Annotated in this window: 38 protein-coding genes (1 of these 38 cut by a window edge); 5 read left to right on the top strand and 33 right to left on the bottom strand. The window is 74.8% G+C overall.

Annotated elements, in window-relative coordinates:
• From KSK32_RS24735 to KSK32_RS24700, 8 genes are all read right to left on the bottom strand, one after another.
• Positions 1 to 376, bottom strand: the 5' end (the start) of a protein-coding gene (locus tag KSK32_RS24735) for an acetylxylan esterase (RefSeq protein WP_216933353.1). The gene continues 596 nt to the left of window position 1, outside the view; 376 of the gene's 972 nt are visible here — the first part of the coding sequence; its start codon is at positions 374 to 376; its stop codon lies beyond the left edge, outside the window.
• Entirely contained in the window at positions 367 to 1,056 is a 690-nt protein-coding gene (locus KSK32_RS24730) for an N-acetylmannosamine-6-phosphate 2-epimerase (RefSeq protein ID WP_216933352.1), read from the bottom strand. Before KSK32_RS24730 ends, KSK32_RS24735 begins: the two co-directional genes overlap by 10 nt.
• The gene (locus KSK32_RS24725; RefSeq protein ID WP_216933351.1) at positions 1,053 to 1,982 is read right to left on the bottom strand and encodes an ROK family protein; all 930 of its coding nucleotides are present in this window, start codon (positions 1,980 to 1,982) and stop codon (positions 1,053 to 1,055) included. Before KSK32_RS24725 ends, KSK32_RS24730 begins: the two co-directional genes overlap by 4 nt.
• A 2-nt stretch (positions 1,983 to 1,984) precedes the next feature.
• On the bottom strand, positions 1,985 to 2,923 hold the full coding sequence (locus tag KSK32_RS24720) for a dihydrodipicolinate synthase family protein (protein WP_216933350.1): 939 nt from the start codon (positions 2,921 to 2,923) through the stop codon (positions 1,985 to 1,987).
• Positions 2,920 to 3,987, bottom strand: coding sequence for an ABC transporter ATP-binding protein (locus KSK32_RS24715; protein ID WP_216933349.1), 1,068 nt, complete (start codon positions 3,985 to 3,987; stop codon positions 2,920 to 2,922). The genes KSK32_RS24720 and KSK32_RS24715 overlap by 4 nt, the downstream gene beginning before the upstream one ends.
• A complete protein-coding gene (locus KSK32_RS24710) occupies positions 3,984 to 5,939 on the bottom strand; it encodes a dipeptide/oligopeptide/nickel ABC transporter permease/ATP-binding protein (protein ID WP_216933348.1) in 1,956 nt (651 codons plus the stop codon). The genes KSK32_RS24715 and KSK32_RS24710 overlap by 4 nt, the downstream gene beginning before the upstream one ends.
• Entirely contained in the window at positions 5,939 to 6,895 is a 957-nt protein-coding gene (locus KSK32_RS24705) for an ABC transporter permease (RefSeq protein WP_216933347.1), read from the bottom strand. The genes KSK32_RS24710 and KSK32_RS24705 overlap by 1 nt, the downstream gene beginning before the upstream one ends.
• Before the next feature lie 102 nt (positions 6,896 to 6,997).
• Positions 6,998 to 8,623, bottom strand: a complete 1,626-nt coding sequence (locus KSK32_RS24700; RefSeq protein ID WP_216933346.1) for an ABC transporter substrate-binding protein — start codon at positions 8,621 to 8,623, stop codon at positions 6,998 to 7,000.
• A gap of 138 nt (positions 8,624 to 8,761) precedes the next feature.
• Between KSK32_RS24700 and KSK32_RS24695 the strand changes: the two genes are divergently transcribed.
• Entirely contained in the window at positions 8,762 to 9,493 is a 732-nt protein-coding gene (locus tag KSK32_RS24695) for a FadR/GntR family transcriptional regulator (RefSeq protein ID WP_216933345.1), read from the top strand.
• A gap of 208 nt (positions 9,494 to 9,701) precedes the next feature.
• Entirely contained in the window at positions 9,702 to 11,453 is a 1,752-nt protein-coding gene (locus KSK32_RS24690) for an exo-alpha-sialidase (RefSeq protein WP_216933344.1), read from the top strand.
• A gap of 84 nt (positions 11,454 to 11,537) precedes the next feature.
• Here the strand turns inward: KSK32_RS24690 and mnhG are convergent, their stop codons facing one another.
• Genes mnhG through KSK32_RS24660 form a run of 6 tightly spaced genes read right to left on the bottom strand, consistent with a single transcriptional unit; the run spans position 11,538 to position 17,646 of the window.
• Positions 11,538 to 11,936, bottom strand: a complete 399-nt coding sequence (gene mnhG / locus KSK32_RS24685) for a monovalent cation/H(+) antiporter subunit G (protein ID WP_216933343.1) — start codon at positions 11,934 to 11,936, stop codon at positions 11,538 to 11,540.
• A complete protein-coding gene (locus KSK32_RS24680; protein ID WP_216933342.1) occupies positions 11,933 to 12,196 on the bottom strand; it encodes a monovalent cation/H+ antiporter complex subunit F in 264 nt (87 codons plus the stop codon). Before KSK32_RS24680 ends, mnhG begins: the two co-directional genes overlap by 4 nt.
• Positions 12,193 to 12,792 (bottom strand): Na+/H+ antiporter subunit E, encoded by a 600-nt coding sequence (locus KSK32_RS24675; protein WP_216933341.1) that lies wholly within the window; start codon positions 12,790 to 12,792, stop codon positions 12,193 to 12,195. Before KSK32_RS24675 ends, KSK32_RS24680 begins: the two co-directional genes overlap by 4 nt.
• Positions 12,789 to 14,360, bottom strand: coding sequence for a Na+/H+ antiporter subunit D (locus tag KSK32_RS24670; protein WP_216933340.1), 1,572 nt, complete (start codon positions 14,358 to 14,360; stop codon positions 12,789 to 12,791). The genes KSK32_RS24675 and KSK32_RS24670 overlap by 4 nt, the downstream gene beginning before the upstream one ends.
• Positions 14,357 to 14,815 carry a Na(+)/H(+) antiporter subunit C gene (locus KSK32_RS24665; protein ID WP_216933339.1) on the bottom strand — a complete coding sequence of 153 codons (459 nt, stop codon included), beginning with the start codon at positions 14,813 to 14,815 and terminating at the stop codon, positions 14,357 to 14,359. Before KSK32_RS24665 ends, KSK32_RS24670 begins: the two co-directional genes overlap by 4 nt.
• Positions 14,812 to 17,646: a Na+/H+ antiporter subunit A gene (locus tag KSK32_RS24660; protein WP_216933338.1), complete on the bottom strand. Its 2,835-nt coding sequence runs from the start codon at positions 17,644 to 17,646 to the stop codon at positions 14,812 to 14,814. Before KSK32_RS24660 ends, KSK32_RS24665 begins: the two co-directional genes overlap by 4 nt.
• 298 nt (positions 17,647 to 17,944) lie before the next feature.
• Between KSK32_RS24660 and KSK32_RS24655 the strand changes: the two genes are divergently transcribed.
• Positions 17,945 to 18,892 carry an acyltransferase domain-containing protein gene (locus tag KSK32_RS24655; RefSeq protein WP_216933337.1) on the top strand — a complete coding sequence of 316 codons (948 nt, stop codon included), beginning with the start codon at positions 17,945 to 17,947 and terminating at the stop codon, positions 18,890 to 18,892.
• On the opposite strand, the gene KSK32_RS24650 is transcribed toward KSK32_RS24655, so the two are convergent.
• The 6 genes from KSK32_RS24650 to KSK32_RS24625 all read right to left on the bottom strand — a co-directional run bounded on the left by KSK32_RS24650 (position 18,893) and on the right by KSK32_RS24625 (position 25,179).
• Positions 18,893 to 19,462 (bottom strand): adenylate kinase, encoded by a 570-nt coding sequence (locus KSK32_RS24650; RefSeq protein ID WP_216933336.1) that lies wholly within the window; start codon positions 19,460 to 19,462, stop codon positions 18,893 to 18,895.
• Between the two features lie 49 nt (positions 19,463 to 19,511).
• Positions 19,512 to 20,735, bottom strand: a complete 1,224-nt coding sequence (locus KSK32_RS24645; RefSeq protein WP_216936346.1) for a multidrug effflux MFS transporter — start codon at positions 20,733 to 20,735, stop codon at positions 19,512 to 19,514.
• 178 nt (positions 20,736 to 20,913) lie between these two features.
• Positions 20,914 to 23,037: a 2-oxo acid dehydrogenase subunit E2 gene (locus tag KSK32_RS24640; RefSeq protein ID WP_216933335.1), complete on the bottom strand. Its 2,124-nt coding sequence runs from the start codon at positions 23,035 to 23,037 to the stop codon at positions 20,914 to 20,916.
• Positions 23,034 to 23,936: a thiamine pyrophosphate-dependent dehydrogenase E1 component subunit alpha gene (locus KSK32_RS24635; protein ID WP_216933334.1), complete on the bottom strand. Its 903-nt coding sequence runs from the start codon at positions 23,934 to 23,936 to the stop codon at positions 23,034 to 23,036. Before KSK32_RS24635 ends, KSK32_RS24640 begins: the two co-directional genes overlap by 4 nt.
• On the bottom strand, positions 23,933 to 24,172 hold the full coding sequence (locus KSK32_RS24630) for an acyl carrier protein (RefSeq protein ID WP_254187179.1): 240 nt from the start codon (positions 24,170 to 24,172) through the stop codon (positions 23,933 to 23,935). Before KSK32_RS24630 ends, KSK32_RS24635 begins: the two co-directional genes overlap by 4 nt.
• Positions 24,169 to 25,179 (bottom strand): 3-oxoacyl-[acyl-carrier-protein] synthase III C-terminal domain-containing protein, encoded by a 1,011-nt coding sequence (locus KSK32_RS24625; protein ID WP_216933333.1) that lies wholly within the window; start codon positions 25,177 to 25,179, stop codon positions 24,169 to 24,171. Before KSK32_RS24625 ends, KSK32_RS24630 begins: the two co-directional genes overlap by 4 nt.
• A gap of 45 nt (positions 25,180 to 25,224) precedes the next feature.
• Here KSK32_RS24625 and KSK32_RS24620 point away from each other — a divergent pair, with 45 nt between their 5' ends.
• Positions 25,225 to 27,540, top strand: coding sequence for a lantibiotic dehydratase (locus KSK32_RS24620; RefSeq protein WP_216933332.1), 2,316 nt, complete (start codon positions 25,225 to 25,227; stop codon positions 27,538 to 27,540).
• Here the strand turns inward: KSK32_RS24620 and KSK32_RS24615 are convergent.
• The 11 genes from KSK32_RS24615 to KSK32_RS24565 form a co-directional block, all read right to left on the bottom strand.
• On the bottom strand, positions 27,502 to 32,808 hold the full coding sequence (locus tag KSK32_RS24615; protein WP_216933331.1) for a non-ribosomal peptide synthetase/MFS transporter: 5,307 nt from the start codon (positions 32,806 to 32,808) through the stop codon (positions 27,502 to 27,504). The two genes, KSK32_RS24620 and KSK32_RS24615, sit on opposite strands and share 39 nt — an antisense overlap.
• Complete coding sequence (locus KSK32_RS34635; protein ID WP_289256386.1) at positions 32,805 to 37,151, bottom strand: SDR family NAD(P)-dependent oxidoreductase; 4,347 nt, start codon at positions 37,149 to 37,151, stop codon at positions 32,805 to 32,807. The genes KSK32_RS24615 and KSK32_RS34635 overlap by 4 nt, the downstream gene beginning before the upstream one ends.
• The gene (locus KSK32_RS24605) at positions 37,148 to 39,463 is read right to left on the bottom strand and encodes a lantibiotic dehydratase (RefSeq protein ID WP_216933330.1); all 2,316 of its coding nucleotides are present in this window, start codon (positions 39,461 to 39,463) and stop codon (positions 37,148 to 37,150) included. Before KSK32_RS24605 ends, KSK32_RS34635 begins: the two co-directional genes overlap by 4 nt.
• Positions 39,460 to 42,933, bottom strand: coding sequence for a non-ribosomal peptide synthetase (locus tag KSK32_RS24600; protein ID WP_216933329.1), 3,474 nt, complete (start codon positions 42,931 to 42,933; stop codon positions 39,460 to 39,462). Before KSK32_RS24600 ends, KSK32_RS24605 begins: the two co-directional genes overlap by 4 nt.
• Positions 42,930 to 44,576, bottom strand: a complete 1,647-nt coding sequence (locus KSK32_RS24595; protein WP_216933328.1) for a beta-ketoacyl synthase N-terminal-like domain-containing protein — start codon at positions 44,574 to 44,576, stop codon at positions 42,930 to 42,932. Before KSK32_RS24595 ends, KSK32_RS24600 begins: the two co-directional genes overlap by 4 nt.
• Complete coding sequence (locus KSK32_RS24590; RefSeq protein ID WP_216933327.1) at positions 44,573 to 46,915, bottom strand: non-ribosomal peptide synthetase; 2,343 nt, start codon at positions 46,913 to 46,915, stop codon at positions 44,573 to 44,575. The genes KSK32_RS24595 and KSK32_RS24590 overlap by 4 nt, the downstream gene beginning before the upstream one ends.
• Positions 46,912 to 48,267, bottom strand: a complete 1,356-nt coding sequence (locus KSK32_RS24585; RefSeq protein ID WP_216933326.1) for a DUF6002 family protein — start codon at positions 48,265 to 48,267, stop codon at positions 46,912 to 46,914. The genes KSK32_RS24590 and KSK32_RS24585 overlap by 4 nt, the downstream gene beginning before the upstream one ends.
• Positions 48,264 to 49,415 (bottom strand): potassium transporter TrkA, encoded by a 1,152-nt coding sequence (locus KSK32_RS24580; protein WP_216933325.1) that lies wholly within the window; start codon positions 49,413 to 49,415, stop codon positions 48,264 to 48,266. The genes KSK32_RS24585 and KSK32_RS24580 overlap by 4 nt, the downstream gene beginning before the upstream one ends.
• On the bottom strand, positions 49,396 to 52,029 hold the full coding sequence (locus KSK32_RS24575) for an amino acid adenylation domain-containing protein (protein ID WP_289256385.1): 2,634 nt from the start codon (positions 52,027 to 52,029) through the stop codon (positions 49,396 to 49,398). The genes KSK32_RS24580 and KSK32_RS24575 overlap by 20 nt, the downstream gene beginning before the upstream one ends.
• On the bottom strand, positions 52,026 to 53,030 hold the full coding sequence (locus tag KSK32_RS24570) for a class I SAM-dependent methyltransferase (protein WP_216933324.1): 1,005 nt from the start codon (positions 53,028 to 53,030) through the stop codon (positions 52,026 to 52,028). Before KSK32_RS24570 ends, KSK32_RS24575 begins: the two co-directional genes overlap by 4 nt.
• A gap of 161 nt (positions 53,031 to 53,191) precedes the next feature.
• A complete protein-coding gene (locus KSK32_RS24565; RefSeq protein ID WP_254187178.1) occupies positions 53,192 to 53,956 on the bottom strand; it encodes a thioesterase II family protein in 765 nt (254 codons plus the stop codon).
• A gap of 296 nt (positions 53,957 to 54,252) precedes the next feature.
• Between KSK32_RS24565 and abc-f the strand changes: the two genes are divergently transcribed.
• Complete coding sequence (abc-f, locus tag KSK32_RS24560) at positions 54,253 to 55,890, top strand: ribosomal protection-like ABC-F family protein (RefSeq protein ID WP_216933322.1); 1,638 nt, start codon at positions 54,253 to 54,255, stop codon at positions 55,888 to 55,890.
• 15 nt (positions 55,891 to 55,905) lie between these two features.
• Here the strand turns inward: abc-f and KSK32_RS24555 are convergent, their stop codons facing one another.
• Both KSK32_RS24555 and KSK32_RS24550 read right to left on the bottom strand, forming a co-directional pair.
• On the bottom strand, positions 55,906 to 56,922 hold the full coding sequence (locus KSK32_RS24555) for a sensor histidine kinase KdpD (RefSeq protein WP_231394815.1): 1,017 nt from the start codon (positions 56,920 to 56,922) through the stop codon (positions 55,906 to 55,908).
• 8 nt (positions 56,923 to 56,930) lie between these two features.
• A complete protein-coding gene (locus tag KSK32_RS24550) occupies positions 56,931 to 57,629 on the bottom strand; it encodes a response regulator transcription factor (RefSeq protein ID WP_216933321.1) in 699 nt (232 codons plus the stop codon).
• Positions 57,630 to 57,671 lie beyond the last annotated feature (42 nt).

Below are 57,671 nucleotides of genomic sequence, written 5' to 3'. Positions count from 1 at the left end.
CGGTGGCGGCGCTCCACCCCTGGCCCCGGCTGTCCATGATCAGGTGCGCGAAGCCCGCCGCCGCCCAGAACAGCTTCTCGTGCGGCAGGCCGCGGCCCCGGCCGTAGCCGAGGTACTCGACCACGCAGGGCAGCGGCCCGTCGGCACCGGCGGGCAGGTGCAGCCACCCGCGTACCGGCTCGCCGCCGAAACCGGGGATGGTGGCCGCGTACGTCCGGATCTGGGTCAGCCCGGTGTCGACCGGCTCGTAGACCGCACGCTCCGGGTCGCCGCCGCCGTCGAGCGTGCGCGCCCAGAACGCGTCCAGGTCCGCCGGCACGTCCAGCTCCGGCCGGTACGCCAGGCAGCCGGCCAGGTCGAGGTCGGTCAGCGGCACGACGCGGCCTCCCGTACGGCGGAGGCGAACCAGCCGGTGATGGTGCTCGGGTGGGTGATGGCGGTGCCGACCACCACCGTCCACGCGCCCGCCCGCAGCGCCTGCGCGGCCTGCTCCGGCGTGTGGATGCGTCCCTCGGCGACCACCGGCACGTCGACCGCGGCGGCGAGCCGGGCGACCAGGTCCAGGTCCGGCCCGTCGCCCTTGGTGGTGTACGCGGTGTACCCGGCCAGCGTGGTGCCGACCAGGTCGGCGCCCGCGGCGGCGGCGGCGATGCCCTCGTCCAGCGTGGAGCAGTCGGCCATCACCAGCGCGCCGGTGCGCTCGTGCACGGCGGCGACGGTCTCGGCGAGCGTGCGGCCGTCGGGCCGGGGCCGGGACGTGCCGTCGAGCGCGACGACGTGCGCCCCGGCGTCGGCGACGGCGAGCGCGTGGTCGAGGGTCGGGGTGATGAAGACGTCGTCGTCGCCGTCCTTCCAGAGCCCGATCAGCGGCAGGTCCACCGCCGCGCGGATGGCCGCGATGTCGGCCAGTCCCTGGGCGCGGATGCCGGCGGCGCCGCCCCGGGCGGCGGCGAGCGCGACCCGCCGCATGGTGTCCGGGTCGCGCATCGGCTCACCCGGGTACGCCTGGCAGGAGACGACCAAGCGGTCACGGAGCTGGTCGACGAGCGCGTTCATGAGACCTTCCAGGCGAGCGAGGCGGCGCCGAGCAGCGGCGCGTCGGGGCCGAGGGTGGAGGCGAGGACCGGCACACCGGCCAGGGCGGGCAGCGTCTCGGCGGGCACCGCGTCGCGCAGCGCCCGCCACCACGGCTCGCCGAGGCCGGTGACGCCGCCGCCGACCACCACGGCGGCCGGGTCGAGCACGTTGACCAGGCCGCCGACGGCGGAGCCGACAGCCGCGCCGCCGAGCCGGACGACCTCCCGTGCCGTCTCGTCGCCGTCCGCGGCGAGCGCGGCGACGGCCCGCAGGTCGGCCACCGGCCGGCCGGTACGCCGGACGTACTCGGCGGTGAGCGCGGGACCGGCGGCGATCGCCTCCAGGTGCCCGCGCCCGCCGCAGGTGCAGGGCAGCGTTCCGGCGTACGCCGACGGCTGGTGCCCGGCGTGCCCGGCAGCGCTGTGCGCTCCGGCGAGCACCGCGTCACCGAGGACGAACGACGCGCCGACGCCGGTGCCGACGGCCACGTAGAGCACCGTGTCGTATCCGGCCGCCACGCCGTGACGCGCCTCCCCCAGCGCGTGGGCGTGCACGTCGTTGATCACGGCGACCGGGACACCCAGGCGCCGGCGCAGGTCGCCACGCAGGTCCGTGCCGCTCCACCCGGTCAGCACGTCGGTGGCGGACAGCACCAGGCCGGAGGAGCTGTCGACGACTCCGGCGCTGCCGACGCCGAGCGCCCGTACGACGCCCGGCGTCTCCGCCCGCAGCTCCTCGACCAGGCCGGCGGCCGTGTCGAGCACCGCGGCGGCGCCGGAGCGACCAGGCGTCGGCGCGGTGCGCCGGCCGGCGACCTCTCCGCCGGCGGTGACCAGGGCGGCGGTGGTCTTGGTGCCGCCGATGTCGAGTGCGGCGACCAGACCGGTCGTGCTCACCTCGGGCATGGTCAGAGCAGCCCGGCCAGTTCCAGCTGGGTACGCACGCGGCCCGTCTCAGCGGCGTCCAGCGGCCGCAGCGGCAGCGACACCGCGTTGCCGGCGATGACGCCGAGCAGCGCCAGGGCGGTCTTGAACGCGCCGACGCCCCGGGTGGCGCCCGCCGAGGTGGCCGGGTCGGCGGCGTCGACGATGCGGAACAGCCGGGTCAGGCGGTCCTGCTCCCGCCGGGCGGCGGCCCAGTCGCCCGCCATGCAGGCGCGGTGCAGCCGTACGTAACCGGCCGGGTCCACGTTGCCCAGTCCGGGCACCGAGCCGGACCCGCCCGCGAGCATCATCGCGTCGACCACCACCTCGTGGCCGGTGAGCAGGCTGAAGTCGCGCTCCGGCGCGCGCTCGGCAATGGCCAGCGCGAGCTGGCGGAACGCGACGTCGTCGCCGCTGGAGTCCTTGACGCCGGCCAGCACACCCTCGGCGGCGAGCCGGGTCAGCAGGTCCACGGAGAGCTTGCTGTGCACACAGACCGGGATGTCGTACGCCAGCAGTGGAAGCTCGACCGCCGCGGCGACGGCGCGGAAGTGCCGCTCGATCTCGTGCGGGCCGACGATGGCGTAGAACGGCGCGGTCACGACCAGGCCGTCCGCGCCCAGCCGGGTGGACGCCTCGGCCCGCTCCACGACCCGCCGGGTGGTGGGCTCGATGCAACCGGCGATGACCGGCACGGCGCTGCCGGCGGTCTTCACGATGGTCTCCAGGGCCAGGTCCCGCTGCCGGTCGGTGAGGAAGACCGTCTCGCCGGAGCTGCCGAGGGCGAAGATGCCGTCGACACCGGCGTCGAGCAGCCACTCGACCAGCCGTTCCAGGGAGTGGACGTCGACCTCACCCTCCTCGGTCAAGGGGGTCACGGCCGGCGGCACGACTCCGGCGAACCGCGGGGCGGGGGTGGTCACAGGTTCTCCTCGACAGACTCAGATGCGGTGCGGCCGGTCGCCGGGGTGGCGAGCGCGACCAGTTCGGTGTTCGCGGTCCCGGCGGGCACCGGGTGGTGGCAGCGGAACTCGTGGCCCTCGCCCTCGGCGGGGCGCGGCGCCGGCATGTCCACGGCGCAGCCGTCGGTGGCGGCCCAGCAGCGGGTCCGGAACGGGCAGCCGCTCGGCGGGCGAGTGGCCGACGGGACCGGGCCGACCAGCGGAATGGGTTCGATCGGTGACAGCAGGCCCGGCGTGGCCGAGAACAACGCCCGGGTGTACGGGTGCCGGCCGCCCTCGGGCAGCAGGCCGGCGGGCGTCTGCTCGACGACGCGGCCCAGGTACATGGTGACGACCCGGTCGCTGACCCGCTTGACGGTCTGGATGTCGTGCGAGACCAGCACCATGGCCAGCCCGAGCCGGTCCTTGAGGTCCAGCAGCAGGTTGAGGATCTGGGCCCGCACCGACACGTCGAGCGCGCTGGTCGGCTCGTCGGCGATGACCAGCCCCGGTTCCAGGGCCAGCGCGCGGGCGATGGACACCCGCTGGCGCTGGCCGCCGGAGAGCTGGCTGGGCAGCACGTCGGCGACCGAGCGCGGCAGGCCCACCAGGGCCATCAGCTCGGCCACCCGCTGCTCGCGCTGCTGCCGGGTGCCCCGGCGGTGCACGTCGAGCGGGTCGCGCAGGATGTCGCGTACCGGCATCCGGCGGTTCAGCGAGGTGGCCGGATCCTGGAAGATCATGCCGACGCCCGCGCCGATGTGCTCGCGCCGCTCGGCGGCGCTCATCGACCACACGTCCTTGCCGGCGAACGACACCGTGCCGGCGGTCGGCCGTTGCAGGCCCACGAGCACCTTGGCCAGCGTGGACTTGCCGCAGCCGGACTCGCCGACGATGCCGACCGTCTCGCCGGACCGGATCACCAGGTCGGCGCCGGTGAGCGCGTAGACCTTCTCCCGGCTGAACATGCCGCCGCCGCGCGAGGCGTGCACCACGTGCACGTCGCTCAGCTCGGCGATCGGCCGGTGCTCGGCGGTGGCGCTCATCGGGCCGGCTCCTTCTCGCTGACGGTGACGGCGGGGTGGTGGCAGGCGTACCCGTGGCCGTCCGTGCCCTCCAGGGCGGGCGCGGTGTCCCGGCAGATCCCGGTCGCCATCGGGCAGCGGTCGGAGAACCGGCAGCCCTTCGGGAAGTCGGCCGGTGACGGCACCACGCCGCGGATCTGGGTGAGCCGTTCCGCCCCGGTCTCCAGGGACAGGACGGAACCGAGCAGCCCGCGCGCGTAGTGGTGGGCGGGCGCCTCCATCACGTCGGCGGTCACGCCGGTCTCCACGATCTGCCCGCCATACATGACCACGACCCGGTCGCAGACGTCGCTGACCAGGGCGAGGTCGTGGCTGACCAGGATGAGGGCGAAGCCGAGCCGCTCGCGCAGGTCCAGCAGCAGCTTCATCACCTGGGCCTGCACGGTGACGTCGAGCGCCGTGGTCGGCTCGTCGGCGATGATCAGCTTCGGGTCGCGGGACAGGGCCATGGCGATCACCACGCGCTGCCGCTGCCCGCCGGACAGCTCGTGCGGGTACGCGGCGAGCGTGCGCCGCGGGTCCAGCCCGACCAGCCGCATCAGCTCCTCGGCCGAGCGGGTGCCGCCACGGCGGATCATCTGGGCGAGCTGGGCGCCGACGCGCAGCGCCGGGTTCAGCGCCGACAGCGCGTCCTGGTAGACCATCGCGATCTCGCGGCCCATCAGGGCCCGGCGGCCCTTGGCGTTCAGCTTCAGCAGGTCCGTGTCCTGGAAGCGGATCCCGCCGCGTACCCGGGCGCCCTCCGGCAGCAGACCCATCACGGCCAGGACGCTGAGCGACTTGCCCGAGCCGGACTCCCCCACCAGGCCGACGACCTCGCCGGGGCGGACGTCGAAGGAGAGCCCGTCGACGATGTCCACGCCGCGGTGGCGGCCTTCGAAACCGATGGACAGGTCGCTGACCTGAAGGACCGGCTTGCCCTGCGGCAGCGGGCGGGCGCGCTCGCGCAGCCGCTGCGCCGCCTCGGCGAGACCGGGCAGCTCGACCACCTCGCCGGTACCCGGCTGCGCCTGCTCCAGCGCGTCACCGCTGGTGGTGGTGGCGCGGCGCGCGGCCGGGGCGGCCCACGCGTCGGACATACCCTCCGAGAGCACGTTGAGCGCCAGCACGGTGAGCAGGATCAGCAGGCCGGGGAAGAACGTGGCCCACCAGCCGCCGATCTGCACCATCTCCTTGCCGAACGCGATCACCGAGCCCCACGAGGAGGCCGCCTCCTGCGGGGCGAGACCGCCGCCGATGAAGGACAGCGACGCCTCGAAGACGATCGCGTCGGCCACCATGACGGTGACGAAGACGAGGATCGGCGCGGCGCAGTTGCGCAGGACGTGCCGCCAGAGGATGTGCGGCCGCCGGGCGCCGATGATGCGCTCGGCGGCCACGTAGTCCTCGCCGTACTGGGACAGCACGTTGGCGCGGACGATGCGCGCCACCGACGGGGTGAACACGAAGCCGATCGCGACCACGAGGACCAGCAGGCTGTTCTTGCCGAACGAGATGATCAGCAGCGCGGAGAGCACGATCGCCGGGAACGCCATGACCACGTCGAGGCAGCGCATGATGACCTCGTCGACGGCGGTGCGGCTGCTTCCCGCGATCGCGCCGAGGATCGCGCCGAGCACCAGCGCGATGCCGGCCGCGCCGAAGCCGACGACCAGGGAACGCCGGGTGCCGGCGACCAGCCGGGAGAAGACGTCCCGGCCGAGCTTGTCCAGGCCGAACCAGAAGTCGCCGTTCGGGCCGGTCAGCGCCGGCCCGAGCCCGGTCTGGGTGGGGTCGTGGCGCAGCAGCAGCGGGGCGAGGACGCCGACCACGACGATGAGCGCGACGAAGCCGAGCGCGAACCGGGCCGCGACACCGAGCCGGGCGAAGGCCATGCCGGGGCGGGACAGCCGCGTGGTGAGGGACCGGCGCATCAGTGGCCTCCGCGCAGTCGGGGGTTGGCGAAGAGGTAGAGGATGTCGACGACCAGGTTCACCAGCACGAAGCCGAGCGCGATGGTCAGGACGGTGCCCTGGGCGAGCGCGGTGTCGTTCTGCTGGACGGCGCTCATGATCTGGGTGCCCATGCCTGGTAGCGAGAAGATGGCCTCGATGACGACGGTGCCGCCGATGAGGTAGCCGATCCGCAGGCCGAGGGCGGTGAGCGGGTTGACCAGCGCGTTGCGCAGCACGTTGCGGCCGACCACCACGCGCGGCGGCAGTCCGGCGCCGATCGCGGTGCGGACGTAGTCCTTGTCGAGTTCCTCGACCATCGACGTCCGCACGATGCGGGCCAGCGAGCAGCCGACCGGTACGGCCAGCGCCAGCGCGGGCATGGCCAGCGACTGCAACCACAGACCGACCGAATCGGCGGGGTTGACGTAGCCGCCGGTCGGGAAGATCGGGCGGCGGACCGAGAACTCCTGGATGAACAGCAGGGCCAGCCAGAACGAGGGCGTGGCGATGCCGGCCATGGAGACGATCCGGATGACCTGGTCGGGCCAGCGGTCCCGGTACAGGGCGGCCGGGATGCCGAGCGCCAGCGCGATGACGAGCGCGCCGACGACGCCGAGCGCGGTGAGCTGGATGGTCAGCGGCAGCGCCAGGGCGATCTTCTCGGCGACCGGCACCGACGGCGGGAACGTCATGCCGAGGTCGCCGCGGACGAGGTCACCGAGGAAGTGCAGGTAGCGCAGCGGCAGCGGGTCGTTGAGGCCGTTCGCGGCGCGGAACGCCTCGACCTGCGCCGGTGTGGCCTGGTCGCCGAGGACTGACAGCGCCGGGTCGATCGGGGAGAACTGCATGATCACGAAGACGAAGAGCGTGATGCCCAGCACCAGGGGGATCAGCGTCAGGAATCGTCGTGCGACCAGGTTCAGGACGGTCAGCATGGATTCTCTTTCTCGTAACGGGGCGCCGGGACGTCCCGCCCGGCCGCACGGGTCACGTGGGCCGGGCGGGACGGGGGCGGGGCCGGAACCCCGAGCGTGGGCTCAGCCGGTCCGGCCGGTGCCCAGGAAGTACAGGCCGGTGGTGGAGGCACCGGAGAAGCCGTCCAGCTTGGCCGGGTCGTACGCGGTGACGACCTTGGTGTGCAGGATCGGGTAGAGCGGCACCTGGTCCGCCGCCATGTCCAGGGCCTGCTTCCACAGCGCCTTGCGGGCCGTCTCGTCGGAGGTCTGCGCGGCCTTGTCCAGCAGGTCGCCCATGGCCTTGCGGTCCGCGTCGCTCCAGCGGTAACGCTGGCCCGGCCAGGTCTCGCCGAAGTAGTACCAGCGCATCAGCAGGTCGGTGTCGACGCCGAAGACGCTCGGGTCACCGGTGGCCATGAGCACCCGGAAGGTGTCCTTGGGGACGATGTCGCCGTAGATGGCCGAGGACGGCACGGTGTTGAGCGTGGCGGTGACGCCGATCTTCTTCCACTGCTCGATGACCAGCGGTGCGACGTCCTTGACCACCGAACTGTCGGTGGTGTCGAGCCGGAACGACAGGTTGGTGACGCCGGCCTCCTGGAGCAGGGCCTTGGCCTTGTCCGGGTTGTAGTCGTAGACCGTGGCGGCCTTCTGGTACGCCTTGTTGCCCTCGTCGAGGTAGCTGGTCGCCGGGCTGCCGTAGCCGTTGAGCGCGGTCTTGATGACCGCCTCCTTGTCGATGGCGTAGTGCAGGGCCTGACGCACCCGCTTGTCGCTGAACGGCGCGGCGGCGTTGTTGAACATGAGGAAGACCTGGTTGAAGGCCTGCTTCACGTCGATCGTGTACTTGTCCTTGAGCGAGTCGACGTTCAGGTACGGCACGGCCTCGATGGCCTGCACCCGGCCGCCCTGCAGGTCCGACACGCGGGCCGACGCCTCGGTGGTGGTGTTCCACGTCATCGTCTCGACCTTGGCGGCGCGCGGGCCGTTGTAGTTCGCGTTCCTGCTCAGCTTGACGCCGGACTCCTTGGACGCGCTGTCCACCTTGAACGGGCCGGAGCCGATCGGGGCGGTGTCGAACGCCTTGGCCGCCGCCGCGTCACCGGTCTTGGCCTTGGGGACGACCTTGATGACCGAGATCCGCTCGCTGAACAGGGCGAACGGGTACTTCAGCGTGAACTCGACGGTCGAGGCGTCCTTGGCGGTGACGGTGTCGAGGAACGACACGAAGCCCTGCATCAGCGGCGGCGCCTTCGGGTCCGCGGGCTTGAGCACGCGGGTGAAGGACCAGGCCACGTCCTCGGCGGTGACCGGGGTGCCGTCGGAGAACTTCGCCCCGTCACGCAGCGTCACGGTGTAGGTCCGGCCGTCGGCCCCGGGGGTCGGGTCGCTCTTGGCCAGGGCGTTGTAGGGTTCCCGCGTGATCGGGTCGAGGTCGACGAGGCCCTCGAAGACGTGCTGGTTGACCGCCGTCGCCACGGCCGAGGAGGCGTTGCTGGGATCGAAACCGCTGGAGAGCGTGAAGGCCAGCGTGGCCTCGATGGACGTGCCCCCCTTCCCGTCGCCGACGGCGTTGGTCGAGGCGGGCCCGCCGCTGCAGGCCGCCAGCGCGACCGCGAGGCCGCCCGCGAGGGAGGCGACGGCCAGGGAGCGGGCGCGGCCGCGCAGGGCGCGCCGGCTCCTCGACGGCTTACCGGTGGTGCTCACGTAGCTGCCTCCATAGGCTCTTCATGCGCTCGCGTGACCGCTCGCGCTCGGGGATGCGAAGCATAAGGTGTATGACGTCTGACGTCTGATGCCGGTAGGGTGAGAGTGTCAGATCCGGGAACGAAGGGCAAGGGGCAGATGACGACCATTGACGCCAGTCCGCTACGCGGCGCCGAGCGGCCGAGCCCTCGCCGGCAGGAGGTAGCCACCAGGATCAAGGAGTACATCCTGCGCAACCGCCTCAAGCCGGGAAACCTCCTGCCCACCGAGACGGAACTGTGCGAGGCCGTCGGCGCCAGCCGCTCCAGCGTCCGCGAGGCCGTCAAGATCCTCTCCGCGCTCGACATCGTCGAGGTACGCCACGGCCACGGCACGTTCGTCGGCCGCATGTCCCTCAACGCACTGGTGGAGAGCCTGACGTTCCGGGGCCTGCTCAGCGGCGAGGACGACCACCGCGTCCTGGCCCAGGTCGTCGACGTCCGTCAGACGCTGGAGCAGGGCCTGGCCGCCACCGTCATCGACGCCCTCGACGAGCAGCACCGCTCGGAGCTGTCCGCGCTCGCCGACGAGATGCACGGCCGGGCCGCCCGGGGCGAGGACTTCCTCGACGTCGACCGCGCGTTCCACCTGAAGCTGATGGAACCCCTCGGCAACGACCTGCTGGTACAACTGACCGAGGCGTTCTGGCAGGTGCAGGCCATCGTCGCACCCACGCTGCAGACCGAGCCGGAGGACCGGGTCATCACCGCCCAGCGGCACCAGGCGATCGTGGCCGCCCTCACCGCGGGCGACCCGACGGCGCTGCGCTCGGCGATCGCCGAGCACTACGCCCCCGTCCGGGCGAGCATCGCCCGAGCCGCGCAGGCCTGATCCGCGGCGACACCGCCGCCTCCGCGCGCGATCCGGGGGCAGGCCGGCCTTCGCGCGCGATCCTGGCGGTACGACCGGTGTGGAGCCTCCACATCGTCCGGTTCCTTGACGGGCCCATCGATCGGCTTTAGCGTACCTACCCAACATCGGACGTCCGACGTCTGACGCTACTGCTCCGGTCCCCCACTGTCGTCCGGAAGGAATCCCCGTGCCCCCTGTGCGTGCGATACCGCGCCGGGTCACCGCCGTCGTGGCCGCCATCCTCGGCCTGCTCGCGGTGCTTCCCGCCACTCCCGCCCATGCCGCACCCGCCGGCGTGACCGCCACCGCCGGCGCCGACTGCGCGGCCGGCCGCCTGCTGCTCGACCTCGACAACCGCAGCGCCACGACGCAGACGTACACCGTCACCTGGCCGGGCCGCTCCGGCTCACCGTGGACCCGCACGGTCGCCGCCGGTGGCAGCGCCGAGCTGTACTGGACGCTGTCCCCCGGCACGCCGTACACGCTGCGCACCACGACCCCGACCGGCCTGGACGACACCACCAGCGGCATCTTCCACTGCGGCACCGGCATGTCCGCGCTGGCCGGCTTCGACTGCACGAACGGCCGCCTCCAGCTCGCCCTGGAAAACCGCACCACTACGGCCCGGGACTTCACCGTCACCTGGCCCGGACGCACCGGCTCGCCGTGGACCCGCACCGTCGCCGCCGGCGGCAACTTCCTGCACTACTGGACCGTCGGCGCCGGCCTCCCGTACACGCTGCGGGTCACCGCGCCCGGCTTCGACACCACGCTGCGCGGCACCACCTCCTGCGACCTGGCCGCCGGCAACCCGCAGCTCGCCACCACCACGCTGCTGACCACGCAGAGCGTGATCCGCGACCTCAACGGCGCGGGCGGCCGTTACAACGGCACCGTCGCCTCGGTCCGCATCCCCGGCCTGGCCGTCACCAACAACGGCACAGTCGTCGCCGTGGCCGACGCCCGGGTCGACGGCTCGTACGACCTCGGCGGCGGCACCAACAACATCCAGATCGTGATGATCCGCAGCACCGACGGGGGGCGCACCTTCGAACAGCCCCGCGTCATCCACGCCCCACCCACCACCCGCGAGGGCGTCGGCGACCCCAGCCTGCTGGTGGACCGCGCCACCGGCGTCGTCTACTGCTTCTTCACCTACTCCCCCCGGCCCGGCATCAGCTTCTGGTCCGCCGGCTCCGGCCTGAACACCGCCGACGACCCGAACAGCATGCACCTGCGCTACATCACCAGCCGGGACGACGGGGCCACCTGGAGCGCGCCGGTGGAGCTGAACCCCTCCGTCAAGGACCCCACCTGGCGGCAGGTGTTCTTCTCCTCCGGCCACGGCATCCAGACCAGCACCGGCCGCCTGATCCAGCCGATCGCCTACCGGGACTCCGCGGGCACCAGCCACGCCGCGAACATCTACAGCGACGACCACGGCGCGACCTGGCGGCGCGGCGGATCCGCGGGCGGAAACATCAACGAGAGCAAGGCGATCGAGCGCGGCACCGGCGTGGTGGTGCAGAACATGCGGCACAACTCGACCCGCAGCCGCTTCTCCGCCACATCCACCGACGGGGCCGCCACGTTCGGCCCGGCGACGGCGAGCGCCCTGCTGCCCGACCCGCTCTGCAACGCCGACGAGATGTCCTACCTGCGCCCGTCAGAGGTCGGCGCGAACCGGGCGCCGGTGCGCACCCGGACGGCGCTGTTCAGCAACAACGCGCACCCGACCGCGCGTAACGACCTCACCGTCCGGCTGTCCACCGACGACGGCGCGACGTGGCCGGCGCGGGCGCTGGTCAAGCCCGGCGGCGCCGGCTACTCGACGATGGCGGTCCTGGCCGACGGAACGGTCGGCAACCTGTACGAGGTGGGCAACACCGGCGGCATCTACTTCGCCCGGTTCAGCCTCGACTGGGTCAAGGGCGCCTGACCGCCGTGTCCCGCCCGGACAGCGCCGTCCGGGCGGGGCACGGTCAGCGCTGCCGGCTCCCTGCCTCGGCGCCCGTGCGGAGGATCAGGACGTGCGGACCGGCGACGTCTCCTCCGGCTCACCGGCCCGGTCCGCGCGGATCCGGTCGATGTGGCCGGCCAGCTCGTCGGTGATCAGCAGGTCCCGCCGGATGTCGTCGTGCGGGTACGCGGTCCGCCCGACCATGTGCGCCGCGACCGGGGCGGTGGCGAGCTGGAACAGGCCCACCAGGACCAGCGTGGCGATGTCCACCCCGGTACGCAGCCGCAGCGCGCAGCCGAGCAGCACCAGCAGCAGCCCGAGCACCTGCGGCTTGGCCGCCGCGTGCATCCGCGACAGCACGTCCGGGAAGCGGACCAGCGCGATGCCGGCGGCGACGCAGAGCAGGGCGCCGGCGACGAGGCAGATGCCGGCGACGGTGTCGAGGATCGCGTCGGGCGTCACTTCGGGCCTCTCCGGGACGCGAACCGGGCGACGCTCACCGAGCCGACGAAACCGACCAGGGCGAGGACCACCAGGACCGGCAGCGCGGTGGCGTCCCGGCTGTAGGCCGCCTCGGTGGCGATGGCCGCGACCGCGACGGCGAGCAGCACGTCGGTGGCGACGGCCCGGTCGAGGATCGACGGCCCCCGGATGATGCGGACGAGGGTGAGGCCACCGGCCGCGACGAGCAGCGCGGTGACGATCACGGCGACGACTGTCACGTCGGTGCTCCTTCCAGTTCGGCCGAACCGGAGGGTTCGGCCTCGTCGTGGCGGATCCGGTCCCGCTCCTCGGCCGAGCCGACGGCGGCGACGATGCGCGCCTCCAGTTCCCGCACGCCGTGCCGGAACCGTTCCACCTCGTCGAGGCCCTGAATCCCGATGACGTGCACGTACAGCGTCCCGGTACGCCGGTCGGCCTCCACGATGAGGCTGCCCGGCACCAGCGACAGCGCCTCGGCGGTGAGGGTCAGGTTGAGGTCGGTGTTCACCCGCAGGCGCACCGCGATGATCGCCGAGTGCGGCTCCCCGGGCCGGACGGCCAGCCAGGCGACCTGAGCCGAGGCGACCACGAGATCCCGCAGGAAGCGGACCAGGAACCGCAGCAGCGGCACCGGCCGGATGCGGCCGGCGAACGTCACAGGGGGCAGCGGGAAGACCACCAGCAGCACGGCCGCGACCACGAGTCCGCTGATCACGTTGGCCCAGCTGAAGGTGCCCCACAGCAGCACCCAGACGGTGACCAGGCCGGTCACCGCGACGGCCCGGTTGCGCCGGCGGTCACGGCGGGTCAGCGGCGCTTTCGGCTGACTGGTCACGGCGGTCCCTCCGGGAACACGGCCTCGACGTACGGGGCACGGCGCAACAGGTCGTCGGCGGCGTCGGTGCTGATGTCGAACAGCGGTCCGGCCACGACTGTCAGCGCCAGACCGAGCACCACGAGGGCGGCGGTGGACACCGTCATCAGCCGGGGCAGCACCGCGCCGGCCGGCGCCGGGCCGTCGTGTGGCAGCTCGGCGCCGTCGGTGCGGGCCGCCTGGTCGGCGTCGCCGGGCTCCGGCATGTCCGCGTGCGGTGCCCGCCAGAACGCGAGGTTCCACACCCGGGCGATGGCGTAGAGCGTGAGCAGGCTGGTGAGCAGCCCACCGGCGACGAGCGACCAGGCCAGGAACCCGCCGTCGTCGACGCCGGCCTGCACCAGGCCCAGCTTGCCGAGGAACCCGGAGAACGGTGGTATGCCGGCCAGGTTCAGGGCGGGCACGAAGAACAGCACCGCCAGCAGTGGCGACAGCCGGGCCAGCCCGCCGAGGCGGTCCAGCGCGGTGCTGCCGCCGCGTCGTTCCACCAGGCCGGCGGCGAGGAACAGCGTGGTCTGGATGGTGATGTGGTGCACCACGTAGAAGATCGCCGCGGACAGGCCGAGCGGGGTGGTCAGCCCGACCCCGAACAGCATGTACCCGATGTGGCTGACGAGCGTGAACGACAGCAGCCGTTTGATGTCCGACTGGGCCACCGCGCCGAGGATGCCGACGACCATGGTCAGCGCCGCTGTCACCATGAGCAGGTCCGCGGTGCGACCGCCGGGGAACAGCAGCGTCTCGGTGCGGATGATCGCGTACACGCCGACCTTGGTGAGCAGGCCGGCGAAGACCGCGGTGACCGGGGCGGGTGCGGTCGGGTAGCTGTCCGGCAGCCACGCCGACAGCGGGAACACCGCCGCCTTGATCCCGAACGCGAGCAGCAGCATGCCCTGGAGCACCAGGCGGGTGTCGTCGGGCAGCGCGTCCAGGCGGTCGGCGAGTTGCGCCAGGTTCAGCGTGCCGGTGGCGGAGTAGACCAGGCCGATCGCCACCAGGAAGATCAGCGACGAGAGCAGGCTGACCACGACGTACGTGGTGCCGGCCCGGATCCGCGTCTCGGTGCTGCCGAGCGTCAGCAGCACGTAGCTCGCCACGAGCAGGATCTCGAAGCCGACGTAGAGGTTGAACAGGTCGCCGGAGAGGAACGCGTTGCACACGCCCGCGGTCAGCACGAGATAGGTCGGGTGGTAGACCGACAGCGGTGTCTCCTCGTTGCCGTCGGCCATGCCCTGCCCGATGGAGTAGACGAGCACGCACAGGGTGACCGAGGCGGACACCACGAGCATCAGCGCGGCGAGCTGGTCGGCGACGAGCACGATGCCCATCGGCGCGACCCAGCCGCCGACCTCCACCACGAGCGGGCCGTCCAGTGAGGAGCGCACCAGGAGCATCGCGGCGACCGCGACGGTGGCGGCGAGCACGACGATGCTGACCCACCGCTGGGCGCGGGCGCGGCCGGCGAGCAGCAGGGTGAGGGCGGCGCCGAGCAGCGGCATCACCACCGGCAGCGGGACGAGCCAGGTCATCTGACACCCTCCGCCTCACCGGCGGCGAGCACCCGGACCTCGGGGCTGCCGTCGGCGGTGTCGGTGTCCGAGGTGCCCGGTCCCTCGTCCCGGTCGGCGAGTTCCATGATCCGCCGGTCCTCGACGTCGTCCTGCACCTCGTCGTGCCCGTTGAGGTGCCAGCTCCGGTAGGCCAGCGCGAGCAGGAACGCGGTCATGCCGAGCGTGATCACGATCGCGGTCAGCACCATCGCCTGCGGCAGCGGGTCGGACATGTCCTCCTCGGCGGTGGTGCCGACGATCGGCGGGCCACCGGCCCGGCCGCCGGTGAGCAGCAGCAGGTTCGCGCCGTTGCCGAGCAGGATGACCCCCATCAGGACACGGGTGAGGCTGCGTTCCAGCAGCAGGGTGACGCCGGTGGCGAACAGGACGCCGATGACCACGACGTAGACCAGGTTGGGGATGTTCGGGCTCACACCAGCTCCTCTTCCCGTACGCCGGCCGGTTCGGTCTCCTGTTCGTCGACCTCCTCCTGGCGGTCCATCTCGGCGCCCAGGCTCCGCAGGATGTCCAGGACGAGGCCGACCACGATGAGGTAGACGCCCACGTCGAAGAAGACCGACGTCACGAAGTGCACGTGACCCAGCACCGGCAGGTGGAAGTCGAGCGTCGCGCTCTGGAGGAACTCGCCGCCCAGCAGCATCGCGACCACGCCGGTGCCGACCGCGACGAACAGGCCCGCGCCGAGCACCAGGCCGGCGTCGACGGGCGCGGCGCCGTTGAGTTCGGTACGCCCGCCCGCCAGGTACCGCACGGCGAGCCCGAGCCCGGCGACCAGCCCGGCGGCGAAGCCGCCACCGGGGGCGTTGTGGCCGGAGAAGAGCAGGTAGATCGAGAACAGCAGGATGGCGTGGAAGAGCAGACGGGTGACCACCTGGAGGATGACCGACTGCTGCCGGGAGGTCGCGCCGGTGGTGAGCCAACGCGGGCGCGACGACTGCTCCCGGCCGGCGCCGGGGATGCCGCTGCGCAGGTCCAGCGCGCGGGAGCGGCGGAAGATCAGGCTGGCCACGCCGGTGGCGGCCACCACCAGCACGGCGATCTCGCCCATCGTGTCCCAGGCGCGGATGTCGACGAGCGTCACGTTCACGACGTTCTTGCCGCCGCCGTACGACACGGCCTCCTCCGGGAAGCCGACGGAGACCGGCACGGCTGTCCGGCTGCCCGCCGCCACGTACGCCATCCCGGCGGTGACCACGCCGACGGCGACGCCGAGCGCGACCCGCAACCGCCGGCTGGCGCGGATCGGGCGGGCCGAGAACCGGCGCGGCAGCCGGCGCAGCACCAGCACGAACATCACGATCGTGACGGTCTCCACCAGGAACTGGGTGAGCGCGAGATCGGGCGCGCCGTGCAGGATGAACATCAGCGCCGTGCCGTAGCCGGTCACGCCGACCAGGATCATCGCGGTCAGGCGGCGGCGGGCGCGGGCGGCCATCAGCGCCGCGACGACGATGACCGCGCCGGCGACGGCCTGCAACGGGGTGTCCCAGAGCTGGAACCGCCGGGCCCACGGCGCGCCGGCGAGCACCGCGCCGCCGGGCAGCACGACCAGCACCAGGAGGATGACGCCGAGGTAGAACGGCAGCGAGCCGCGCTGGGTGGCACCGGTCAGCTCCACCGCCGCGCGGTCGACGGCACCGGCGATCCGGTCGTAGCCGGTGGTGCCGTCGAAGGGCAGCCGCGGCAGGTGGGGCCGGCGCCGGTGCAGCAGCAGGAACAGCCCGAGACCGCCGGCCACGGCCAGTGCCGACAGGCCGAGCGCCGGGGTCAGCCCGTGCCAGAGGGCCAGGTGGTAGCCGGGGCCGGCGGTAAGAAACCGGTCGGCGTACGGGGCCAGCACCCGGTCCACCGCCGGAGCGAGGACGCCGGCCGCAAGGCCGGCGAGGGCGAGCACCGCCGCCGGGCCGATGAAGGCCGGCTCGATCCGGTGCGGCCGGGTCTCGGCCACGCCGGGCTTGGCGGCGAACGCTCCCCAGAGGAACCGCGCGGTGTACGCGACGGTCAGCGCCGAGCCGGCCACCACGCCGGCGAGCACCACCAGTTCGGTCGTACCGCCGTGCAGGAACGCCTCGAGCGCGGCCTCCTTGGCCACGAAGCCGATCAGCGGCGGCAGGCCCGCCATCGAGGCGGCGGCGAGTCCGGCGACCGCCGCGAGCACCGGCGCGCGGCGGCCCAGGCCGCTGAGCTCCCGCAGGTCGCGGGTGCCCGCGACGTGGTCGACGACGCCGACGACGAGGAACAGGGTGGCTTTGAACAGGGCGTGCGCCAGCAGCATCGCGGCACCGGCCAGCGCGGTGTCGCGGGTGCCCGCACCGAGGATCACCATGAGCAGGCCGAGCTGGCTGACCGTGCCGTACGCCAGCAACAGCTTCAGGTCGACCTGCCGCAGCGCCGTCCAGCCGCCGAGGAACAGGGTGATCAGGCCGCCGGCCAGCAGGACGCCGCGCCACACGGTGGCCTGGCCCACCGCCGGGCCCATCAGCGCGGCCAGGAACACGCCCGCCTTCACCATGGCGGCGGCGTGCAGGTACGCGCTGACCGGTGTGGGCGCGGCCATCGCGCGCGGCAGCCAGAAGCTGAACGGGAAGATCGCCGACTTGCTGGTCACGCCGAGCAGGACGAGCACCAGCGCGACGGTGAGGTAACCGCCCTCGGGGAGGTTCCCGGCGATCTCCGACCACCGGTACGAGCCGGCGTGCTGGCCGAGCATCACGAAACCGGCGAGCATCGCCAGACCGCCCAGTGTGGTCACCAGCAGGGCCTGCATCGCGGCGCGGCGGCTGGCCCGTTCGGTCGGGTCGCTGCCGATCAACAGGTACGAGAAGACGGTGGTGAGTTCCCAGAACACGTACAGCAGCAGCAGATCGTCGGAGACGACCAGCCCGAGCATCGCACCGGCGAACGCGACGAACACCGCGGCGAACCGGCCGAGGCCGGGATCGCCGGAGCGGAAGTAGCGCGCGCTGTAGGCCAGCACGAGGGCGCCGACACCGCCGACGAGCAGCACCAGCAGCCAGGACAGCGTGCCCATGCGCAGGGCGAGTTCCAGGCCGAGCTGCGGCACCCAGGTGACGGTCTCGACGACCGGCCGGCCCGCGCGGACCGGCTCGGTCCGGGTCAGCGCCCAGATCACCGCCGCCGCCGGGGCGGCAGCCAGCAGGTAGAAGGCTCGCCGGCCGAGGAGGCGTACCAACACGGGGGCGGCCACCGCTGCTAACGCATGGACCGCCACCAGAACCAGCACACACACTCCTCAAGATCGACCTGCGGTGTGTCAACCCTAACCAGCGATGTGGCGAGGCGGTATGTCGAGAGAATCACGCGAACGTGTGGTGTCGGCTCCGCTCTGTTCCGGGTAAGGAGTGAGGTTCACTCCGCCCGGTACACCGGCGGTCGTGGGCGCCCCGGAACCACAGCCGCGGAGATGACCGCCGACCGGCCGGACCCGCCGCCCAGGCTGGTGCGGTGGGCCGTGTCGGCAGCGGCGCCGACCACCGCGCACGGGGCTGTCCGAGCAGGCGCCGGCCGGTAGCGTCGCCGCCATGGATGTCGACGACGTCGCCGGCCGGCTCGGCGTGCCCGCCGAGGAGATCGACCGGGTGCGCCGGCTCGCCGGTGACCGGCCCGCCGCGCCGCTGCCCGCCCGGGCGGACGCGCCCGCCCTGCTGGACCGGCTCGCGGTCCGCCCCGACGACGCCGCCGAGATCCTGGCGGCCTGGCCGGAGCCCGGATCCCCACTGTGGACTCCCGAGCTGCGCTGGCTGCTCGACCGCTCGACCGCCCTGGTCCGCGCCGACCTCGGCGGCCACGCCTGGCTGACACCGGGCCCGGCGCTGCCCCGCGACCGGGGACCGGCCTGGCGGCATCTCTACGTCTACGCGTACCTCGCACTGGTCGACACCGTCCGGGCCTACCACCGCGACCACGGCGTCCCCGACGACGTGTCCTGGGCGACGCTCGCCGACCTGGGCAACAACCTCGCTGTCGACCGGCGGATGAACGGCGAGGGCTGGCCGGTCATGCAGAGCTGGCTGACGCTGCACGTGCGCGGCGGCCTCTACGAGCTGGGCCGGCTCCAGCACCAGCGCGGCGACAGCGGCGCGATCGACCTGCACATCCCGGACGCGGGACCGCTGACCCCGGAGGCCGTCGACGCGTCGCTCTCGCGGGCCCGCGCGTTCTTCCCGCGTCACTTCCCCGGCGAGCGCTACACCGTGTTCTCCTGCGGCTCCTGGTTGCTGGACCCGCAGCTGCGCGAATACCTGCCGGAGGACTCCAACATCGTCCGGTTCCAGCGGCGGTTCACGCTGGAGCCCCACCAGGAGCAGGACACGCCGGACGGCGACGTGGAGGTGCTGCGGTTCGTGTTCCGCAGCCTGAGCACGCCGCTGGACCGGCTGCCGCGCCGCACCGTGCTCCAGCGCGCGGTGATCGACCACATGCGGGCGGGCCGGCACTGGCAGTGGCGCCGGGGCCGCTTCCCGATGTAGTCACGGCAGCGGCCGCAGGCCCCGGTCCGGCCCGGCACGCGGTGGCACCGGCGCTCCGCGCGCCAGCCAGTCGTCGAGAGCGGCCGGGTCGTCGAACAGCAGCACCGGCGGCCCGGCCGGGTCGGCCGCCCAGGCCCGCATCCGCCGCCGCGCCGGGCCGAACCCGGTCACGTGCCACACCAGGATCGAGTCGCGGGACAGCACGCTGCCCAGCGTCTCCCGGTTGCCGTTGCAGATCAGCTCCCCGCCGGCCAGGCGCCGCAGCGTACGCCGCAGCAGCCGCCGGAACGAGACACCGCGCGGATAGTCCAGGCCGATCACCAGGTCGGCGCGGCCGAGGACCACGTCCCGCCAGCCGTGGTACGCGCCGTCGACGATCCACCTGTCGTGCCGGCAGATCGCTTCGATCCGGCGTCGCTGCTCGGCCACCGGCACCTCGACCCACCCAGGCTCCCACAGCAGGTCGTCGACCGGATGCCAGGGCAGGCCGAAGCGCTGCGCCAGATGCGCGGCGAGCGTCGACTTGCCGGAGCCGTGGACGCCCTCGACCAGGATGCGGGCCGGGGTCATGGCAGCAGCGTAGGCACCCCGAGCACCCGGCGCGATCCGGGCGGCCGGGTCAGTGCGCGACAGCGACGGCGGGCGCCGTCTCCAGACCGGCGAGCTGGGACGGCCGCACCACGACGAGCACCACCAGCAGGGCCGCCACCATCCCGCCGGCCACCACCAGGGCCATCGCCACCGCGCCGGTGCCGAGCACACCCACCAGCGGCGCGGCGATCGCGCCCACACCGAACTGCACCGCGCCGAGCAGCGCGGACGCGGTGCCGGCCGCCTCGCCGTGGCGGGACAGCGCCAGCGCCGGCGCGTTCGGCATGGCCAGGCCCGCCGCCGCCAGCACCAGCCACAGCGACACCAGCAGCGCGGGCAGCCCGCCGACGCCGGTCGCGGCGAACACCACCAGGGCGAGTCCGGCCACCGTGCCCGCCACCAGCGACGTCACCAGGATCCACTGCGACGGGTAGCGGCGCAGCAGCCGCACGTTGTACTGGGTGGCGCCGATCAGGCCCACCGCGCCCGCGCCGAACGCCAGGGCGAACTCCTGCTCGTCGAGCCCGTAGGTGTCCTGGAGGACGAACGACGACCCCGCGACGTACGCGAACAGCGCGGCCATGGCGAGCCCGGCCACCAGGACCAGGCCGACGAAGACCCGGTCCCGGAGCAACCCGCCGTAGTTCATCACTGTCGCCACGACCCCGCCGCGCTGGCGGCGCGCGGGCGGCAGCGTCTCGGGCAGCGCGAGCGCGGCCAGCGCGACGAGCAGCACCCCGAAGACGGCCAGGACCACGAAGACACCACGCCAGTCGGTCCACCGCAGCACGCCGCCGCCCAGCGTCGGGGCGAGGACCGGCGCCGCGCCCATCACCAGTAGCAGCCGGGACAGCATCGTGGCGAACGCCGACCCGGTGAACAGGTCACGTACCACCGCCATCGCCACCACAGCGGTCGCGGCGACGCCGAGGCCCTGCACGACGCGCAGGACGCCCAGGACGGCGACGTTCGGGGCGATCACGCACAGCGCCGAGGCCACGATGTGCAGCAGGAGACCGGCGATCAGCGGGCGGCGCCGCCCGACCGCGTCCGACAGCGGCCCGATCAGCAACTGCCCGATGGCGAGTCCGGCGAGCGTGCCGGTGAGCGTCAGCTGGACCGCCGCCGACGTGGTCGCGAAGTCGGTGACGATCGCGGGCAGCGCGGGCAGGTACATGTCGATGGTCAGCGGCCCCACCGCGATCAGCGAGCCGAGGACCAGCACGAGCTTGAGCCGCTGTCCTCGGCTCATCAGGTCGCCCGGGGTGGACGTCGGGGTGGCATCGGTCGTCTGGGTCGTCTCGTCCCGGTCGGCGTGCGGCCGGGCGCGAGAGGGTGCGGCACTCACACAGTGAGTCAAATGCGTCTCCGGTGATCACATTCCCGTCCGGGCGAGAGGTAACGCAGGTCACGCAGCCCGGGGCCGCCCCTCACCGTTGCAGCGCGTCGCCGAGCGCGGCCAGGTACGCCCCGGCCTGCGCCCCGTTGACCAGCCGGTGGTCGTAGGCGAGGCCCAGGTCCGCCACCGTGCGCTCGCGTACCCCGCCGTCGCCGTCGAGCACGACCTCGCGGTGCACGTCCGGCAGCGACAGGGCGCAGGTGACGCCGGGCGGGATGATCGGCCGGGCCACCGTGACGCCGGGTGTGTCGTTGAGCGCGACCAGGACGTTCATGCCGGTCATGTCCTCCTCGCGCAGCCGCCCGCGCAGCGCCTTCATCCGCAGCGCGACCACGGCGTCGGCGAGGTCGCCGAGGTCCAGCCCGGCCGCGTCGCGGATCACCGGCAGGAACAGCCCGGTGCCGGCGTCGACGGTGAGCCCGATCGACGGCGCTTGCGCGTCGAGGATCCAGCCGTCGTCGGTGAGCCGCGCGTAGAGACCGGGGAACCGCTCGTGCAGCGCGGCCACGGCGGCGATGACCACCTCGGTCAGGCCGACCGCGGCGCCGGTCTCGTCGGCGGCGCGCCGGGCGTACGCGAGCGCGGCAGTCACGTCGACGCGCACGGCGGTGAAGGCCACCGGGATCTCCCGGTGCGACGTCGCCACCACGTCCGCGATGCGGCGTTGCGCCGGTGGCAGCGGCCGTCCCGGCGGCACCGCCCGCGTCCCCACCGCCTCCGCCGGCTCCGGGTACGCCGCAGAGGGCGAGCCCGGACCGGAGCGGACCGGGGCGGGGTCCGGTGGCGGCAGTACCGCGGCGGTCCCGTTCGGCGGCGGCACCGGATCGGGCACGGCCGACGCGGGCAGGATCCGGCCGATGGGCGCGCCCGGGGCGCAGTCGGCGCCGGCGGTCAGCTCCTGGCGCAGCACGCCGGCCTGCGTGGCGGCCAGCTCCTCGATCGCCTTGGACGTCTCGACCGCCGCGATCGGCTCGCCGACCTCGACCGTCGCGCCGTCCGCGACCAGCCATTCCAGCAGCACGTAACCGTCGTCGTTGGGGTTGAGCCGGGGCACGTCCACCGGGACGCCCGACGGCGCCGCCGAGGTCGGGGCGGCGGGCGGCGGCGGACCGGCAGGTGAGTGATCGGTGCGCGGTACCGGAACCGCGGCGGGCAGGCGCATGATCCGGTCCAGGATCGCCTCCGCGCCGAGCAGCATCGCTTGTTCCAGGTGCGGCGCGGACGGGATGACCCGGTCGGCGGAGCTGACCAGCTCGACCGGGCCGCGCAGCAGCGGCCACGCCTCGGCGTGCAGGCGGGCCGCGACCTCGCTCCCCCACGTGCCGCCCGCGGTGCTCTCCTCGGCGACGATCACGCGGTCGGCGCCGCCGAGCAGGCCACGCAGGCCGTCCACGTCCACCGGGTAGAGCCGCGCCGGGACCAGCACCTCGACCGTACGCCCCCGCTCGGCGGCCCGCGTGGCGGCGGCGATCGCCCGGTCGGCGACCCCGCCCGGCGCGATGACGAGCGTCGGGGCGCCGGTGGCGTCCGGGTCGTGGACGCGGGCCCAGTTGCCGTCCGCGCCGCGCAGCTCGAAGGCGAGCCGGTCGTCGACGCGGCCGTCGACGTACCGCCGCCGGGTGTAGAGGATCTTGTCCTCGAACAGCATGGCCGGTTCGTCGCGGCGCAGCGCGGCGGCCAGCACGTCGGCCGCGTCGTGCAGCGGGGACAGCTCGTAGAGCGCGAGGTGCGGGATGCCGATGAAGTGCTTCTGCGGGCTCTGGCTGTGCGTCGCGCCGTAGCCGCGCCCGCCGCCGACCGGGCAGCGGATCACCACCCGCATCGGGGTGCGCTCGCCGTACATGGCGACGGACTTGGTGATCAGGTTGAGGATCGGGTCGAACGCGAGACCGGCGAAGTCCCCGAACATGATCTCGACGATCACCGTGTCGCCGCACAGCGCCAGGCCACCCGCCACGCCGGTGATGCCGTTCTCGCTCAGCGGCGTCGACAGCACCCGGTCCGGGTAGGCGGTGGAGAGCCCCTGGGTCACCTTGAACGCACCGCCGTACGGGTCGGCGACGTCCTCGCCCAGCAGCCAGGCCCGCTCGTCGGCGGCGAACAGCGCGTGCAGGGCCCGGTTGAGGTTACGGCTCACCCGTTCCGCGCGCGTCACGCCGCCGCTCCGCGCGCGAGCGGCCGGGCCAGCACCTCGGCCGAGACCTCCGCGACCCGCTGCCGGGCCCGCGCGTCGGCGGCCGCGAACCGCTCCGGGTACGCCTCGGCGTACCGCTGGAGCCAGTCGAGGCGGCGCAGCCGGTCGAGTTCGTCTGCGGGGCGGGTGTCGTCGCCCTTGCTGTGCGGTCCGAGCCGGACCGTGTGCTGCACCAGCACGTGCGGCGTCCGGGTGGCGCGGACCCGCTCGACGTGCGGCGCGGCGGCGGCGCGTACCTCGGTCAGGTCCAGCGAGCCGGACTCGCTGACGGTGATCCCGAATCCGGCGACCCGGCCGGCGATGGTGCCGGCGAGCTGCGCGGTGGTCGGGGTGGACTGGGCGATCCGGTTGTGCTCGACCACGACGAGCAGCGGCACCCGCCACAGCGCCGCCATGTTCAGCGCCTCGTAGACGGCGCCCTCGCCCCAGGTGCCGTCACCGATGTACGCCACCACGATCGCGTCCTGCCCGGTGCGGTTGAGGTGCAGCCCCACGCCGACCGCGGCGGGCAGGCTCTCCCCCTGCACGCCGGTGGACAGGAACCGGTCCCGGCGCAGGTGCTGGCTGCCGCCGTACCCGCGGCACACCCCGCCGTCGCGGCCCAGCAGTTCCGCCAGCAGGCCCTCCGGGTCGCCGCAGTGCGCCAGGTAGTGCCCGTGTCCACGGTGGTTGCTGAACACGAAGTCGCCGGTCAGCAGCGGGGCCAGCGCGACCGGGACGTACTCCTGGCCGAGGCAGGTGTGCGTGGTGCCGGCGAGGTGACCGTCGGCGTACAGGCGCAGCAGGTGCTCCTCGAAGCGGCGGATGAGCAGCCCCGCGTCGAGGTCGGCGTCGTCGAGCGGTGCCGGCACGGCGGTCACTCCGGCACGCCCCGCTGGGCGAGCAGTGCGCGCAGGTCGGCCACCGACCGCACGGTCCGGATCTCGCGGGGCGTCAGCGAGATCCGGTACGTGTCCTCGACGGCCGCGACGATCTGCAGGTGACGCAGGCTCACCCACGCGGCGGTGGTCGCGGGGCCGGTCTGCGCGTCGACCTGGTCGACCGGCAGTTCCAGCACGTCGGCGACGAGCCGCACCAGCCGACTGGACATACTCATACCTCGATGATCGTACAGGCCCAGTGCGCGCCCCGGCCCAACGAGATCAACGCGACCCGGTCGCCGTCGTGCAGCTCACCGGCGTCGAGCAGGCGGCTCAGTCCGAACAGCTGGTCCGCCGCGCCGAGATGCCCGTACTCGGCCGCCAGCTCCCGGTTGGTCCGCTCCGGCGGCACCTTGTGGGCCTCGGCGAGCGACGTCATGGCGCGTTCGTTGTCGGCGACCAGGATCAGCCGGGCCAGGTCGGCGACGGTGACCCCGGCCCGCTCGCAGGCGCGTTCGGTGACCCGCACCATCCGCTCGTCGAGGTGGCGGGCGTACTGCGCGAACTGCTCGGGGTCGTAGTCGAAGAACTCCATCACGTGCCACACGTCGCGGGCGGCGGGCGGCTCGGCGCCGGGTGCGAACGGCGCCGCCGCGCCGCCGCCGTCGAGCCGGTAGAACCCGGCGTAGCGGCCGTCGGTGGCCGCCTCCGTGGCCTGCCAGCGCAGCCGGGGATGGCCGCGCCGGGCCACTGTGGCCACCGCGCCGTCGGAGAACACCATCGGCTGGGTGTCCATCCGGTTCCAGTACGTCTCGCAGGTCCGGTTCGCGGCCACCACGAGCGCTGTGGCGTACCCGGGATGGGTGGCGAACTTCCCGGCGACGGTGTCGAGGCTGAGCACACCGGTGGTGCACGCCTGGGTGAGCAGCACCGCTTCCGCGCCGGCCGCGCCGAGCCGGTGCGCCAGGTCGGCGGCGGCGTCCCAGTAGAGGTGTTCGGTGAGGTCGGTGACGGCGAGCACCAGCAGGTCCACCTGCGCGGCGGGCAGCGCCGCGGCGTCCAGGGCCCGGCGGGCGGCCCGCTCGGCGAGGTCGGTCAGGCCGACGTCCGGCGGGGCGCGGTGCACCCGCCGGTAGCCGTAGCCGAGGACGCGGTTGACGTCGTCGGTGTACTGCGCCACCACGTCGGCGACGGGCGCCGGGTCGCCGAGCGCCTCACCGAAGGACACCAGCCCGAAGCTCATGCTCGACCGTCCCGCCGCAGATCCGCCGCTGCTTACCATTCCCCCATGCCCCGAGAGCATCTCACGTCCCTGCCCGGAACCCCTTGGCACGTATGGCGTTCCGCGTTGCTCCGGTCGGCCGGTTTTCCGGCCGGCGGGATGAGCCGGTTCGCCGCTCCGGCGCTCGCGGAGGCGGCCGACCGGCACCTGCGCGGGGACGGGGACGCGGCGGAGTTCGCCGCCGCGTTCGACGCCGCCGCTGCCGATCTCGGGCAGACGGTCTACGACATCGCCTGCGACGACGCGTTCCGTACGGCGCTGACCTGGCAGAACCCGGCGGTCCTGGTCGCCGTCGACGCGATCCGGCGCGACGGCCCGCACGCCCCGCGCAACCTGCGCCGGCGACACCGGGAGGAGGTCGTCGCGAAGTACTGGCAGCGGTACTGCCTGAAGAACGACACGGTGGGCTTCTTCGGCCCGATCTGCTGGACCGAGCTGGGCGGCCCCGGACCGGTCGCGACGGTGCGTCCCGGCTCGGCGCTGACGCGTACCCGGAAGGTGTTCCTGGAGCGGTGGGGCCTGGACGCGCTCGCGGTGGCCTTCGCCCGCGTGCCCGGCGTGCGGGACTGGCTGCCGGTGCGGCTGGCCCCGCACCTGAGCCTGCGCGACCGCGTGCTGCGGCACCCGCACCATCCACCGCAGACGCTCCCGGCAGCGACCGCCGCGCTGCTCGCGCTGGCGCTGCGCGGACCGCGTGTGGCCGACCTGGTCGCCGCGCTGCTCGCGGACCCGGCGGGCGGTTTCCGCCGGGCCGCTGACGTGCACGCGCAGCTCGACGACCTGGCCGGGCGCGGCGTGCTGCGCGTCGGCTTCGACCTGCCGGTCGACCTCACCGCCGAGGACGCGTTGCGCGAGCAGCTCGCCGCGATCGGCGACGGCACGGTCCGCGAGCGGGTGCTCGGCGACCTGGCCACGATCGGCGACCTGCGCGACGCGGTGGCCGCCGCCGACGGCCCGGACGCGCTGACCGCGGCGATGTCCGCGTTGGACCGGCGGTTCGTGGAACTGACCGGCCGGGACGCGCGGCAGCAGCCCGGCGAGGTGTACGCCGGGCGCACGCTCTGCCACCTGGAGACGGTACGCGACCTGGACGTCCGCTTCGGTGACGCGCTGCTGCAACGGCTCGCGCCGCTGGAACCGCTGCTGCTGTCGGCGCGGTGGCTGACCGCGGCGATCGGGCAGGCGTACGCCGACGCGCTGGCCGCCCTGTACCGCGACCTGGCGGCGGAGTCGGCCACCGGGGACGTCCCGCTGGCCGACCTGTGGTTCCTGGCGCAGGCGGTGGTGTTCGGGGCGGACCCGCCCGGCGCCGCCGTCACCGCCGAGTTCCTGGACCGGTGGGCGACGGTGCTCGGCCTGGCGGACGCCGACGCGGACGCCCGGGAGCTGCGGTTCGACACCGCGGAGCTGACCGAGCGGGTCGCCGCCGCGTTCCCCGCCGACGCGCCGGGCTGGGCCGCCGCCCGGATCCACAGCCCGGACGTGCACGTGTGCGCCCCGGACGAGGCGGCGCTGCTGCGCGGGGACTTCTCGGTCGTGCTCGGCGAGCTGCACGTGGCGCTGGCCGCGTTCGACACGCACTTCTTCGCGTACGGGCATCCGGACCCGCGACGGCTGCGCGACGGGATGCGCGCCGACCTGCCCGGCGGCCGGGTCCGGCTGCTGCCGCCGGTGGACTGGCCCCGGCACACCGCCCGGATCGCGGAGTGGCTGCACGGGCCCGCCGACGCCCAGCTCGGGTTCGTCGACGCGCCCGGCGCCGACCCGGACCGCCTCGTGCCGATCACCGCCCTGACCGTGCGGCCGGACGACGACGGCACGCTGACCGCGCACGCGGACGACGGGCGGCGGTGGCCGCTGCTGGAGGTGTTCGCGCCGCTGTTCGACCACCAGGTGTTCGACACGTGGAAGCTGGCCGGCAACGCCGGGCGCACGCCGCGCGTCACGGTCGACGGCCTGGTGCTGGTCCGCGAGACGTGGCGCACCACAGTGGGCGATACCGGCCTGCACCGGGTCAAGGGTGAGCGGGAACGCTACCTCGCGGTACGGCGGTGGCGGCTCGCGCTCGGCCTGCCCGAACGGGTCTTCGTCCGGGTCGACACCGAACTCAAACCCAGCTACGTGGACCTGACCAGCGGCGTCTACACCCGGCTGCTGTGCACGCTGCTGCGCGGCGCGCACACCAAGGGCGGCGACGGGGTCGGGCTCACCGTCACCGAGCTGCTGCCCGGCCCGGACGACGCCTGGCTGACCGACGGGGCCGGCCGGGCGTACGCCTCGGAGCTACGGCTGCAGATCGTCGACCCGGCGCAGGTGCGGTAGCCACTCGGCGGCGTCCGCCGGCGCGTCGGGCGTCTCGGTGTCGAACAGGCGCAGCCGGCGCACGCCGTAGGCGCCCACCGCCACCACGGCCAGGGCCAGCCCGGACACCACGAACGCGAACCCGAGTCCCCGGCCGGGGCCGGTGCCGATCAGCGCGCCGACGCTGCCGGCCAGCGCGCCGCCCGGGGCGAACATCGGTTCCAGCAGCGACCCGCTCAGCGGCACCAGCACGGCGAAGCCCAGCGGCAGCGTCGCCCAGGTCAGCGTCTGGATGATCGCCAGCACCCGGCCGTGGAACCGCTGCGGCACCTTCACCTGGATGATCGACAGGTAGATGCCGTTGTGCAGGCCCAGTCCCAGCCCCACGCCGAAGCTGCCGAGCGCCACCAGCAGCAGGCTCGGGCGGACGCCGCTGAGCACCAGGCTGACCGCCACACCGAACGCGATGGCGATCAGCGCGGGCATCCGGCGGCGGGTCGGACCGCCCCACACGGCGATGGCGAGTCCACCCAGGACGGCACCGAGCGCCTCGGCGAACGCCACGGTGCCGACCTGGCCCATCGAGCCGAACGCGAGCACCATCGGCGGCACCAGCAGCAGGCTCGCCAGGCACAGGTTGTAGAGCGAGAAGAAGCCGAGCATGGCCCGGAAGCCCGGTTCCGCCCACGCCATCCGCGCGCCGCCGATCAGCTCGGCCAGGAACGGTTCCTTGCGGCGTCGGCCGAGCAGGTCGGGGAACCGCACCGCGGCCAGCACGCCGATCGCCACCACGTAGCTGACGATGTCGATGACCAGGACTCCGGCCAGGCCGATCGCGGCGAGCAGGCCCGCCGCCAGCAGCGGCACCGCGAGCGAGCTGAGCCCGACCGCGAGCTGCGCGATGCCGTTGGCGTGCCCCAGGTAGCGTTTCGGCACCACCTGCGGGATCGCGGCCAGGTAGGTGATGCGTTGGAACACCGACGCCGCGCCGAGCACGCACACGAGCGTGTACACGGCTGCCAGCCCCAGCCGGTCGGTCCACAGCAGCAGCGCCAGCAGCGCCTCCGCGGTGACCGCCGCCGCGCACGCGGCCAGCAGCACCCGGCGCCTGTCGAACCGGTCCGCGACCGCGCCCGCGACCGGCAGCGTCAGCAGCGCCGGCAGGTAGGCGATCACCCCGGACAGGCCGAACCACAGCATCGACCCGGTCTCCAGGTAGACCCAGACCGGCACCGCCCACTGGGTCAGCGCCGAGCCGGTCGACGAGATGAGCTGGCTGGCGGTGATCGCCAGGAACCGGCGTACGCCCGGTTGCACGCCCGTCTCGGCGGTGACCGGATCGGTGCTGGTGGCGGCCAGCTCCCAGCCGTCACCCCGGAGCGGCGCGGCGGACGGCTCGGCGAGCCGGGGATGGGTGCGGGTGAGGACCTCGGCGAGTGCTTCGGCCCGCTGCTTGACGAAGTAGTGCCCGGCCTCGTCCAGAACCACGAGCGCGGTGGACTCGCCGAGGAAGCTCCACTCGCGGTACCGCTCCTCGTAGTACTCGGTGAGCACGTCGTGGGTGCCGACGACGGAGATCACCGGTGCGGGCACCCGGACCGGTTCGCCGTCCAGCCACCCGGTGAACCGCTCCTGCGCCTCGGCGGCCTCCCGGCGTACGTGGTGGACGAACCGGTCGACCTGCGCCTGGTCCAGGTCGGCCAGCTCCGCGCCGATCGAGCGCAGGAACGTCTCGTACCGCCGGTCGGCGCCGCGGGAGTCGGCCCAGTCGACGAGCCGACCGAGCATGTTGTCCGGCCGGGCGGTGGGGAAGACGCCACCGGCGTAGATCGCCTCGATCGGGCGTCCCCGCTCGTGCAGCCGCCGGGCGATGCCGGTCAGCAGCGCGCCGCCGACGCAGTGGCCGTACAGGACCAGCGGGCCGTCCACCCGTTCCTGGATCTCGGCCACGCACCGCTCGACCAGTTCGTCGAAGGGCAGCTCGGTGTCCCGGACGCCGACGTCGTGGCCGGGGATCGCCACGGAGAACAGCGTGTGACCGGGCGGCAGCGCGTCCGCGAGCGGCTGGTAGATGCTGGCGAGCCCGCCGCCGTAGGGCACGCACACGTACGAGCGCACCCGCCGGTCCGCCGGCACCGGCCGGGTCAGCTCGTACAGCACCGGACGCTGCCGGTCCCCGTCCGCCGGGGCGTCGATCAGCGCGGCCAGCCCCTGCACCGTCGGGTGCGCGAACACGTCCATCACGCCGACGTCGACCTGCCCGTACGCCTCGCGCAGCAGCGCCAGCATCCGGATCGCCAGCAGCGAGTGCCCGCCCAGCTCGAAGAAGTCGTCGTCCAGGCCGACCTCGGGCACGCCGAGCACGTCGCGCCAGGTGGCGGCGACAGTCTGCTCGACCGGGGTCACCGGGGGACGGCGCTGCGCGGGGGCGACGCCCGACGGGGGTGCGGGCAGCGCGGCGGTGTCGAGTTTGCCGTTGGCGGACAGCGGGAGCGCGTCGAGCGTCACGAACGCCGACGGCACCATGTATTCCGGCAGTCGCCGTTTCAGCGCCGACCGCAGTTCCGCCGGGTCCGGGGCCTCGCCCGTCAGGTACGCCACGAGGCGCTGCTCGGCGGGTGTGGCGCCGCGCACGACGACGGCGGCGGAGCCGACGCCCGGCTGTTCGCGCAGCACCGCGGCGATCTCCCCCAGCTCGATCCGCAGACCACGCAGTTTCACCTGGTCGTCGATGCGGCCGAGGAACTCCAGCGTCCCGTCGGTACGCCAGCGGGCCAGGTCGCCGGTGGCGTACAGCCGCCCGCCGGGCTCGCCGAACGGGTCGGGCACGAACGAGCCGGCGGTGAGCCCGGGGCGGTTCAGGTAGCCGCGGGCCACCTGCACGCCGCCGAGGTGCAGGTGCCCGGCCACGCCGGCCGGTACCGGCCGCATCGCCGCGTCGAGCACGTACGTGCGGACGTTGCGGATCGGCCCGCCGATCGGCACCCGGGTCACGCCGGTCAGCGCGTCGGGTGTGGCCGCCCAGGCGGTGACGTCGATCGCCGCCTCGGTGGGTCCGTACAGGTTGTGCAGCGCGGCGGACGGGATCGCGGCGACGGCGCGGCGGGCCAGGTCCGCGGCCAGTTCCTCACCGCTGCACACGATCCGCCGCAGCGACCGGCAATGGGTGCGGTCGGCCGGGCCGGCGGTGGACAGGAACGCGTCGAGCATCGACGGCACGAAGTGGACAGTGGTGATCCGCTCCCGGTCGATCAGCTCCCGCAGGTACGCCGGGTCGCGGTGCCCGCCCGGCGCGGCCAGCACCAGCCGCGCGCCCACGAGCAGCGGCCAGAACACCTCCCACACCGACACGTCGAACCCGATCGGCGTCTTGTGCAGCACCGCGTCGTCCGGGCCGAGCGCGAAGGCGTCCTGCATCCAGTCGAGCCGGTTGACGATCGCGGCGTGCTCGTTCACCACGCCCTTCGGCCGCCCGGTGGAGCCCGACGTGTAGATCACGTACGCCGCGTTCCCCGGTCCGGCGGCAGTGCCGCCGGCGGTGCGCGGCCGGTCCGGCGCGGTCAGCGGCAGCACGGTGCCCGGGACTGTGAGCCCGTCCGGCACCTCGTCGGCCAGCAGCACCCCGGCAGCGGCGTCGGCGAGCATGAAGGCGAGTCGCTGCGGCGGGTGGTCCGGGTCCAGCGGCAGGTACGCCGCGCCGGCCCGGTGGATGCCGAGCAGCCCGGCGATCAGGCGGTGCGAGCGGGGCTCGTGGATCGCGACGACCGACTCCGGTCCCACGCCGTGCGCGGCCAGCCGCGACGCCACCTGCTCGGCGGCGGCGGACAACTCGGCGTACGTCATCCGGGTGTCGCCGTCGACCAGCGCGACCGCGCCGGGCGTGCGGCGGGCCTGGGCGTCGAACAACTCCGCGAGCGTGGTCCGGCGCACCGGGGCGGCGGTGGCGTTCCAGCCGGTCACGACCTGGGCGTGTTCGTCTGCCGACATGATCAGCAGCTCGCTCACCCGGGCCCGGGGCGCCGCCACGGCGGCGGCGAACAGCAGCAGGTAGCGGTCCGCGAACGCCTCCATCGCGGCGCGCTCGAACAACGCGGTGCGGTACTCCAGCCGCAGCTCGTCCCCGGCGATCTCCATCGACAGGTCGTCCATGGCGCCGCCGAACGCCTCGCCCCGGCCGGTCGGCAGATGGTGGAACGTGAGCTGGTACAGCGGCGGCACGCCCGGGTCGCGTCGTACCGCCAGCTCCTCGACGAGCTTCTGGAACGGCATGTCCTGGTGGTCCCAGGCGTCCAGCACGACCCGGCGGACCCGGCGCACGAGCGTCAGGAACGGTGGGTCGCCCGACACGTCGACGCGCAGCACCAGCATGTTCATGAACATGCCGAGCAGCGGTTCCAGCTCGGCCCGGTCGCGGCCGGCCACCGGCATGCCGACCACCACGTCGTCGCCTCCGGACAGCCGGTGCAGCAGCGCGACGTAGGCGGCCAGCTGCACCATGAACGGGGTGGCGGCGGCCTGCTGGGACAGCTCGGGCAGCGCCGCTGTCACGTCGCCGGGCAGCGTGCGGCGGATGTCGGCGCCGTCGAACGTCAGCGCCGCCGGGCGCGGCCGGTCGGTGGTCAGCGCGTGCACCGCGGGCAGGCCGGTCAGTGTCTCCCGCCAGAACTCGCGCAGCTCGTCCCACCGGGGGCCGTCGAGGCGGTCGCGTTCCCAGGCCGCGTAGTCGGCGTACTGGATCGGCAGCTCGGGCAGGTCCGGCGCGCGGCCCGCGACGGCGGCGGCGCACAGCTCGGTCAGCTCGGCGCGCAGGTGGAGCAGGGACGTGCCGTCGAGGATGACGTGGTGCCCGGCGAACAGCAGCCACCAGGTGTCCGGCCCGAGGCGCAGCAGCCGGGCCCGCCACAGCGGGGCGGCGTCCATCGGCAGGTCGAGACCTGCGTAATCGGCGACGATCCGGGCGCGGGCGGCGTCCCGCTCCGGCTCGGGCAGCGCGGACAGGTCGGTGACCGGCAGCTCCACCGGGACCGTGGGGTGGATGTCCTGGTAGAGCCGCCCGTCGTCCAGGCGCAGCGTGGTGCGCATGGCCTCGTGCCGGTCGGTGACCGCCCGCAGCGCGGCGAGCGCCTGCTCCGGCCCGGCGCCAGGCGGCAGGGTGACCGCGTCGGTCATGGTGAACAGCGGCTGCCCGGGGCTGAGCTGGGCGGTGAACCAGACCCGCTCCTGGGCGTACGACGCGGGAACGGTGTAGACGTCGTCCACCGGCGTGACGTCGTGGCGCGACTCGGTCATCCCGGCCGTCCCGGCCGGCGCAGGCGCGGGATGGGCGCCTCGGCCGGTGGCGCGGCGCGCAGCGACTCGATCCGGGCGGCCATCGCCGCGACGGTGGGCGCGTCGAACAGCACCCGCATGGACAGCCGGGCACCCACCGCCTGCCGGATCCGCAGCACCAGCTGCGCGGCCACCAGCGAGGTGCCGCCGAGCCGGAAGAAGTCGTCGTGCGGGCCGACCTCGGCCACGCCCAGCACGTCGCGCCAGATCCGGGCGACGGTGGCGGTCAGGTCGCCGTCGGCGGCGGTCACGGTCGAGGCGGTGGCCGCCGTGGTCGCGGCGAGCCGCCGCTCGTGCCCGGCGACCGCCTCCACCGTGTAGGCGCCGACCGCCACCGAGCCGGTACGCCCCTCGGCGAGGACCCGCAGCGCCGCCCGCACCGCCGCGTCCGGCGAGAGCCCGTCGTGGTCGGGCACGCCCTCCTCCCGCCACGCGCCCCAGGCCACCGACACCACGGGCGCCCGCCATCCGTGCGGGCTGCGCGCGTACGCGTCGAGGAACGCGTTGGCGGCCGTGTCGTCGGCGCGGCCCAGGCCACCGGCGAGCGCCGTCACCGAGGAGCTGAGCAGCACGAAGTCCAGCGGCAGGTCGCCGAAGACCGCGCGCAGCGCCAGCGTGCCGGTGACCTTCGGCAGCAGTTCGGCGGCCGCCTCGGCCGGCCGCGACCCGGCGGACAGCCCGGTGTCGGGCAGCCGCGCGGCGTGCACGATGCCGTCGAGTCCGCCGAGGTCGTCCTCGATGCCGGCGCGTACCGCCCGCAGCGCGTCCACGTCGGTGACGTCGGCGCGCACGTGGCGGACCTGCGCCCCGGCGCGTTCCAGTGCCTGGACCAGGTCCGGCCGGGCGGTACGGCCGACCAGGACCAACCGGGCGCCCCGGCGGGCCAGTTCGGCGGCGAACGCCCCGCCGATCCGGCCCAGCCCACCGGTGATCAGGTAGCGCCCGCCGTCGCGCACGACCGGCCCGGTACGCCCGCGTACCGGCGCCGCCGCGAACCCGCGGGTCCAGCGGCGCCCGCCCAGCCGCAGCGCGACCGCCTCGGCCCGCTCGGCGCCGAGCAGCTCGTCCGCCACCGCGTCCGCGCCCGGCTCGGCCGGGTCGGCGTCGACCCAGTGGCAGCGCAGGCCGGGGCGTTCCAGCGGCACCGAGCGCACCACCCCGGCGACTGTGGCGTGTTCCGGGCGCAGCAGGTCGGCGCCGGTGACGTCGGCAGTGCCGGCGGTCACCACGTCCAGCTCCACGTCGGTGTCCGGCAGCGCCTCCAGCAGCGTCAGCAGCGCGAGGTACCCGTGCTCCTGGGCCGCCGTCACGGCGTCGACGTCCGGGCCGGCCGGGTCGCCGTCGAGCGCCCACGCGTGCACGATCCGGGCGGCCCGGCCGTCGTCGGCGCACTCGTCGAGCAGGCGCTGGTGGTCGGCGACGCTGGTCGGGCGCAGCCGGTAGCCGTCCGGGCGGACCGCGAAGGCCGGTCCGGGGCGGACCACCGTGACGTCCGCGCCGCGCTCGCGCAGCCGGTCCGCGAGCGCCGTGCCGCGATCCCCGGCGGCGAACAGCAGCAGCGGGCCGGGTGCCTCCGCGGGCGCGGTGTCGGGCAGTTGACGCCAGACCGGCACCTCGACCACGCCGTCGTCGTACCGCTCGTCGGTGGCCGGTCCGGCGGGCGCGGCCACCGGTTCCGGGTCGATCCAGTACCGGGCCCGTTGGTACGGGTAGCCGGGCAGCGGCACCCGGCGCGGCGTGCCGGAGGCGGGCAGCGGCACCGGCACCGGCACCCCGGCCGCCCACAGCCGGCCCGCCGCCTCGTAAGCGGTCTGCCGGTCGGTCAGCCGCTCCCCCGGCGCGGGCAGCGTGCGCAGCGGCGCCCGCGCACCCGCCGGCAGGCTGAGCCGGGCCAGACCGGCGAGCTGCCGGCCGGGGCCGCACTCCAGCAGCAGCCAGTCGTCGGCGGCACCGGTCGCGGCGAGCGCGGCCACTGTGGCGCCGAACCGCACCGGCCGGCAGAGCTGGTCGGCCCAGTACGCCGGGTCGGTGATCTGCTCGCCGGTGAACGGCGCGGCGGTCGCGGCCGAGAACACCGGCAGGTCCGGCGCCCGGCGCGGCACCGCCGCCACGAGCGCCGCGAACTCGTCGCGCACCGCCGCGAGCAGCGGCACGTGCATCGCGTACGGCGACCGCAGCGGCGTGCAGCCGATGCCGCGTCCGCGCAGGAGGTCGGCGGCGGCGGCGACCGGTTCCGGCGCGCCGCCCAGCACGCAGGTCTGCGGGCCGTTGCTGATCGCCACCGCGACACCGTCGGGCAGCAGCGGCGCGATCTCGTCGGCGCCGCGCTGCACGGCGAGCATCCGGCCCTCCGGCGCGGCCTGGACCAGGCGTCCCCGGGCGGCGGCGAGCCGCAGCGCGTCCGGCAGGTCGAACACCCCGGCCACCGTCGCGGCGACCAGTTCGCCGACGGAGTGGCCGATCATCGCGGCGGGCGTGACGCCCCAGTGCCGCCACAGCGCCGCCAGCGCGTACTCGACGGCGAACAGCGCGGGCTGCGCCACCGCAGGTCCGGCCAGCCGCTCGTCCGCGCCGGACCCGGTGTCGAAAATCATCTCGCTGGCGTCCCAGCCGAGGATCGCGGCGCACTCGTCCACGGCGGCGGCGAACACCGGCTCGGTCGCGGCCAGCTGCGCGCCCATGCCGGGATGCTGCGCGCCCTGACCGGGCATGAGCAGGCCCACCCGGGGCGGCGTCGCGGCGTCACCGGCGGCCCGGCGCTTCGGGTCGGTGAGCGCCGCCGCCGCCCGGACCCGGTCGACAGCGACGACGGCGGCGCGGTGCCGGTAGGCCGGCCGGCCCTCCCGCAACGTGTACGCCACGTCGCGCAGCTCCACATCGGGCGCGCCGGTGAGCCGCTCGGCCAGCCGGACGCACGCCGCGGCCAGCGCGTCGGGCGTCGCGGCGGACACCTGGAGCAGTTCGCCGCCGCCGTGATCCGGCTCCGGGGGTACGCGCGGCGGCGCCTCCTGGAGCACCAGGTGCGCGTTGGTGCCGCCGAGGCCGAGCGAGCTGACGCCGGCCCGCAGCGGCTGCTGGTCCTCCGGCTCCCACTTGGTCAGCGTGGACACCACGTAGAACGGGCTCGCCTCGATGTCGATGTCCGGGTGCGGCCGGTCGTGGTTGACGGTGGGCGGGACGAGCCGGTGCCGCATCGACAGCACGGTCTTGATCAGGCCGACCACGCCGCCGGCCGCGCTGAGGTGACCGATGTTGGCCTTGGTGGAGCCGACGCCGCACCAGCCGCGCTCGGCGGTGCGCCGCCCGTACGCCGTGCTCAGCGCCGCCAGCTCGATCGAATCGCCGAGGACGGTGCCGGTGCCGTGCGCCTCGACGTACCCGACCGAACGCGGAGCGACGCCGGCGACGGCGAGCGCCTGCGTGACCACCTCCACCTGACCGGTGACGCTCGGCGCGGTGAAGCTCGCCTTGGCCGACCCGTCGTTGTTCACCGCATTGCCGATGACCAGCGCCCGGATGTCGTCGCCGTCGGCGAGCGCGTCGGCGAGCCGCTTGAGCACGACCACGCCGACGCCGCTGCCGTAGACGGTGCCGTCGGCGTCCGCGTCGAACGGGCGGCAGTGCCCGTCGGCGGAGGTGTAGCCCTCGTCGGCGACGTACCCGACGCCGTGCGGCAGTTCCACGCACACGCCGCCGGCGAGCGCCGTGTCGCACTCGCCGCTGCGCAGCGCCTCGGCGGCCAGGTGCACCGCGACGAGCGACGACGAGCAGGCGGTCTGCACTGTCATCGCCGGGCCGCGCAGGCCGAGCCGGAACGCGACGGTGCTGGCCAGGTAGTCGGGCTTGTTGCCGAGCGACACGCGCAGCTCACCCGCGTCCGCGAGCGCCCGCGGGTTCCGCCGGACGTTCAGCCACTGGTACAGGTCGGCGTTGCCGCCCGCGTACACGCCGATCTCGCCGTCGTAGCGGGCCGGGTCGCAGCCCGCGTCGATGAGCGCGGCGTGCGCGTGTTCCAGGAACAGCCGCTGCTGCGGGTCGGTCAGCTCCGCGTCGCGCGGGCTCATTCCGAACAGCTCCGCGTCGAACCGGTCCACGCCGTCGAGCACTGCCGCCACCGGCACGTACGCCGGGTCGTCGAGCTGCTCGGCGGTGACGCCCCGGGCCAGCAGCTCCGCGCGGGTGAACCTGGTGAGCGACTCGGCACCGACGACCAGGTTGCGCCAGAACTCCTCCGCCGACGCCGCCCCCGGTACGCGCAGGCTGAGCCCGACGATCGCGATCGGCTCCACTGTCTCGTTCGTCACGCCATGACCTCCGGCTCGGCCGAATCGCTGATGTGCAGGCGCAGTTCGCTGACGTAGCGGCGGCCCGCTCCGTCGGGCAGCCACGCCTGCGCGAGCGCGGGCAGCAGCTCCGACACGGTGACTGCCACGTCGTCGCCGCCGGCCCGCCGGGCGGCGCGCAGCAGCAGGCACAGCCGGTTGGCGTAGAGCGGGCTGGTCAGGTCCACGTAGGTGGGTTTGAGCTCGGTGGCCACGCGGACGAAGACCCGTTCCGGCAGGCCCAGCGCGGCCCGCCAGCGGCGTACCGCGAGGTAGCGCCTCGCCTGGTCGGCGGCGTCGGTCAGGCCGGTCGCCCCGACCGTGGTGCGCCACGTCTCCCGCGCCAGCACCAGCCGGTCGACTGTCACCCGGGGGCTGTGCGGGCGGTCGGTCATCAGCTTGAACGCGTCGCCGGCGTGCACCGCGATCAGGTCGGAGAACACCTCGACCAGCGGCCAGCGCGTGCCGTCCGGGCCGGTCGCCACCAGCACGCCGTCCGCCTCGGACACGATCGCCGCGTTCGCGGGCACGAGCCGGTCCCGCGGCGCGCCGGGCGCGTCGGCGAACGCGAGCCGGTGGTCGCCCGGCCCGTGCAGGGACGCGGACAGCCGTCCGCCCACGCGGGGGAAGTCGACCGGGTAGAGCGGGCGCAGCCGTCCCGGACCCAGGTCGGCCGCGTACGCGCGCCGCAGCCGGTCCAGGTCGGGGTGGCAGTGCGTGAACAGCTCGGCGTTGAACGTGGCGTACGCGGCGTGCAGTTCGCCGAGCACCGCCCCGAACTCGCCGGCGGCCAGTGCCTCCGGTGACTCGGCGAACAGTTGCAGGTCGGGGCTGTGCACCCGGCCCGCGCTCCAGCCGGGGCGGGTCGCCGGGAACCGGTCGGCCACCAGGGGCGCCAGCTCGGCCGCGCCGAACCGCAGACGGGCCGTCCCGGCGGGCAGTCCGGCCAGCCCGAGCACCCGCTCCCAGCGGGCGGCGAACTCGGCCGCGACCCGGTCCACCGGCCGGTCGCCGGGCCCGAACAGCGGCCCCTGCGCGACGAACCACAGGTCACCGAGCCGGACCGGCCCGTCGCCGCTGAGGTCGTCGTACAGGTCGCGCAGCGCGTCGCCGTACGCCGTGGCCAGTTCGGCGGTGAGCCAGCGCGCCGCCCGCAGCGGCAGGTCCAGCGCCGGGGCCAGCGAGTCGAGCAGTCCGCCGCCGACTGTGAGGTCAACGTCGCGTGCGGTCTCCTCGTGGCACAGCGCCCGCCCGGCGTAGTTCTGCCCGGCCCGGCGGCGCGGCGGCAGCCCGGTGAGCGCGGTGAACTCGGCGTCCAGCGCGGACAGCGCACCGGTGAGCGCGGCCGGGTCACCGGCGGCGTCGGCGACCCGGGTGCGGGCGGCGGCCAGCCGGTCCAGTCCGGCCAGCGCCCGCGCCCGGCAGTCCGGGTCGCCGATCGCGAGGATCCGCTCCCGCAGACGGTCCTGCGCGGCGAAGCCCTGCGGCAGGTCGAAGTCCCAGCGCAGCAGCCCTCGATCGACGAGCTGCGCGAGCAGCAGGAACCCCTCCTCGGCGCGGCGTACGCCGGTCCGCCCGTCGGCCACCAGGTCGTCGACGACGTCCCGGGCCGGGCGGGTGCCGTCGCACCGGCACAGCGCGATCGACTCGCTCAGCGACACCGGTTCCGGGCGCTGGGCGGGCCGGTGCACGACCCGGCCCTCCAGGTGTGTGTGCGGCGCCCGGACCGGGGCGAGCCACTGCCGGACCTGCGGGTCGGCGGCCAGGCGGTCGGCGTACGCGGCCAGCGCCCAGTGTTCGAGGTGGACGGCGCGGCGGCGGAGCAGCCCGGGGCCGGGCACGGCGGTGACGCCCGGCGCGCCCGGTGCCACGGTGCCCCAGCACACCGGCCCGAAGAAGCCGATGGTCTCGCACTTGGCGACGTAGCGCTGCCAGTACCCGGCGACGACGTTCTCCCGGCCCCGGCGTCGTACGTTGCGGGGTGCGTCCGGGCCGTCGCGGACCAGCCCGTCCAGCGCCACCAGCGCCTCCGGGTTCTGCCAGGCGACGGCCTCGCGGAACAGCGGGTCGGCCGCGATCCCGCACAGCGCCGCCGAGGACGCCCGGGTCGCGGTGGCGTACGCGGCGGTGAACGCCGCCTCGTCCAGGTCGCCGGTGAGGTGCCGGTCGGCGGCGTCGGCGCAGTCCGGCGCGGCGAACCGGTCCAGTCCGTCGGCGGGGAACCCGGCGCTGCGCAGCAGCACGTCCCGCCACACCGACCAGCCGGTGCCGCCGAGGGGAACCAGGTACGTCACCGCGGCTCCTCCTCCACCACCGGGCGGCGCTGGACCCGCTGACGGCGCAGCGCGCCCCGGCGCGCGGCCCGTTCCACCGCCTCGTCCTCGGCGTCCTCGCCCGGCGCGCTGACGCTGTCCAGGTACGCGGCGAGTGCGCGGACGGTCGGGTGGTGGAACAGGTCCACGACCCGCAGGTTCGTGCCGAGCAGCCGGTTGAGCTGCCGTTGCACGACGGCGACCGCGAGCGAGCCGCCGCCGACGTCGAAGAAGCTGTCAGTCGCGGCTACCTCCGGTACGCCGAGCACGTCGCACCAGACCGAGGCGATCCGCCGCTCGGTGGCGGTGGCCGGGCGGGCGGCGGGCACCCCGGCGCGGCCTCCGGCCCGGTTCACCCGGGCGGCCCGGGGCACGTCGTCGGCCGTCCCGAGCGGGACGGCGGTCCAGGCGGGCAGCTCGGTCACCGGCCGCTCCGGGTCGGCGGCGCCGGCTCGCAGCAACCGCTCGACGTCGGCGAGCACGTCGGTGACCAGGGCCTCGCCGTAGACGTCCGGGTTGAAGACGATCTCCACGCGCAGCCGCCCGTCCCGGGTGATGCCGTAGAGCGTGAGGTCGAACGGCGAGCCGGGCGCGGGCACCGGCACCGGCTCGGCGGCCAGGCCGGCCAGGTCCAGCCGGGGCTCGTCGAACGTGTACATGTTGAACAGCACCTGCACCAGCGGGCTGCGGTCGAGCAGACCGCCCAGGCCGAGGCCGCCGACGATGCGTTCCACAGGCGCCTCGGGGTGGGCGAGCGCGGCGAGCAGTTCCTCCCACGCGGCGCGGACGTGCGCGGCGAAGCCCGCCCCGGGCGTCTGGCGCAGCCGCAGCGGCGCGATCTCGATGAAGAAGCCGACCATCGGTTCGAAGTCGGCGGCCCGCCGGTCGACTGTGGGAGTGCCGACCACCAGGTCGGGCAGGCCGGCGCGCCGGGCCAGCACCAGCGCGAACGCGGCGAGCACGGCGGCCGCCGGGGTCGCGCCGAGCCCGGCGGCGAGGTCGGTGAGCGCGGCAGTGGCGGCCCGGTCCAGCCGGGTGCGCACCGTCGCGCTGGTGTAGGTCTGTTCGGCCGGCCGGTCCCGTCCCCCGGGTAGCCGCAGCACGACCGGTGCCCCGGTCAGGTGGTCGAGCCACCAGTCGAGGTCGGCGGCGGCGCGGCGCCGGGACCGGTCGGCGCGCCAGGCCACGTAGTCGCCGTACGTGGCGGGCAGCGGTGACAGCGGTGGCCCGTCACCGAGCGCCGCCCGGTACGCGGCGGCGAGGTCGGCGTAGAACAGCGACTGGGACCAGCCGTCGAACACGGCGTGGTGGGCGTACACGGCCAGCACGTGCTCGTCGGCGCCGGTGCGGATCAGCTCGGCCCGCCACAACGTGTCGGTGCCCAGCGCGAACGGCGTGGCGGCGCTCGTCGCGAGGTGGCCGGCGAGGTCGGTGCCCGGGCCGAGGTCGCGCACCGGCAGCGGCACCGGCTCGGACGGGTCCGCGACCGCGTACGGCACGCCGTCGCGCTCCGGGATCCGCCAGCGCAGGATCTGCTGGCGGTCCGCGACGGCGGTGAGCGCGGTGGCGAGCGCCGCGACGTCGAGCGGGCCGGTGAGCCGTTCGGCGAACGCGACGTTGTACGCCGACGCGGCGGCCGGGAAGTAGCGGTCGAGGAACCACAGCCGCTGCTGCGCGGGGGACAGCGCCGGTGGCCGTCCCCGGACGACGGGGGCCGGGCCGGTCCCGGCGGCGGCGTCGGCGCGGGCGGCGATGCCGCGTGGTGTGCGAAGGACCAGCACGTCCTCGACGGCGAGGTCGCGGCCGAGCCGCTCGCGCAGGTCGGCGACCAGCCGCATCGCGGTGATCGAGTGCCCGCCCTGGTGGAAGAAGTCGTCGTCGCGGCCGACCGCGGGCACGTCCAGCAGCGCGGCCCACGCCTGCGCGACGAGGCGTTCGGTGTCGGTGGCGGGCGGCTCGCCGGACGGGGCGGGGGCCGGTCCGGCGGCGTCGAGCGCGGCCAGCCGCTCGGTGTCGATCTTGCCGTTGATGGTGATGGGCAGCGCGGGCATGGTGTGCATCCGGGCCGGTACGGCGGCGGGCGGCAGCAGCCGCGCGCAGTAGGCGCGCAGTTCGGCCACGTCCAGGCCGGTCGCCACGTACGCGACGAGTTCCTGACCGCCGCCGCCGGCGCGGACCTGGACGCTGGCCAGGTCGACGTCCGGGTGACGGCGCAGCACTGCTTCGACCTCGCCCAGCTCGATCCGCTGCCCGCGGATCTTGACCTGCCGGTCGGCCCGGCCGAGGAACTCCAGGTTCCCGTCCGGCAGCCACCGGGCCAGGTCACCGGTGCGGTAGAGCCGCTCCCCCGGCCGGCCGGAGAACGGGTCCGGGAGGAACCGTTCCGCGGTGCGGGCGGCGTCGAACAGGTATCCGCGGCCCAGCCCGGGACCGCCCGCGAGCACCTCGCCGATCTCCCCCGGGCCCACCTCGCGCAGCTCGTCGTCGACCAGGTGGATGCGGTGGTTGGCGGCGGGCCGCCCGATCGGGATGGGCCGGGTCCAGTCGCCGCTGCCCTCGAACCAGGTCACGAGCACCGTCGCCTCGGTCGGGCCGTACACGCTGATGAAGCGGCGCCCGCCCGCGGTCCAGCGGCCGACCTGTTCCGGGCCGGTGGCCTCGCCGCCGGTGACGACCAGCCGTACGCCTGGGAGCCGCGCCGGGTCCAGCAGCGGCAGGATCGGCGGTGGCAGCACCACCACGTCGACGGACTGCTCGGCGCAGATCCGGTAGAGCCGGGTCGGGTCGGCCCGCTCGGCGTCACCGGCGAGCACGACCGTGCCCCCGGCGGCGAGCGGGGCGAGCATGTCGGCCACCGACGCGTCGAACCCGATCGACGCGAACGCCAGGCACCGGGTCGCGGCGTCGAACCCGGAGAACTCCGCGATGGACGTGACCTTCTCGGTCAGCGCCCGGTGCTCGATCACCGCGCCCTTGGGCTGCCCGGTCGACCCGGACGTGAACATCGCGTACGCCGTGGTGCCGAGCGTCGCCGGGGTCGGCTGCCAGGGCGCGGTCTCGGCGGGGACGTCCAGCACGGTCCGGCCGGTGAACGCCTCGGCAGCGGACGTACCCACGACGACGCGGAGCCGGGCCTCGGCGGCCAGTTCCCGCAACCGTCCGGACGGCAGGGCCGGGTCGAGCGGGACGTACCCGGCGCCGGCCGCCTGCACGCCGAGCAGCGCGACCACCAGGTCCGGGCGGCGGTCCACGCAGACGCCGACGAGATCGTCCGCGCCGACGCCGTGGGCGCGCAGCGACGCGGCCAGCGCGGCGGCCCGGCCGACCAGGTCGGCGTAGCTCAGCGTCAGGTCGCCCTGCACCACGGCCGGCGCGCCGGGACGCCGCCGGGCGCGCGCGGCCACCAGGTCGGGCAGGCACTCGTGCGGGTAGGGCAGCTCGGGGCCGGTCATCGTCGTGCCTCGATCCAGTGCCGGGTCCGCCGGAACGGGTAGCCGGGCAGCGGCACCCGCCGGCCGGGCGGCACGGGCAGGTCGGCACCGGCGCGCCAGGTGCGGACGGCTTCGTCGCCGTCGGCCGGTTCGCCGGCCGCGAGCGCGGTCAGCCGGCGCACCGCCTCCCCCGCGCCGGCGCAGGCGACCGCGTCCCGGTACGGCAGCCGCCGCCGTCCCACCGCGAGCGTGTGCGCCACGTCGGCCACCGCCAGGTCGCCGTCGGCCAGCCGGACAGCCAGCCGCCGGGCCAGTTCCCGCAGCGCCGCCGGGCTGCCCGCGGACAGGCCCAGCACCACCGGGCCGGGTGCCCCGGCGTCCGGTTCGTCCGTCGCGGGCGCGGGCTCGACGAGCACGTGCGCGTTGGTGCCGCCGAGGCCGAACGAGCTGACGCCCGCGCGCCGCTCCCCGGCCCACGGCCGGGTCTGCGCGTCCACCTCGGCGCGTGCGGCGGCCAGGTCGATGTCGTCGTGCGCGGCGGTGAAGTGCGCGGTGCCCGGCACCTGTCCGGTGCGGACCGCGTACACGGCCTTGATCAGGGAGATCACGCCCGCCGCGGCGTCCAGGTTGCCGAGGTTGCCCTTCACCGAGCCGATCAGCAGCGGGGCGTGGGCGCCTCGGCGTACCCGGGCCAGCGCGTCCACCTCGATCGCGTCGCCCACCGGTGTGCCGGTGCCGTGTCCCTCCAGGTAGCCCACGTCGGCCGCGTCCCAGCCGGCCGACGCCAGCGCCTCCGCCGTCACCGCCGCCTGGCCGGACACGCCCGGCACGGTGAAGCCGGGCCGGTCGGCGCCGTCGTTGTTCACCGCCCACCCGGCGAGCACGGCGTACACGTGGTCGCCGTCGGCGCGGGCGTCGGCGAGGCGCTTGAGCACCACCGCCCCGGCGCCGTTGCCGAACACCTGCCCGGTGGCGGCGGCGTCGTACGGGCGGCACACCCCGTCGGTGGCCAGCAGCCCGCCCGGCCGCAGCCGGTAACCGGCCTGCCGGGTGGAGACCACCGCCGCGCCGCCCGCGATCGCCACGTCGCAGCGGTAGTCCAGCAGGCTCTGCCCGGCCTGGCAGACCGCGACGAGCGAGGTCGAGCAGGCGGTCTGGACCGCCACGGCCGGGCCGGACAGCCCCAGCGCGAACGCGGTGCGCGTCGGCAGGTAGTCGCAGCCGGAGCCGGTGAGCGCGTCGTCCCAGTCCTCGGCGAGCGTGCCCGCCGCCGGGGCCAGCGCGGGATTGCCGAGCAGGTGGTGGTGCAGGTAGCGGTTGGGTCCGCATCCGCCGAACACGCCGATCTGGGCCGGGTCGCGGTCCGGGTCGATCCCGGCGTCCTCCAGGGCGTGCCAGGCGACCTCCAGGAACAGCCGGTGCTGCGGGTCGAGCAGCGCCGCCGCGGCGGCGGGGTAGCCGAACAGGTCCGCGTCGAAGCCGTCCAGGTCGTCGAGCCGCCCGAAAGCCGGTACCCAGTCCGGGCCGGTGGGCGTGCCCTCCACGGCGGTCCGGCACACCGAGTCCACCCCGGACAGCAGGTTGCGCCACAGCGTGGGCGCGTCGTCCGCGCCGGGTACCCGGCAGGCCAGCCCCACCACCGCGATCCGGTCGTCCTCGCTCACGTCCGTCCCTCCCCGCCGCCGGCGGCCCGCGCGGCGGCGCGGCGGGCCATCCGGCGTCCGGCCGCGGCCAGGCGGCCGTCCTCCGGTTCGCCCGCGGCGTCCCCGGGCCTCTTCAGGTACGCGGCCAGCGCCGCCACCGTCGGGAACTCCACCAGCCGGGCCAGCGGCACCCGGCGGCCGAGGTGTTCCTCCAGGTACCCCTGCACCAGTGCGAGCTGGAGCGAGTGCCCGCCCGCCTCGAAGAAGTTCACCAGCCGGTCCACAGTGGGCAGCCCGAGCACCGTGCACCAGCCGGCGGCGATCGTCTCCTCGACCGGCCCGGACGGCGGTCCCCCGACACCCGGCCGATCGACGTCCGGCCCTCCAGCGCTCGGGTGGTCCGGGTCGGGCAGGGCGGCCTGGTCGAGCTTGCCGGTCGGCCCGATCGGCAGCTCCGGCACCGCCACCACCGCCCGGGGCACCATGAAGTCCGGCAGCACGGCGGCCAGCCGTTCCCGCAGCGCTGCTGCTGCGACGTGCGTCCCGGCGGCGCCCACGACGTACGCGACGATCTCCTGCTCGCCCGCGCCGGACGCGCCCCGCCGCGCCACCACCGCCGCGTGGGCCACGCCGGGCAGCGCCGCCAGGCACGCCTCGATCTCGCCCAGCTCCACCCGGTAGCCGCGGATCTTCACCATCCGGTCGCCGCGGCCCAGGTAGACGAGCGTGCCGTCGGGCAGCCGCCGCGCGATGTCACCGGTCCGGTACGCGCGCACCCCGTCGTGCTCGGTGAACCGGGCCGCGGTCAGCTCCGGCAGGCCCAGGTATCCGAGCGCGACGTGCGGGGTCCGCACGACCACCTCGCCGGTGAGGCAGGCCGGGCGTCCGGCCGGGTCGGTCAGCACCACCTCGACGCCCGGCAGCGGGTGCCCGATCGGTACGACTGCGCGCCCCGGGTCGGCGTCCGGCGGCAGGTGGTGCTGCGCGGCGAAGCTGATCTCGGTGGTGCCGTACCCGTTGACGAACACCACGCCCGGCGCGAACGACCGCCGGGCCAGCGTCACGTCGTGCCGGGTGACCTCCTCGCCGCCGAGGACGACAGCGCGGACCGACGGCAACCGCCCGCGCTCGCCGAGGCTCGCCACCACGTACCGGAAGACGGTGGGGGTGGAGTGGTAGACGGTGACGCCGCGGTCGGCGAGCGCGCCGGTCAGGTGGCCGAGGCCGTGCGTGCGGACGTCGACCGGGACGGCGGCGGCGCCGGACAGCAGCGCGCTGAACGTGTCGGTGACCGCCATGTCGTAGCCGAACGAGGTGAGCACGCTCGTGCGGTCGTCCGGCCGGACGGCGAAGTTGCGCACGTGGTTGCGGACGCCGAACAGCACGTTGCGGTGGCTCTGCACCACGCCCTTCGGCTTCCCGGTGGACCCGGAGGTGTAGAGCACGTACGCCGGGTCGTCCGGCCGCGCGGGCCCGGCCGGCACCGGCACGGCGAGGTCGCCCGGACGTAGCGGCACCACCGGCAGCTCCCGCCCGGCGTCGGCGGCGAGCGCGACGGCCCGCCCGGCGTGGTCCGGGTCCGCGACGATCGCCCGGACGCCGGCGTCCCGCAGCATCGCGGCCAGCCGGGCCGCCGGGTACGCCGGGTCCAGCGGCACGTACGGCGACCCCGACGCCAGCGCCGCGAGGATGCCGGTGATCGTGGCGACGCCGTGGCGGCACAGCACCGCCACCGGCGCCGCCACGTCACCCGATGCGGCAAGCGCCTCGGCGGTCGCGGCGACTGCCGCGCCGAGTTCCCGATAGGTGACAGTCGCGTCGTCGGCGAGCACCGCCGGCCGCTCCGGGTACGCCCGCACCGCCGCCGCGAACGCGGCCGGGATGGTGTCGCCGTGTACCCGGCCGGCCTCGGTGCCGTCGCCCCCGTGCAGCCGCCACAGGTCCGGCGCCGGTCGCCGCTCGTAGCGGGCCGACGGCAGCACCCCCGCCGACGAGGCGTCCGGGTCGAGCGTGGACAGGACGTCGGCCAGGTCGGCGCGGAGGTCGTCGGCGTACTCGGCGGGCAGCCCGGACACGGCGACACCGGCCAGGTCGGCACCCACCTCGACGGTGGCGTCGACCGGATGGTCCGGCGGTGCCGGGCGCACCGACCGGCACAGCTCACGGATCGGCGCGTCCACGGTCAGGTCGAGCGTCACCGGGTCGTCGCCGTGCCGCAGCGTCACCACCGGAGATCCGGTGTACCGGCGTACCAGCAGGGCGGTGGCGGCGAGGACGACGGCGGCCGGGTCGACGCCCGCGGCGTGCGCCCGGGCGGCGAGCCGCGGCGGCAGGCCGAGCGGGTGCGGAGACGGGCTCACCGCTCGTCCAGGACGGCGGCGACCACGTCGGCGAGCGTGCACACCTCGGCGTCCGCCTCGGCGACCCGGAAGTCGTCCCAGTAGCTGCCGGTGCCGTGCACCACGATCTCGTACCCGGCCGGCACCAGGCCCCGGTCGACGGCGTTGCAGACGCCGGTCAGCGCCATCAGGATCGACCACTCCCGCAGCCGCTCCGGGTCGTCGGGCAGCGCCAGGCCGGCGTTCGCGAGCCACTGCCGGGCGACCGGGTAGCGCCGCACGCACTCGCGCCGCGACACCACGATGCCGTCGCCGCCGTGCCGTTCGACGAGCGCGTTCATCGCCGGGGAGGTCACCGGGCGGTGGGTGTAGAACGTCGGGTCGAGCACCTCGGCCGGGTCGTCGGTGACGGCCGGGAAGCGCAGGTCGGCGTCCTGCGTCCAGACGCCCCGGCTCTCGTCGAACGCGTACGCCGGGCAGCGGTCCCGCTCGAACGAGCCGTGGCGCAGGCTGAGCACCATGTCCGGCGTACCGAGGTGCTGCACGAGGAGGAAACCGGGCCGGTCGGCCGGGTCGGCGTCGCCGGCCGACTCCAGCACGTCGCGGCCCAGGTTGTAGCCGAGCAGGCCGAACGCGCTGGACACGGCATGGGCGTGCCAGCGCGCACCGGTGGCCGGTGACACGTCGGCCTCGAACGCGGCCCGGGCGGCGTCAGCGACCAGGTAGTTGCGCAGGTCGAGGGTGTACCAGAGGGTGACGCCGTGCTTGTCGTAGACGGTGGCGGCGTACTCGTCGACGAACGCGCGGCCGAGCGCCTTGACGCCCTCCGGGTCCGCGCCGGTGTAGCGCAGCAGCGGGTTGACCGCACGGGTCGCGGGATCGTCGGCGAGCGCGTCGTGGCGGAACTTGTGCCGGGTCGCCGCCGGCGCCAGCACCACGATGGACAACTGCTCCGGGGTCACCAGCCCGGCCGCGTACGCGCGGGCCACCGAGTCGCGCAGCGCGACGCCCTTGTTGCCGGAGGTCGGGGTGACGATGCACAGCCGCTCCCCGGTGCGCCGGATGTGCTCGACCGCGCGCGCGACGATCACCATCGAGGCGAACGTCTTCGTGGTCCGGGTGCCCGGGTTGGCGGTCAGGTCGAGCATCGTCAGGTCGTGCCCGCCGTAGTGGCCCAGCGGGGACCAGCTGACGGTGGCGGCGGCGTAGAACTCCCGCACCGCGGGGGTCAGCTCGGGCAGGTCGAAGCCGGGCGCGAAGCCGGGTGTGCCGGGCGCGTCGCCGGGGACCGCGCCGCACCGCCGCACCGCCGACGCGACGACCTCGTAGTAGTCGGTGATCATGTTGCGGGTGGCCGGGGTGGTCACTGTCATCGGGATTCCTCCAACACACTCCGGGCCGGCGCCGGCGGCACCGTTCGCAGATGGTCGCGCAGGGCGGTGAACCGGCCGGCGACCTCGGCCAGCTCGCTCGCGTGCCAGCCGCCGGCCAGGTCGGGCCGGTACGCCGCCAGCGCGGCCCGGGCACGCTCCGGGTAGCGGACCTGGCCGCCGCCGACCTCGACGCCGTCGCGGCGCCCGGCGGCGGTGTTCCAGGCGACCGCCTGCGCCACCGGCAGCTCGGCGGGCAGCCGCAGCTCGGTCCGGCCGCCGGTGAGCCGGACCGGGTAGCCGCCCGGCAGTCCCATCGGCCCGGGCAGGCTCGCCGTCACCTCGTCTCCGGTGGCGAGCGCCGCCACCAGGGCGGCCCCGGTGTGCCCGGCGAGCGCGTTCAGCTCCGGCCGGGGCAGCGCCCGGTAGCCGGCGAGCAGCCCGGTGACGTCCGGGACGGGCCGGCCGTCCAGCCAGGCGCGTACCTCGGCGGTGTCGTCGCCGTCCGGGCCGGGCGCGGCGAGGTGGGTGTGGTGGCCGAGCACCGCCAGCCGGCGCGGCCCGGGGCGCCCGAGCGCGGTGTCCAGGCACGCGGCGAGCGTCGCCACGTTGCCGAGGCCGCAGCGCACCGGCAGGTCCAGCGCGGCGAGCAGCGGGTTGACCGCGTCCGGGAACGCGCCGTTGACGAGCGTCGCGCCGGGCGCACCGTCGGCCAGCGCGGCGGCGAGCCGGGACACCAGCTCGGCCTGCAACGCCAGGGTCACCCCGAAGCCGGCCGCGGCGATCAGGTCCGTCCAGGCCGACGGCGCCGCCGCCCGCTCGTACGGCGACTGCGCGGACGCGGCGCAGACCAGCACGTCGGGCCGGAGCCGGGCCATCGAGGCGGCGTCGGCGGCGTACCCCTCCCCCGGTTCGGCGCCGGGCTCGGCGGTGAACGGCCGGGCGGTGACGGCGAGCGGGGTTCCGGCGACTGTGGCGCGTACCCGCGCGGCGCGGGCGAGCGCGTGGGCCGCGTCCGGGTCGCGGGCCAGGACCGTCACGCGCAGCGGCACCGGGGTGTGGATGGCGGCCAGGGCGTGGCACAGCGAGCGGGCCAGCCGGCCGGCGCCCACCACGACGACGTGCCGCGCGTCAGCGGGTCGGGCTGACATCGCGTCCCGCCTCGGTGACCCGGTCGACCCAGTCGGCGAACGACCCGGCGCGCAGGCAGCTCGCCGGGGACACCTCCAGCCCGGTCATCTCCCGTACCCGCAGCGCCATCCGCAGCGCGGTCAGCGAGTGCCCGCCGAGGGCGACGAACGTGTCGTCGTCGTGCACCGCGTCGACGCCGAGCGTGGCCCGCCACGCCTCGCGCAGCTTGTCGGTGAGGTCGCTGCCCCGGTCCGGGGCGGGTTCGGTGGACCGGGGCGGCGGCGGTGGCAGCTCCAGCCGGGCGACCTTGCCGTTGGGCAGGCGGGGCAGCCGGTCGACCAGGACGAGCTGGTCCGGGCGCATCGCGGGCGGCAGCGCCGAGGCCAGGTATCCCTGGAGCAGCCCGGTGGTCAGCAGATGGTCGGCGGGCTCGTCCCGGGGTGTCGCCGGCGGTGGCGGATCCTGCGGCCGTACGGCGTAGACGTAGCTGACGTCGGCGTCCGCGCCGACGTTCCAGTCGCCGATGTCGTGCACCTCGAACCCGGCCGCGCACAGCAGCTCGCGCACCCGCGGCGTGGTCACGCTGCTGCGCTCGACCTCCAGGCAGACCTGGCGGATGCGGGGCCAGTGCTCGGGGCGCAGCCCGCGCAGCACGCTCAGTTCGGCACCCTCGGTGTTGATCTTCAGCAGGTCGACGCGGTCCAGCCCGAAGCGGTCCAGCAGGTCCGACAGCGTCACCGTCGGCACCACGTGCGCCACCGGGGCGAGGCGGCGGCGGGCGTCGGCCAGGAGCGCGGCCTGTTCGGTCTCGTCGGCGTCGCCGCCACCGTGGCGGTAGTGCGACCGGACCAGGTCGGAGGCGGCGCCGGCCCGGTCGGCGCCGAGGCCGGACAGGTAGCTCAGCTCGGGGAACGAGGTCAGCTCGGCGGTGCCCGCCGCGTCGGTCACGGCGGCCTCGACGACCGACGCGGACCCGGCGTAGAGGCCGAGGTTGGCGCGCAGGTACGGCAGCGTGTCCGGGTTCGGCTCGACCGCTACCAGCCGCACGTCACGCGCCTGCCGGGACGCCCAGAGCGAGAACAGCCCGATGTTGGCGCCGACGTCGAGGACCACGGCGCCGTCGCCGACGCGGACACCGAAACGGGCGTACTCGGCCTGGTCGAAGATCTGCCGGTAGAGGAAGACCGCCTCGTCCGGCGACGCCGCGGTGACCGCCATGCCGTTCGGCAGCGGGAACCGCGGCAGCCCGCCGACCGCCGGGGCCCGCCGGGGCTGCGGCACCACGTACCCGACCAGGCGCGGGCCGTCGTCGGTGTCCGGGACGGTCACCACCACCGCGTCGTGCACGGCCGGATGCTCGCGCAGCACGGCGGCCACCTCGCCCGGCTCCACCCGGACACCCCGGATCTTGACCTGGTCGTCGGCCCGGCCGCGGAACTCCAGGAAGCCCTGCGGCGCGATGCGCACCAGGTCACCGGTGCGGTAGAGCCGCGCGCCCGGCCGCGCCGGGTCGGGGCGGAAACGCTCCGCCGTCCGCTCGTCGTCGCGCAGGTAGCCCAGCCCGACCGCGACCCCGCCGATCCACAGCTCACCGGTCCCGCCCTCGGGCACCGGCCGCAGGTCGTCGTCGAGCACATGGGCGGTGACGCCGTCGATGATCCGGCCGATCGGGGCGATGCTGCCCGCGTACGGCTCGGCGCAGTCCCAGTAGGACACGTTGATCGAGGTCTCGCTCGGACCGTACCCGTTGAACAGCCCGCACGGCAGCACCTCGCGCAGCCGCCGGACCAGCCGCATGTCCAGCGCCTCGCCGCCGCACAGCACCCGCCGCAGCGTGACGCAGCCGGCGAACTCCGGCTCGTCGAGCACGTGCCGCAACATGGTCGGGACGAAGTGCGCGGTGGTGACCGCCTCCCGCTGGATCAGCCGGACCAGCCCGAGGCTGTCGAACTGCAGGCCCGGCCCGGCGACGACCACGGCGCCGCCGGAGATCAGCGGGGAGAGGATCTCGTGCACCGACGCGTCGAACCCGATCGACGCCTTGTGCAGCACCCGGTCGTCGGCGGTGAAACCGAACCGGTCGTGGCCCCAGGCCAGCCGGTTGACCAGCCCGGCGTGGTGCAGCACGACACCCTTCGGCCGGCCGGTGGAGCCGGAGGTGAACAGCACGAGCGCGGCGTGATCGTCCGGCGGCAGCCAGCCGGTGCGATCGGTCAGGCCGGCCGGCGGCCCGGCCCGCGCGGTACGCACGTCCCGCCACCCGGTGGACGCGGGCGCCGCGACGGCGGGCGGACGGTCCGCGTACAGGACGAGCCGGGGCGCGGCCGCCGCGAGCATCTGCTCGGCCCGGCCCGACGGCAGCTCGGGGTCGACCGGCACGGCCACCGCGCCCACCGCGAGCGTCGCCAGCAACGACGTCACGTAGTCGGCGGACCGGTGCAGGTACAGGCCCACCAGGTCACCCGGCCGCACGCCGGCCCGGCGCAGCAGCCCGGCCGTCGCGCCCACCCGCTCCCACAGAGCCGCGTAGCTCAGCTCGCCGTCCGGGCCGACGACCGCGGGCCGGTCGCCGCCGGAACCGTCGGGCCGGTGCACCAGGTCGGTCAGGTAGCGCGGGCCGGACACCACGCTCACCGCGTCCTCGTCGCGACCGCGACGATCGCCATCCGGGGCACCTCGGCGACGAACTGCCCGTCGGCCCGGTAGACCAGCGGACGGGCCGGCACGTCGTCGCGGCCGAGCGCGGCCAGATAGCCGGTGTGGTCGAAGTGGCGGGTCAGCAGCCCCCACACCTCGTCGTCGGAGAGGGTCGCGAAGAAGTCCCGCACCCCGTACATGTCGCCGACGTAGTCGCGGATGCCCGCGTACGCGGACCCGGCGCTGTCGGCGCGCACGATCAGCGGGTCGTACAGGTCGACGACGCGTACCGGCAGCCCGGCCGCGGTGAACAGGCCGGTCAGCTCGGCTCGGCTGAAGTGCCGGTAGTCGTGGCCGCCGGCGGCGTGCGGGTGCACCACCTCGCCGAAGAACCCGGCCATCGGGCTGGACTCGTCGAAGTCGTGCAGCACGATCCGGCCGCCGGGGCGGACCACCCGGGCCGCCTCCGCGACCGCCTGCGGCCGCCGGGCGGCCGGGATGTGGTGCGTGCCGTACGCGAGCAGCACCGCGTCCACGCCGGCGTCGCGCAGGAACAGGAAGTGCGCGGCCTGGCGGACGGCGGGCAGTCCGTGCGCGAGCGCCTTGTCGACCATGTGGCCGGACAGGTCGCCGGTGATGAAGGCGAGTTTGGACTCGAAGCAGGCGGACTGGCTGCTCGCGGCGCGGGCCACCGTGCCGTCGCCGCCGAGCACGTCGAGGATGAGCGTCACCGGGGCGGCGGCATCCGGGGTGGCCAGGTCCAGCAGCCGCCGCATGCCGGTCCAGCGGACGAGCGTGTCCCGCTGGGCCCGGCGGTAGGAATCGCCCCGGCCGGTGGAGTCGGTGTCGAACTCGCTGACCGTGCCGGCCAGTTCCGCGAGTGCCTCGTCAGCGCCGGGACGCCCGAAGTCGAGCAGTTCGCGCAGTTGCGGGTGGAGGGTCGCCACGGTGTGCAGGTAATCGCGCAGGACCAGGGACGGAAGGTACGGCCGGCTCATGAACACCTCGGCGCACGCGACAGTATGCCGCCTCGTCAGCGACGTCCCTTCGGCGAACGGATGGCAGACTGTAACACCGCTTCTCGCCGGTTCACCAGCTCGAATACCGGACATTGTGGAAGGTCCGGCACGGGTGCGAGTCCTTACCCGTTCTTTGTCGCCTATTCCGCCACAGCGGTGTGACTGGCGACGATGTGTCGTATTAGATCGATGATTTCCGGCAGATGGTCGGAAAGGAAGAAATGCCCGCCGGGAAACACGTGCCACATCGGCTCGGTGACGCATTCCCGCGCCCACCCCGCGGCCCGGTCCGGGTCCACGTGCTCGTCCCGGTCGCCGAGCAGCACGTGCACCGGCACCTCCAGCGGCGGCTCCTGGTGGTAGGCGTACCGCTCGGACAGCGCGAAGTCGGCCCGTACCCCGGGCAGGATCAGCTCCATCAGGTCGCGGTCGGCCAGCAGCGCGGCCGGCGTCGCCCCGAAGTCCCGCAACGCCTCGACCAGGCCGGCGTCGTCGAGGTCGTGCACGCGCCGCCGTACCAGGCGATTCCGCGGTGCCTCCGCGCCGCCGACCAGCAACGCCAGCGGCGCGGGCGCGCCCCGGCGGCGCAGCTCCCGGGTCACCTCGAACGCCACCAGCGCCCCCAGGCTGTGGCCGACCAGCAGGAACGGCCCGGACGCCCGCTCGGCGACGGCTGTCGCCAGCGCGTCCACCAGCTCCGCGAGGTCGTCCACCGGCGGCTCGTGCAGCCGGGCGCCCCGGCCCGGCATCAGCGCGACCTGCACCGACAGCTCCGGCGCGGCCAGCTCCTGCCACTGCGCGAAGGAGGCGGCCACGCCACCGGCGTACGGGAAGACGAACACCTGGGCGTCACCGGCCGAAGGTCCGGCCGGCCCGAACCAGCGGCTCGCACTCACCTGGGACATGGCCAGGAGCATAGGGCGCGCCGTCGCGGCGGGTGGCCGCCCGGACACCGGTCCGGCACGCCCACGCCGGCACCGGCCGGTGCTACGGTGGACCCCGGGCGAGCCGGACGTGGCCGTCCGAGCACGAAGACCGCACAGGGAGACCAGACATGGCGGGTGACGACGACATCTCCGGGTGAGACCGGACATGTGACCGACCGCAGGCGAGCGCCGTGGTCGTGTCGTCGTACCCCGAGACCGTGTCCCCCGCCGGGCGGCTGAGGTCCGCCCGCCCTCACCTTCGAGGTCGTCTTCCGATGTCCGACTCCTTCATCGTCTGCTCGAACCTGACCTTCTCCTGGCCGGACGACACCCCGGTGTTCCAGGACCTCTCCTTCACCCTCGGCGGCGGCCGGACCGGACTGGTCGCGCCGAACGGCGCCGGCAAGAGCACGCTGCTCAAGCTGATCGCCGGCGAGTACCGCCCGTCCGCCGGGTCGGTAACCGTCGACGGCGTGCTGGGCTACCTCCCGCAGACCCTGCCGCTCGCCGCCGACCTGACAGTGGCCGAGGTCCTGGAGATCGCCCCGCTGATCGCGGCGCTGCACGCCATCGAGTCCGGGGACGCCGACGAGAGGCACTTCACCACCATCGGCAACGACTGGGACATCGAGGAGCGCACCCGCGCCCAGCTCGACCGGCTCGGCTTCGGCGACCTCGCCTTCGATCGCCGCCTGGACACGCTCAGCGGCGGACAGGTGGTCTCCCTCGGCCTGGCGGCGCAACTGCTCAAGCAGCCCGACGTGCTGTTGTTGGACGAGCCCACGAACAACCTCGACCTCGGCGCCCGGCACCGGCTCCACGACGTGCTGGAGCAGTGGCACGGCTGCCTGCTGCTGGTCAGCCACGACCGGGCGCTGCTGGACCGGATGGACCGCATCGCCGAACTCGACCGCGGCGAGATACGGTTCCACGGCGGCAACTTCACCGCGTACGAGGCGGCGGTGCGGGCCGCACAGGAGGTGGCGGAGAAGAACGTCCGCAGCGCCGAGCAGGAGCTCAAGCGGGAGAAGCGGGAGTTGCAGGAGGCCCGCGAGCGGGCGGCCCGGCGAGCCGGGAACGCCGCCCGCAACCTGAAGAACGCGGGCCTGCCGAGGATCGTCGCCGGCGGCATGAAGCGGGACGCCCAGGTGGCCGCGGGCAAGGCGAACGAGATGCACTCGGGACGGGTCGACGGCGCCCGGGCACGGCTCGACGAGGCCGAGCGGGCGCTGCGCGACGAGCAGCGGATCACGGTGGAGCTACCCGCCACGGACGTGCCGGCCGGGCGTACGCTGCTGACCGCCGAACGGGTCCGGGTCCGGCACGGCGAGCGGTCCCTGTTCGCAGGTGACGGCGTCGACCTGACGATCCGGGGCCCGGAGCGGATCGCCCTGCTCGGCGACAACGGTGCGGGCAAGTCCACGCTGCTGCGCCTGATCGACGGCGACCTGGAGCCCGAGACCGGCCGGATCGCCCGCGCCGACGGCCGGATCGCGTACCTGTCGCAGCGGCTGGACCTGCTGGACCTGGACCGTACCGTGGCGGAGAACCTGGCCGTGTTCGCGCCGCAGGCCCCGGATGCGCAGCGGATGAACCTGCTCGCCCGGTTCCTGTTCCGCGGCCCGCGAGCGCACCTGCCGGTGGGCGTGCTCTCCGGCGGTGAGCGGCTGCGCGCCACGCTCGCCTGCGTCCTGGGCGCCGAACCGGCGCCGCAACTCCTGCTGCTCGACGAGCCGACGAACAACCTCGACCTGGTCAGCGTCGCTCAGCTGGAGAGCGCGCTCAACGCCTACCGGGGCGCGCTGCTGGTGGTCAGCCACGACGAACGGTTCCTCGCCGCGATCGACGTCGGCCGCTGGCTGCGCCTGGCGCAGGGACGCCTGGTGGAGACCGGCCCCCCGGACGCCGGCTGACCGACAGGGGCCCGGTCAGACCGCCGGCAGGCGGACGACGAAGCGGCACCCGCCGGTGACGTTGTGCGCGTCGACCCGCCCGCCGTGCGCCTCGACCAGTCCGCGCACGATCGCCAGGCCCAGCCCGCCGCCGGCCGGCGCCGCCTCGTCGGCGCCGGCCGGTGCGGGGGTACGGGCCCGGGTACCCCGGAACGCCACGTCGAAGACCCGGGGCAGGTCCGCCTCCGGAATGCCGCCGCAGGTGTCGGAGACGGCCAGCCACGCGTCGTCGTCGTCCCGGCCGGCGTCGATGCGCACCGTGCCGTCCGGTGGCGTGTACCGCACCGAGTTGACCAGCAGGTTCGTCACGACGCGGGCGAGTTCGGCCTCGGCGGCCCGGACGGTCGGCCAGCCGGTCTCCGGGGCGACGACACGTACCCGCCGGTCGGCGGCCAGCGGCGCGGTGGCGGCGATCGCGTCGGAGACCACGTCGCCGAGCGGGACCGGGGACAGCGCGGGCCGCAGCGCTCCGGCGGTGATCCGGGACAGCTCGAACAGGTCGTCGACCAGCCGCGTCATCCGGTCCGTCTCGACCCGGATCCGGCGGTGGTACTCGGCCACCGCCGCCGGCTCGTCGACCACCCGGTCCTCCAGCGCCTCCGCCATCGCCCGCAGGCCGGCCAGCGGCGTACGCAGGTCGTGCGAGACCCACGCGACCAGCTCACGGCGGCCGGCCTCCAGCTGCCGTTCCCGCTGCCGGGCCTGGTCGGCCCAGACCGCCGCCTGCGCCAGCCGCCGCGCGAACGCCACCCCGACGGCGAGACTGACCGCCGCGGACGCCGCCACCGTCACGAGGACGACCTGGAGGTCGTGCGCGGACAGGAACATGGCCTGGGCGACAGCCGTGACGCCCGCCGTCACCGAGGCGATAGTGACCGCCAGCAGCACCGCGATGTGCGCGAGGATCGACCGGTGACGCACCAGCCGCAGCGCGCCCACAGCGAGCGCGCCGACGGCCGCGCCGGCGAGGAGGGCGTAGAGCCCGATGACCATCAGTTCGTTCACCGGGACGCCTCCGACGGCTCGTACCGGTAGCCGACGCCCCACACGGTGACGATGCGGCGCGGCTGCGCCGGGTGGTCCTCGATCTTCTCCCGCAGACGCCGGACGTGGACGGTGACAGTGGACTGGTCGCCGAAGCGCCAGCCCCACACGCGGTCCAGCAGCTCGGCCCGCGACCAGGCGCGTCCCGGGTTCGCCAGCAGGAACGCGAGCAGGTCGAACTCCCGTACGGTCAGCGACAGCGGACGCCCCCCGCGCTCGGCGACGCGCCGGTCGGTGTCCGCGGTGAGGTCGCCGTCGCACAGCATCCCCGCCGGTCCCCGGTCCGGCGGGGCCGCGCGCCGCAGCACCGACCGGATGCGCAGCACCAGTTCGCGGGGCGAGAACGGCTTGGTCACGTAGTCGTCCGCCCCGACCTCCAGCCCGGCGACCCGGTCGGCCTCGTCCCCGAGCGCGGTCAGCATGACCACAGGCAGGCCGGGCAGGCGGCGACGCAGCCGCCGGCACACCTCGATGCCGTCGAGACCCGGCATCATCAGGTCGAGGACCACCAGGTCGGGTGGCTCCTCCTCGGCCGCGGCGAGCGCGCCGGGCCCGTCGAAGGACAGCCGGACCCGGCAGCCGTCCTGTTCCAGGTACCGCCGGACGACGTCGCTCACCGTCCGGTCGTCGTCGACGACGAGCACATAGCGCCCCATGGGCCCAGACGCTACCCATCGGCGTCCCGGTGCGGCGGCCCG

This window comes from Micromonospora sp. WMMB482, assembly GCF_019038635.1.
GTDB lineage: Bacteria > Actinomycetota > Actinomycetes > Mycobacteriales > Micromonosporaceae > Micromonospora > Micromonospora marina.
This window is presented reverse-complemented; position numbering and strand designations above follow the sequence as displayed.

Coding starts and splice junctions, on each gene's coding strand:
- KSK32_RS24730 (WP_216933352.1), bottom strand. CDS start 1,056: ATGAACGCGCTCGTCGACCAGCTCCGTGACCGCTTGGTCGTCTCCTGC.
- KSK32_RS24725 (WP_216933351.1), bottom strand. CDS start 1,982: ATGCCCGAGGTGAGCACGACCGGTCTGGTCGCCGCACTCGACATCGGC.
- KSK32_RS24715 (WP_216933349.1), bottom strand. CDS start 3,987: ATGAGCGCCACCGCCGAGCACCGGCCGATCGCCGAGCTGAGCGACGTG.
- KSK32_RS24710 (WP_216933348.1), bottom strand. CDS start 5,939: ATGCGCCGGTCCCTCACCACGCGGCTGTCCCGCCCCGGCATGGCCTTC.
- KSK32_RS24705 (WP_216933347.1), bottom strand. CDS start 6,895: ATGCTGACCGTCCTGAACCTGGTCGCACGACGATTCCTGACGCTGATC.
- KSK32_RS24695 (WP_216933345.1), top strand. CDS start 8,762: ATGACGACCATTGACGCCAGTCCGCTACGCGGCGCCGAGCGGCCGAGC.
- KSK32_RS24670 (WP_216933340.1), bottom strand. CDS start 14,360: ATGACCTGGCTCGTCCCGCTGCCGGTGGTGATGCCGCTGCTCGGCGCC.
- KSK32_RS24655 (WP_216933337.1), top strand. CDS start 17,945: ATGGATGTCGACGACGTCGCCGGCCGGCTCGGCGTGCCCGCCGAGGAG.
- KSK32_RS24650 (WP_216933336.1), bottom strand. CDS start 19,462: ATGACCCCGGCCCGCATCCTGGTCGAGGGCGTCCACGGCTCCGGCAAG.
- KSK32_RS24645 (WP_216936346.1), bottom strand. CDS start 20,735: ATGAGCCGAGGACAGCGGCTCAAGCTCGTGCTGGTCCTCGGCTCGCTG.
- KSK32_RS24630 (WP_254187179.1), bottom strand. CDS start 24,172: ATGAGTATGTCCAGTCGGCTGGTGCGGCTCGTCGCCGACGTGCTGGAA.
- KSK32_RS24625 (WP_216933333.1), bottom strand. CDS start 25,179: ATGAGCTTCGGGCTGGTGTCCTTCGGTGAGGCGCTCGGCGACCCGGCG.
- KSK32_RS24620 (WP_216933332.1), top strand. CDS start 25,225: ATGCCCCGAGAGCATCTCACGTCCCTGCCCGGAACCCCTTGGCACGTA.
- KSK32_RS24615 (WP_216933331.1), bottom strand. CDS start 32,808: ATGACCGAGTCGCGCCACGACGTCACGCCGGTGGACGACGTCTACACC.
- KSK32_RS24600 (WP_216933329.1), bottom strand. CDS start 42,933: ATGACCGGCCCCGAGCTGCCCTACCCGCACGAGTGCCTGCCCGACCTG.
- KSK32_RS24585 (WP_216933326.1), bottom strand. CDS start 48,267: ATGACAGTGACCACCCCGGCCACCCGCAACATGATCACCGACTACTAC.
- KSK32_RS24580 (WP_216933325.1), bottom strand. CDS start 49,415: ATGTCAGCCCGACCCGCTGACGCGCGGCACGTCGTCGTGGTGGGCGCC.
- KSK32_RS24570 (WP_216933324.1), bottom strand. CDS start 53,030: ATGAGCCGGCCGTACCTTCCGTCCCTGGTCCTGCGCGATTACCTGCAC.
- KSK32_RS24565 (WP_254187178.1), bottom strand. CDS start 53,956: ATGTCCCAGGTGAGTGCGAGCCGCTGGTTCGGGCCGGCCGGACCTTCG.
- abc-f (WP_216933322.1), top strand. CDS start 54,253: ATGTCCGACTCCTTCATCGTCTGCTCGAACCTGACCTTCTCCTGGCCG.
- KSK32_RS24555 (WP_231394815.1), bottom strand. CDS start 56,922: ATGGTCATCGGGCTCTACGCCCTCCTCGCCGGCGCGGCCGTCGGCGCG.
- KSK32_RS24550 (WP_216933321.1), bottom strand. CDS start 57,629: ATGGGGCGCTATGTGCTCGTCGTCGACGACGACCGGACGGTGAGCGAC.